Here is a 57516-nt window from a genome sequence, read left to right as displayed (position 1 = left end):
TTCTGCCCGCCGACAGCTCGCCGATCTGGCGGTGGCAAAACGCCGTCGAGCCGACGCGATCGCGCGCGCGGTCGACCGCTGCCCTGTCGGCCGCACGCGGACGCCGCGGAAAGCCCATATGCCCGTGGCGGTCCGTCATCACCGCATCCTCGACCAGCACGGGGAAGCACCAGCCGACCTCCTCGGCCTGCGGGACATAGGCCAGCAGATTGCGACGCAGCGCCTCGCGCCCGCCCAGTCCCAGCCGCCGGATCTCGCCCCGCGCGACCGGAACGAGGTCCATGATCGCCTTGAAAAGCGTCGATCTCCCGGCGCCGTTCACGCCAGCGAGCGCGGTGATCGTGCCGCGCGGATCGGCCTCTGTCGCGGGGATGTCGTCGGCGGTCGGGCGGTGCACCATGGGTCTCCTGTCCAGAGCGGCGGGGGCGTCAGTTCGCGACCGTCGCCTCGAGCAGGCCGCGCGCCACGGTGTCAAAGGTCACGCGCAAGAGGTCGAGACAGGTCGGCACCGGCCCGGTCGGATCGCTGAGACTGTCGACATAAAGCGCCCCGCCGAAGGCCGCCCCGGTCTCTCGTGCCACCTGCCTGGCGGGATCGCCTCGCGGGATCTGTGCGAGATACGTACCTGTCCCTTGCGCAAGAGGGGTCTTGGCGTTGGTGTCGGGGGCCGACATGTATCCGGCCTCATGATGCGGCCGTCGTCACGCCGGGGGCCAGCATGGCGGTCGCGGGCCGGACCAAGATCAAAGCCGTGTGTTCGAAGGCCCGACCTGCCGGTCTCGGCCGTCATGTCCCACAGACCTGTTCGGTCAACGCCGCCAGATCCCGTTTTTCCGCGGCCGAGTGCACCAGCCCGTAGGCCTTGGCGATCCGCCGGAACCGCAGCACGTACTGGCAGCGGAAGACCTGATCGGGCGGCAGCCAGTCGAGCGGCCCCCGCGCGCCCTTCGAGCGGTTCGCCGAGGCTGTGACGGGCAGCAGGTTGACGGGATCGAGCGCGAAGCGGGCGCGCTTCGCGGACGGCCAGCTGGCGGCGCCATGGCCCCAGGCATAGCGCAGCGGCACGATGTGATCGATGTCGAGATCCCGGGCTTGGGTCACCACCCACCCGGTATAGGGCGCGATCCAGCGGCCGTGGCGCACCGAACAGCCCGAGGGCGCCAGTGTCACCGGCACGGTGGAAAGACCCGCCAGCAGCTCGGCCCGGGTGTCGAGGCAATCGCCATCGGGATCGGCCCAGCCCGCGCCGAAGGCCGCGCGGCTGTAAGGGGCGGTCGTGGGATCGGGGGCCTGCGCGACCGGCGTGCAGGTCAGAAGCGTGACGCTCAGCAGAAGCAGGGGAAGACGACGGAACAACGGGGCGGACTCTTTAGACTCTTTACTCGACCTGGCCCCCGGGATCCGGGTGAATGCCGCTTCGGCCCGGGGAAACTCATACGCGTCCCGTCATGACCCCGCAGCGCGCGAGGATCAACTGTCGCGGCGCCTTTTGCGCCCGCGCCAGTCCTGCGCCTCGTCCGGATGCGGCAGGCGCCCCGGCGCGGCGACCCGATCGCGCGGGGTGCCGTTCGCCCGGGTCAGGCGGCCGACGGTGGCCCTCGTCCGAGAGCGGCTCGCCTGGTCACCGCCCGGTCGACTGGCAGGCATGGTCAGGCCGGGGCAGGCCTGCTCGGTTGCGCCGGGGGATCGCCGGGATCAATAGGCCTCATGGGGGCGCATGCCCGGTGCCTGACACCTTCCTGGAGAGGGGCAGGTCCATCGGCTGTGCAAAAGGCCGTTCGGTGGAAAACGTGGTTGCCGTGGCGCGCGCCGCGCCGGGCGCGGATCAGGCTTCGAGCTCGGCGTCCCAGTAGAGGAAGTCGAGCCAGCTGTCATGCAGGTAGTTCGGGGGAAACTTGCGGCCGACATCGCGCAGCTCGGTCGCCTGGGGACGGCGCGGGGCGCGGCGAAGCGACATGCCCGCCTGGCGCAGGCTTTTCGAGCCCTTCCGGAGGTTGCAGCGCGAACAGGCGGCGACGACGTTTTCCCAGCTGGTGATGCCGCCCCGGGCGCGGGGCACCACATGGTCGAAGGTCAGATCGCCCTTGCAGCCGCAATACTGGCAGCTGAATTCGTCCCTCAGGAAAAGATTGAAGCGCGTGAAGGCCACGCGCTTCTGCGGTTTGACGAAATCTTTCAGCACGACGACAGAGGGTATTCGGATCGTCCGGGTCGGACTTCGGACGACCTTGTCGTATTCGGCCACGATGTCGACCCGGTCGAGGAAGGCCGCCTTGACCGCCTCCTGCCAGGGCCAGAGCGACAGCGGATAGTAGGACAACGGGCGGTAATCGGCGTTCAGGACCAGCGCCGGATGATGCTTGAGAGAGCCTGGCTCCCGCACGAACGAAGTTCTGAAATCGCCATCCATGGTGAGACTCAGCCTCTGCCCCGTCTGCCTGCCCGGCCCCGAGACGGGACGTGCCCGCCCCTTGCCTTGCGTTTGACTATATATGGCGTTTGCCACCTGACAAGCCCCGCAGATGCGGTGGCCCTTGGGGCGGTGACTAAAGGCTTTGCGTAACGGCGTTGTGACGCCGGACCGCGCGGTGCCACCGGGATGTGCCTGCGAATTGTGCAAAGCGACCGGTTTCTCATGCCTTGGGGCCCAAAAGACCTGCCGCGCGCGGGGCGCGAACCGGGGCATTACCCCCGGGAATCGCCCAACTCAGCAGGCGGAGGCCCGGCCGCGGTCCGGGGCTGGGGGCGACCCGGGGGCCGGAGGTCTCAGTCGGTCCCGGTCGTCCTGCCGGCGGACCGCAAGGGGGCCCCGAGGTCGGGGGCCGCGTCGATCAGCCTCCGGGCACAGGCGGTGCGAGGGGCGTCGAAGATCTGCGCGGCCGGTCCTTCCTCGACCAGACGTCCCTGACGGATCAGCGCGATCCGGTCGCAGAGGTAACGCACGACGGCCAGATCGTGGCTGATGAACAGATAGCCGAGCCCCAACCGGTCCTGCAGATCGATCAGCAGGTTCAGCACCTGTGCCTGCGCCGAGACGTCGAGCGCCGAGGTGGGCTCGTCCAGCAGCAACAGCTCGGGCCCCGCCGCCAGCGCGCGGGCGATGCCGATCCGCTGGCGCTGGCCGCCGGAAAGCTCGTGGGGAAACCGGCGCAGGTGATCGGGCCTCAACCCGACCGTCTCGATCAGTTCTGCCACCCGCGCGCGCCGTCCGCGCCGGTCGAGTCCGACGGTGTCGCGATGCACCAGCATCGGCTCGGTCAAGATCTCTTCGGCGGTCATGCGCGGGCTCAGCGCGGCCTGCGGGTCCTGGAACACGATCTGTACCCGGGCGCGGAAGGCGCGCAGCGCGCCCGGCCCGAACCGGGCCACATCGGCGCCGCGATAGAGGATCTGGCCCGCATCGGGGCGCTCGAGCCGCAGGATGATGCGGGTCAGGGTGGACTTGCCAGCGCCGCTTTCGCCGACGACGCCGAGGCTTTCGCCCTGTCCGATCCGCAGGCTGACGCCATCGAGCGCCACCACCTCGGGGCCGCGGGCCAGCAGGCTGCGGCGCGGCCGGTAGAGGCGCGAGACCCCGCGCAGCTCCAGAAGCGGCGGATCAGCCATGGGCGGGCGCGTCCGGATGGGCGCAGGCGACGGCATGGCCCGCGCCAAGGGGGCGCAGCGGGGGCCGGGCGGCGCGGCAGGCGGGGGTCGCCCCGGGGCAGCGGGGCGCGAAGCGACAGCCGGGGGGCGCGGCCAGCAGGTCGGGCACGGTGCCGGGCAGGGCGCGCAGCGTGCCGCGCGGGGTGTGCCGCCCCGGAACTGCGGCCATCAGCGCGCGGGTATAGGGATGGGCCGGGCGGTCCAGCACCTCGACGACCGGCCCGGTCTCGACGATGCTGCCCGCATACATCACCGCGACATGGCTGCAGGCCCGCGCCACCACGCCCATGCTGTGGGTGATCAGGATCATGCCGAGGCCGCGATCGGCCGCCATGCCCTGCATCAGCGCGAGGATCTGCGCCTGAACGGGCACGTCGAGCGCCGATGTGGGCTCGTCGGCGATCAGCAGGTCGGGCGCGCCGATCAGCGCCATGGCGATCAGCACCCGCTGCCGCATCCCGCCCGAGAATTCGTGCGGCCAGGCGCTCAGCCTCTGGCGCGCCGAGGCGATCCCGACCCGGTCGAGCATCGTGGCCGCCAGCGCCCGGGCGGCCGTTCGGGCGGGGCCTGGGCCCAGCAGCGCGGGATCGTGGCGGGCCGCGGCCAGCGCCACGTCGGCCAGCTGATCGCCGATCCGCATCGTCGGGTTCAGGCTGGTGGCGGGGTCCTGCAGGATCATCCCGATCCGGCGGCCGCGCAGCGCCCGCATCCGGCGTTCGGACAGTGCCATCAGGTCCTCGCCGTCCAGCCGCACCTCGCCCGCCGGATAATGCGCGGGCGGGCAGGGCACCAGGCGCGGGACGGACAGCCCGGTCAGCGTCTTGCCGCAGCCGGATTCGCCCACCAGACCCCAGATCTCGCCCCGCGCGATGCGGAGTGCGACGCCGGTCAGCACCTGCGCCGGGCCGTCGCGGCTCGCCATCGTCAGATGCAGGTCGCGGATTTCCAGCAGCGGGGGCATCAGCGGGGGCATCAGCGGCCTCCGCGCGGATCGAGGCTGTCGCGCAGCCCGTCGCCCAGGAGGTTGAAGCCGAAGACCGCGACGAAGATCGCAAGGCCCGGGGCCATCGCCACCCACCACATGTCGGGCATGTAGGCCCGCGCCGTGGCCAGCATCGTGCCCCATTCCGGCACCGGCGGCCGCACCCCGATGCCGATGAAGCCAAGCCCGGCCACCATCAGGATCGCAAAGCCCATGTCGAGCGACATCTTGACGATCACCGGCGAGACGCAATTGGGCAGGATATGGCGGACCAGCACCCGCGCTTGCGAGGCGCCCATCGCTCGGGCGGCGGTGACATGGGGGCGCTCGCGCGCGGCCAGCACCTCGCCACGCAGGAGCCGCGCATAGCCCGGCCACCAGCCCAGCGCCAGCGCCAGCACCATGTTCTGGAACCCCGGCCCCAGCACGGCCGCGACGGTCATGGCAAGGATCAGGTTCGGAACGATCAGCATGAGGTCGGTCAGCCGCATCAGGATCTCGTCGATCCAGCCGCCGAGAAACCCGGCGATGCCGCCGATCAGAGTGCCGGTGGTGCCGCCGATCAGCACCACGGAAAAGCCTGCCAGCACCGAGACCCGGGCGCCCGCGAGGGTCAGCGACAGCACGTCCTGGCCCAGCTCGTTGGTGCCGAAGGGATGGGCCGCCGAGGGCGGCTGAAACCGGGCGGCGGTGTCGATGCCGCCCGCGACATGGGCGGGATAGGGCGCGAGAAGCGGGCCGAAAAGGGCGAGCGCCAGCACCAGCGCCACGAGCCCCGCGCCCAGCAGCGACAGCCGGTTCCGCCCGAAGCGGCGCAGGGCGCGCGGGCGGCGGGCGGCGGGCCTCGGCAGGCGGGTCCCGGTCGTCATTCGTAGCGCACCCGGGGGTCGATCAGCCCGTAGGCCAGGTCGACCGCCAGATTGACCGCGATGAAGATCAGCCCGGTGACCAGCGCCACCCCGATCACTGGCATCATGTCCTGGCTGAGGATCGCGCGGGTCGCGTAAAGCCCGAGCCCGGGCCAGTCGAAGACCGTCTCGACCAGCACGGTGCCGCCCAGCAGCCAGCCGACATACAGCCCGATCACCGTCAGCGTGGCCGAGACCGCGTTGCGGCCGATGGTCTTGATCAGGATCTTGCGGCGCGGCAGGCCCAGCGCGCGGGCGGCGGTCACATAATCCTGCGCCATGACCTCGATCGCCGAGGCGCGCATCATCCGCAGGATCGCCGCCAGCGGCGACAGCGCCAGCGCCAGCGCGGGCAGCGCGAGATGGCGGCAGGCAGCGCCCAGCGTGGCCCAGTCGCCCGCCAGCGCCGCGTCGAGGGTGACAAGCCCCGTCACCCGGGGCGGCGGCAGGGTCACGACGGGCAATTGCCCGCCCAGCGGCAGCCACATCAGCCACATCGCGAAGACCAGTTGCAGCAGCAGCCCCAGAAAGAACCGCGGCACCGAGATCGCGCCGATGGCCAGCACCTGGCCAAGCCGGTCGGGCCAGCGGTTCTGCCAGAGCGCGGTCAGAAGCCCCAGCGGCAGCCCCAGCGCGATGGCCAGCGCCATCGCCGCCAGCACCAGTTCCAGCGTCGCGGGCAGATAGATGGCGATGTCTTCGGCGACCGGGCGCCGGGTCATCAGCGAGCGCCCCAGATCGCCCCGGGCCAGCCCCGCGACATAGCTCAGGTACTGGTCCCAGACCGGCCGGTCGAGCCCGAATTCCTGCGCCAGCGCCGCGCGTTCGGCCAGCGTCGCGTTGGGGCCCGCGGCCAGCCCCACCGGGTCGCCGGGCAGCAGCCGGGCAATGACGAACATGATCGCCGTCAGCCCGACCAGCACCGGACCCAGCATCAGAAGGCGGCGAAGAAGAAAGCGAAGCATTCAGCGGGTCTCGGGGCAAAGAGGCCGTCGGCGGACCCCGGTCGCCAGATGCGCCCGGGGCGGGGGAGGGGGCGGGCTCAGACCAGCGACAGCGGCCAGCACTCGATGGCATTCGCGGCGACCGGTGTGAAGACATGGCCCCGCACCGCGTCGCGGAGGCCGAGCTTGCGCCGTTCCTGCACCCCGAAGAGATCGGGTGCATCGGCGACCACCTTGCGCTGGAAGTTGCCATAGATCGCCTTGCGGGCGTCGATGTCGGTTTCGGTGCGGCCCGCCTCGATCAGCCGGTCGACCTCGGGATCGGCAAAGACCGGGTTCTGCCAGTTGCCGTTCGAGGCCGAATGATAGGCGGCATAGGCGAAATTGTCCGGGTCGCCGTAATTCGCGGTCTGATAGACCGGGAAGAAATCCGGCAGCGTGTCGGGGCTGGCGCAGGCGGCGACCATTTCGGGCCAGCGCATCGGCTGGATTTCAAGCGTGATGTTCAGCGCCCTGAGGCTGTCCAGCAGCACCAGCGCATAGCGCCGTTGCTGTTCGAGATTGGCGGAATAGACGATCTTCAGCGAGATCCCGCCCTCGGGCGTCGCGGTCCGCGCCAGATGGGCACGGGCGGCGTCGGGGTCGTGGCGGGGTACCGCCAGATCCGGGTCGTGCCCCAGGATGCCCAGGGGCAACGGGCCGACCATCAGATCGGCATACCCGGCGGTATCGCGCAGCGCGTCGTAATCGAGCGCATGGGAAATCGCGCGGCGCATGTTGATATCGGCCAGCGGACCGCGGCGGGTGTTCATCTTGATCGTGAAGGTGCGGTATTCGGGTTCGATCACTCGCACCACGCCCGGCGCGCCTTTCAGCGCGTCCATGTCCTCCGAGGTCAGGTCCAGCGCGACATGGATTTCGCCCCGTTGCAACAACAGCCGCTCGGTCGCGCCCTCCCGGGCGATGCGCCAGATCACGCCGTCGAGATTGCCGCCGCCGCCCTGCCAGGCGGTCGGGGCCCGGACAAAGCGGTAAAGCGCGCCGGGCCGGGCCTGCTGCAGCGCGAAGGGACCCGAGCCCGCGGTCTGTGTCATCAGCCAGCTCTGGCCGTCATCCTCGCCCAGATGCGCCTCGACCGCGGCCTTCTCGACCACCGGAAACCAGGGCAGCACCTGCAGGAAGGCGGCGAAGGGCGCGGCCAGGGTGATCCGCACTGTCGCCGGGTCGACCGCGTCGAGCCCCCCGGGGGTGAGGATGCCCCGCAGCATCCAGGAATTGCCCTTGGCCAGACGCAGCGCCCGGGCGAAGGAATAGACCACGTCTTCGGCCGTCACCGGGGCGCCGGAGTGAAACCGCGCCGCCGGGTCCAGATGGAATTCATGCGTCATCCCGTCGGCCGAGCCGTCCCAGCTGCGGGCGAGTCCCGGCACCGGCCGGGGCGGATTGCCAGAGATGCGCAGCAGCGGATCGTAGACATTGCGCATGAAGAAGGCGGGAGCATAGCCGGTCGCGGTGTGCGGGTCGAGATTGGGAAAATCCTGCCCCGAGGCGATCACCAGAACCCGGGGCGCCTGGGCGTGAAGGCGGCCTGGCAGGGCAGCCCCGGCAACCCCCGCTCCGGCCAGCAGCAACAGGTCGCGCCGCCCGAGCGCGCGAAACGGGTCGGTCATGATGTGGTCTCCGAGTTGAAGGCGCCCGTTCCGGGTCTCGTTTTGCGATGTTGTCTTTCCCGGTCTGGATAAGGGACCGTAACGTCACCTTCATCACAGACGATGCAGCAGATCGGCTGCGGCATGATGTCGCTGCGGTCGCGGGCGCAGCGCCGGACCGATGCGCCCTGCAGGACGCCGCCTCTGAAGATCGGGCCGAAGCCGGGACGTCAGGCCCCCGGTTTACGCGGGAACCTTGCGCTCGGCCGCGGCGCGGAACAGCGGATCGCCCACCGCTTCGGCGATGCCTCCGGCGCTGTCGATCATGGCGTCGATCATGGCGTTGCGTTCGGCGTCCGAGACGAGATTGTGCGGATAGACCAGACAGAGGCTGACCGCCTCGGAGGTCACCGGATCGCCCACCGCCACGGCAAGCCCGTCGACCCCGGGCGTGGTCTCCTGAGACGATAGGGCGTAGCCGGTGCGGCGGATCCTATCGAGCTGGGGCGCAAGCCGTTCGGCGATGGGGCCGTCGGGATAAAGCAGCGCGACCTCGGCCGGGGCCAGCCGCGCCAGCAGGCTGCGCCCGGTGGCGCAGCGCTCGGCCGGAAGCTTGTTGCCGATGCTGGCGCCGACGCGAAGCGCGTTCGTGCCCTCGAAATCGGCGATGGCCAGCACCTGGCGGTTGTCGCGGATCGACACATAGCCGGTATGGCCGAAGGCCTGGCTCAACTCATGGACGGCGGCCCGCGCCCGCCCGATCACACCCGAGGAATAGCGGAACGCCGCCGAGAGATTCAGCATCATGCGGCCCGGACGGTGGCGGCGGCTGCCACCGATCTCTTCGAGCATCCCGGTCTCGCGCATCGACTTCAGAAGTCGCGAGGCCGAGGCCTTCGGCAGCCCCAGCCGTTCGGAGACCTCCGACACCGTCAGGTCGGTGCAGTTATTGCCGAAACAGCGCAGCACCAGTGCCGCATTCTCCAATATCGTCATTCCACCAGTTCCAGAGAAACGGAACAACCGTTCCAATATTCGAAACAATTATCGGCCTGAGACGACGCGTCAATCGTGAAATGGGTCACAAACAAGGCAACGTCGCTGCGTTTTTGCCGCTGCTCGCGGCGGATCGGGCGGAAAACAGCCCGCGGCTCCCCCGTGGCTCCATTGAATTCGGCGGCGTTTGAGGGCATCCAGCGGGTCTCGGGGTCGGGGCGCGCCCGGTCGACCGCCGCGCGACGGCCCGCTTTCCACCGGACCTTGCCAGCGATGACCGAGACCCCCTTTTCCGACAGGCCGCCCGCCCGCGACGGCAAAACCGGAGCGCCAGACAGCGCCGCACCGTCCGCACCGTCCGCACCGCCCCGCGAGGCTGCGCGACGGTCGGCCTTTCCCTCGAGCCCCGGGGCGCGCGCCTTCCGGCGCCGGGTCTTTCCCGAGGCGACCGCCGCCGAGTGGAGCGACTGGCGCTGGCAACTGCGCGCCCGGATCCGGTCGCTGGACGGGCTCGAGCGGGTGTTTCGCCTGACCGAGGACGAACGGGCCGCAGTCGCCCGGCACAAGGGCGGGCTGCCGGTCGGGATCACACCCTATTATGCCAGCCTGATGGGGGCCGACGATCCGGCCGAGCCGCTGCGGCGCACCCATATTCCGGTCGGTCAGGAATATCTGCGCCTGCCGGGCGAGTCCGACGATCCGCTGGGCGAGGACCCGGCCAGCGCCGTGCCCGGGCTCGTGCACCGCTATCCCGACCGCGCCCTGTTCCTGGCCACCGGCACCTGTTCGACCTATTGCCGCTATTGCACGCGCTCGCGGATGGTCGGCCAGACCGGGGGCGAACAGCAGATCTCGGCCCGCCACTGGGAGCGCGCCTTCGCCTATATCGAGGCCACGCCGCAGATCCGCGACGTGCTGGTGTCGGGCGGCGATCCGCTGACGCTGTCGGACGACAAGCTCGACTATCTTCTGGGGCGGCTGCGCGCGATCCCGCATGTCGAGTTCATCCGGATCGGCACCAAGGTGCCGCTGGTGCTGCCGATGCGGATCACCCGGGCGCTGACGCGGATGCTGCGCAAGCACCATCCGCTGTGGATGTCGGTGCATTGCACCCATCCCGCCGAACTGACCCTTGAGGCGACCGAGGCGCTGACCCGGCTGGCCGATGCGGGCCTTCCGCTCGGTGCGCAGACCGTGCTGCTGAAGGGCATCAACGACCATGTCGAGACGCTGCGGACGCTTTACCGCGAGCTTCTGCGGCGGCGGGTCCGGCCCTATTACCTGCTGCAATGCGACCCGATCACCGGCTCGGGCCAGTTCCGCACCCCGGTCGAGACCGGGCTGGATCTCATCGACGGGTTGCGCGGCCATCTGACCGGCTATGCGGTGCCGCAATACATCATCGACGCGCCCGGCGGCGGCGGCAAGGTGGCGCTGGTGCCCGACCATATCGAGGGGCGCGACGGCGACGACCTGCTGTTGCGCAATTTCGAGGGCCGGATCTACCGCTATCCCGATCCCGGCGGCCGGATCGGCGCGGAAAAGCCGCGGTCCTGAACGGGGGCGGTCAGGGCCTCCGGGGTGCCTGCGCAAGGAGCGGCGGTCCCGGGAAGGCCCGGATTTCGCGCATCCCGGGCGGTCCGCAGGCGGAGTTGCGCAGGGCCCGGGGGAAAATGCCGTTACGTTCCCGGGCGGCTCGACGGCGGGTCGGAAACCGGCTATCCGGGGTGCAGGGAGGCCACGCCGTGCCGCGCTGGGGACGGGCACGAAAGGGCTAGGATGGACAGCGAATACGCCATCATCGGCGGCGGAGTCGTCGGCCTTTCGGTCGCCTGGGGGCTCTTGCTTCGGGGTCGTCGTGTCATTGTCATCGACGGCGGCGACGGGGCGCTCAGTGCCAGCCGGGGCAATTTCGGCCTGATCTGGGTGCAGGGCAAGGGCCTGAACGAGCCGCGCTATGCCCGCTGGACCCAACGCTCGGCTGCGGCCTGGCCCGGATTCGCGGCCGATCTGGCCGAGGCGGCCGGACGCCCGGTCTGGGTCGAGCAAAAGGGCGGCTACGATATCCAGTTCAGCGAAGAGGGGCTTGAGGCGACGGCCGCGCGTTATGAGGGCCTGAAGGCCGCGCTGGGCGGCGACTATCCCTTCGAGATCCTCGACCATGCGGCGCTGCGCCGGGAAGAACCCGCGATCGGGCCGCGCGTGGCCGGGGCGATCCTGCACCGCCAGGACGGGCATGCCGACCCGCTGGGGCTGCTGGCCGCCTTGAACGAGGCGGTGCGGCGCGCGGGCGGTACGGTGCTGACCGGCCGCCAGGTGACCGGGGTCACGCGCGACGGGGCCTTCCGGCTGACCTGCGCCGACGGCACCGTCCTCGAGGCGGGCAGGGTGGTGCTGGCCGCCGGGCTCGGCGCGGCCCGGCTCGGGCCCGCTTTCGGGTTTCGCGCCCCGGTGCGGCCGCAGCGCGGTCAGGTGCTGATCACCGAAAAGCTGCCCCGGCTTCTGAACCGGCCCTCGGTGATCGCCCGGCAGGTGCCCGAGGGCGGCATCCAGATCGGGGCCACCAACGAAGAGGTGGGCTTCGACGACGGCGTGACCCGGCCGGGTCTGGCCCGGCTGGCCGCCGATGCGGTGGCGGCCTTTCCCGCGCTGGCGCGGGTCCAGCTTTTGCGCAGCTGGGGCGCGCTCAGGGTCATGACCCCGGACGGGCTGCCGGTCTATCAGGAAAGCGCCGCGATGCACGGGGCCTTTCTTGTGACCTGTCATTCCGGCATCACGCTGGCGGCGGCCCATGCGCAGGTCCTGCCCGACTGGCTCGAGGGGACCGATGCGGCCCCCAATCTGGAGGTATTCCGTGAAGACCGTTTCAACCTTCCTGTCGCTTGAGGCACCCGGTCCCCGTGTGCGGGTCTGGCTGGACGGGGCGCCGCTGCACCTGCCGTGCGGCGCGAACCTGGCCGCGGCCCTGCTGGCGGCTGGCGTGAACACCTTCCGCGGGACCGCCTGTTCGGGGGCCCCGCGCGCGCCCTATTGCATGATGGGGGCATGCTTCGACTGCATGATCGAGGTCGAGGGCGAAACCCGGCAGGCCTGCCTGCTGGAAGTGGCCGAGGACATGCGCCTGACCCGCCCGGGGGCGCCCGGCGATGCATGAGACCGACCTTGCCGTCATCGGCTCGGGTCCGGCTGGCATGGCGGCGGCGGCCGAGGCGGCCGGGCTCGGGCTGAGGGTCGCGCTGCTTGACGACCAGCCGCGCCCGGGCGGGCAGGCCTATCGCGATGTCGACCGGGTCGGTCCGATGCGCGGCGCCGTGCTGGGGCCGGACTTCGTCGAGGGACGGCGGCTGACCGCGGCGCTGGACGATCCGCGCATCTCGCATCTGGGGGGCGCCGGAGTCTGGGCGATCGAGCCGGGCTTCACGATCTGCTATTCCCGGGAGAATGCGGCGCGGCTCTTGCGCGCGCGACGGGTGCTTCTGGCGACCGGCGCGCTGGAACGGCCGATGCCGGTGCCGGGCTGGACCCTGCCCGGGGTGATGACCGCCGGGGGGGGGCAGATCCTGCTGAAACAGGCGGGGCTGGTGCCGCGCCGCTCGGTGCTGGTGGGCACCGGGCCGCTCTTGTACCTCTTCGCGGTGCAGATGGTGCGGGCCGGGATCAACCCGGCTGCGCTGATCGAGACCCAGACCCGGGGCGATCTGGCCCGCGCGCTGCGCCATATGGGCGGGCTTTTCGGCGGTTGGGGGTACATGACCGAGGGCTGGCGTCTGCTGCGGGTGTTGCAACGCGCAGGCGTGCCGCGCATCGTCGGCGCGCAGGAGATCGTCATCGAGGGCGAGGACCGCGCCGAGGCGGTCCGCTTCCGCCGCGGCGGCGCCCAGCACCGGCTGCCCTGCGATACCGTTTTCCTGCATCACGGCGTCGTGCCGAACCCGCAGGCGGCCCGCTCGCTGGGGCTCGACCATCGCTGGGCGCCGCGTCAGCAGTGCTTCGTGCCGGTCTGCGATGCCTGGGGCGAGGCGGCGGCGGCAGAAGGTGGTGTCGAGGGTGTTTTCTTGGCGGGCGACGGCGCCGGGATCGGCGGGGCCCGCGCGGCCGAGCTGCAGGGGCGGCTGGCCGCGCTTCGGATCGCCGAGGGCCTGGGCCGGATCGGCAGCGACGAGCGCGACGGCCGCGCGAAACCGCTGCGACGGCAACTGCGGCGCGAACTGGCGGTGCGGCCGTTTCTCGATGCGGCCTATCCGCCCTTCGCCGAGGCGCTTCGGCCCGACGACACGACGATGGTCTGCCGCTGCGAAGAGGTGACGGCGGGCGAGATCCGCCGGGCGGCCGCGCAGGGATGCCCGGGCCCGAACCGGCTGAAAGGCTTCCTTCGGGCCGGAATGGGGCCGTGTCAGGGGCGGGTCTGCGGGCTTGCGGTGACTCAGATTCTGGCCGAGGCGACGGGGCAGAGCCCGGACGAGACCGGCTATTTCCACATCCGCCCGCCGATCAAGCCGCTGACGCTGGGCGCGCTGGCTGCGCTGGCCGAAACCGGCGAGGCGGCCGGGACCTACAAGGCCGCTCCGGGGCAGGGCGACGCCGCCTGACCCCGTGCCCCCGGCGCGAAAAGGCCCGCCTCGAGGCGGGCCTTTCCGGTCTCACGCATGCGGCCGGAGAACCGGCCAGGGCGGTCCGGGCGCTCAGGCGGCGCGGCGGCGACGCTCCCAGGCCAGGAACACGATGGCGACCAGCGCGGCGATGGCGGCGGTGCCTTCGAGGGCACTGATTTCCGGCACCGAGGTCGTCGTCGGCGGCTGGAAATTCGAGGCGTGGCTGGCGGTCGCGGCGATGGTGGCAGCAAGGGCAGTCAGAATGGTCTTCATGGAACGTCTCCCTCTCTTGGGTTCAGAAATGACGGGGCCGTCGGCGGTTTGCCGGGACCCGCGGGTTGGGCGGAATGTCCCGCCGGTGCCGAAGGCCGGTTGCCCGGCCTTCGCCAGTCGTGTCCCGGTTCAGCACAGGCAGTCGTTCTGGTCGAAATTGAAGGCGACGATGAACGGTTGCGCGTTTTCCGGAGTGACCGGGTCCGGATCGACGATGAACGAGGCGATGTCGCCGTCTCCGGCCACGAAGCCCTCGCCATTGGCCAGCGCCTGCTGAACGAGGAAATCCACATCCGCGCTCTGACCGTAGGCGGGATCGAGCCCGAGCACGAAATCCGAAACGCTGTCGGTGCCCCAGACCCCGGGGTCGAGCGTGTCGGTCAGTTCCCAGATCGCCAACTGGACTTCCCAGCCCGAGAACTTGCCATCGACCGATCCGGCCGAATTGGCTTCGAAGTCCTGGGCGATGATCCAGTTGATCAGGTCGAGATTCTCGGCCGCGGCAAGCCCGTTGGCCAGGCCGACCTGGGTCGCGCCGAAGGCGGACCCGTCCCCGCCGCTTTCGATATTGCCGGCCAGTTCGGGCGCGGTGGCGAAGCTGCCGTCTGTCGCGACCGCCGTCTGGAAGCTGAGGCAATAGGCCTGCTGGAACACGACACCGTCGAGCCGGTCGTCTCCGGTGCCGGTGATCAACAGGTCATAGCCGTAATCCTGGATCGGCGAGACTTCGTTGCCCGCGATCACCTGATAGGTGGCCGTATCGGGCAGGCTGTCGATCAGCGACTGCAGCGAATTGGCATCGCCGCAATAGGTCATTTCGACGGTGGCAGAGGCCGTGCCGCCATTGCCGTCCGAGACGGTGTAGGTGAAGCCTGCCTTCGCATGTTCGCCGATGTCGAGCGCGGCGATGGCGGCGTTGGCATTGCCCAGCACCTTCAGCACCCCGCCCTCGAGCGTTACGTCGCCCGCGGCGGTCGAGACGGTCTGGCCCTCGGAAATCGCCTGCCCGTCGATTTCGGTGATGGTCAGCGTGTCGCCATCGGGATCGCTGTCATTGCCCAGAACATCGACCACGATCACGGTATCGGCGCAGCCGCGGCCGGCATCGTCCTGGGGCTCGGGGGTCCGGTTCTCTTCGATCAGGCCCGCGTCGACGGTCAGATCGGTCTCGCCCGCGCCAAGATCGACGATATGGCTGAGCCCGGTCGCGGGGTCGGCATCGCTGTCGAGCGCGTCGTCGCCCGCGTCGGCGGTGGTGAAGTCATAGCCCGCCACGCCGTCGAACTGCACGCGGTACTGACCGGCCTCGAGCCCGTCGAAGAGGTACTTGCCGTCGGCATCGGTCACGGTGCTGCGCCCGGTCGCGCTGCCGTCGCCGTTCAGAAGGGTCACCAGAACGCCCGCCGCGCCCAGCTCGCCCGCGTCCTGGAGGCCGTCGCGGTCGGTGTCGTACCAGACCGTGTCGCCCAGCGCGCCAAGCTTGGTCACGAGGCCCGCGTCGACGGTCAGATCGGTCTCGCCCGCGCCGAGGTCGACGATATGGCTGAGCCCGGTCGCGGGGTCGGCGTCGCTGTCGAGCGCGTCGTCGCCCGCGTCGGCGGTGGTGAAGTCATAGCCCGCCACGCCGTCGAACTGCACGCGGTACTGACCGGCCTCGAGCCCGTCGAAGAGGTACTTGCCGTCGGCATCGGTCACGGTGCTGCGCCCGGTCGCGCTGCCGTCGCCGTTCAGAAGCGTCACGGTCACGCCCGCCGCGCCCAGCTCGCCCGCGTCCTGGAGGCCGTCGCGGTCGGTGTCGTACCAGACCGTATCGCCCAGCGCGCCCAGCACCGGCTCTTCGTCCTGGCAGAGCTGGATCTTGTCGATCCGCACGAATTCGCCATCGTCGCCGCAGGCGTAGATCTCGATCTTGTCGCCGTTATGCACGGTGAGGTTCTCGATCTTGAAGGCGGTGAAGGGGCCGTTGTCATCGCCCGAGCCATCGGTGTCGCCATCCAGAAGGATGGTGCCCACCTCCTGCCCGTTGATCCTGATCACGAGGGTCGACTGCCCGTCATTCTCGTCCTGCGCGAAGACGCGCAGATCGTAGGTGCCGTCGCAGCCCTTGAAGCTGGTCGAAAGCGCCCCCCAGGTGCCGCAAGCCAGCCGCACCAGCTCGCCGCCCGAGGCCTCGGCGCCGCGCACGGTGACGAAGTTGTAGGCGCACATGTCCTCGGCCTCGATCACCACACAGGGCGCGCAGGCGGGCTGGCAGATCTCGATCTTGTCGATCCGGGCGAATTCGCCGCAATCGCCATAGCCCTTGAGGGTGATCTTGTCGCCGGCCTTCAGCGACAGGTCCTCGATGGTCACGCTGGACCAGGAGGAACTGCCGACGCCGCCGTCGCCGCCGCCGTTCTCGTTGAGCCAGATCGTCTTGACCTTCGAGCCGTTCACATAGACGTCGATGGCGCCGCGGCCGTCGCTTTCATCCAGGTAGGTCAGCGTCAGGTCGTAGCTTCCGGTGCCGCCCTGGAAGGTCGTCGTGGCATAGCCCGAGCCCGCGCACAGCATGATGCCCGCCCCGTCCGAGGCATCCGAGCGGCCTTCGACCTTGTAGCCGCACAGGCTCATGTCCTCGGCCTCGATCACCCTGCAGCTGCCAGAGCCGCCCTCGGCGACGTCCTGGACGCAGACCTTCAGCAGCTTGACCTCTTCGCCGCCCTTGCCGTCGGCGACCCGCACCTGGACCTCATAGGTATTGTCGCCGCCCGCATCGGCCGGCGCCTCGTAATCGGGCGGGGCGATGAAGCCGAGCTGGCCGGTCGCGGCATCGATGGTGAAAAGCGCCGCATCGGCGCCGCCGACGACCGCATAGCTGAGCGCATCGCCATCGGCGTCGGTCGCGTCGAGGTCGATGACGAAGGTGGTGTTCTCGTCGATGGTGATGCAGTTGCCGGGCGCGTTCGAGAAGGTCGGCGGCGTGTTCGGCGGCGCGACGCAGCCGGCGCCGAGACAGGCATAGTCGATCATGCAGCCGCTGACATTGCAGGTCTGGACCACGGTCAGCGTCACCCCGGCGGGCGGCACCGCGCCATAGAAGGTGAAGAAGTCGTCGCCCTTGCCGGGCGCGTCATAGCCTTCGACCTCGATCTCGATCAGGTAATAGATCCGTCCGTCCGTCCCGCGCAGGACGTGATACTGTTCGGCGTAAAGCTGGGCGCCGACGCGACCGCCATTCACATAGGCGTCCTGGCCGCTCCAGTCGCTGGCGTTGTCGTCGCAATACTCGTCGCCCGAGAGGATGCTGTCGTCGTCATAGGTCGCCATCGTCACCGTGGCGCAGCCGGGCATCTTGAAGCTGTCGCCGCAGGACAGGTTGGTGTCGTTCGAGGCCAGCAGATCGGCCTCTTTATAAGCGGTCCATTCGTAACGCTTTTGGTGGTATCTATAGTAATAGGTCATGACTTCCGTCCCTCGCTGGCCCCGATAATCCGGGTTCGTCAACCTGCGGTCCGGCGCGCGGCTTTTTCATCCGGCTGCGGCGAACGCGCTGCACATCGGCTGTGGTTTCGGCTGTGAAAAGCCGCTGCGGACCGAGGGAAACAGGCCCAGGACAATAGAACACCGCCCGAACGAAAAAGTCCGACCCCTGCGGTTTCAGATCTTGGTCGAATTGCGCGAAAAACACCCTGAAATCCGGGTCGCATTCACGCGCAGCAGTCCTGAAATCAAGCCGTCCCCCAACGGCACTCAGCGTATACCCCCCACGACCCCACGCTCGGGAACAGGATACCGGTTTTCATCTTCTTTTCGACAAATTTTTCCAATTCTCGTGAAGCCGGGCCGAGAGGCATGAAAGAAAAGAGGAAAATCGTGGCCGCGGCGCCGGGCTCGCGCGGCGGGGGCGGCGGCGAAGGACGAGGTGGCGCTGTCGTTGCGGAAGGCGGAGATTCGGCGGTCAGCCGACGGCGCGTACGAGAGGCGCGGCCCCGGACCCCGTGGCATCCAGCGCGTCCGGGCAGGGGCCTGTGGGGCGGGCGTCCTCACGGGCGAGAGTGCGGCCGGTCTCGGGGAAGGCATCGCCCAGAAGCTCGGCCAGGCGTTTGCGCGAGACCGGCTTCAGCGCGACCTCTTCCATCCCGGCCGCGCGGAACCGGGTCAGGTCGGCGGGCAGGGTATGCGCGGTCATGGCGACGATCCGGGGCGGGACGCCGCTTGCCGCGCGGATGCGCCGGGCGGCCTCGACCCCGTCGAGGCGGGGCATGCTGATATCCATCAGGATCACGTCATAGCGCCGGGCCGTGGCCGCCGCCACGCCGTCGATCCCGTCTTCGGCCTCGGTCACGCGATGGCCGAGCCCTTCCAGCAGGCGGCGGGCGACGAAGCGGTTCACGCGGTTGTCCTCGACCACCAGCACGTCAAGCGGCCGGGCCGGAGCGGCAGCGGTCGCCGGGGCGGCGGGCCGGGCGATCCCGCCCCGGGCCTCGGGAAGATCGAGCCGCAGCGTGAAGACGCTGCCCCGGCCCGGGCGGCTCTCGACCGCGATCTCGCCGCCCAGCAGCCCCACATGGCGGGCGACGATGGCAAGTCCCAGCCCGGTACCGCCCGCCTCGCGCCCGTAGGTGGCGTCGACGGTGAAGAAGTCGTCGAAGATGCGGGGCAGATCCTCGGGCGCGATGCCGATCCCGGTATCGGCGACGCGGATCTCGACCCGGCCGTCGGCGGCCCTTGCGGCCGAGATCGTGACCGTGCCGTCGCGGGTGAACTTGACCGCGTTCGAGATCAGGTTGATCAGGATCTGGCGCAGCCGCGGCGCATCGCCCCGGACCTCTTCGAGGCCGGGCGCGATGTCCAGCACCAGCCGGGTGTCGCGCAGTCTGGCCAGCGACTGGTGGATGGCGACCACGCGCCTCAGCTTGGCGGACAGATCGAAGGCCTCGTTGCGGACCTCGGACCGCCCGGCATCCCGGCTCGAGGCTTCCAGCGCGTCCTCGACATGGTGCAGCAGGATCTCGCCCGAGCAGGCCATGACCTCCAGATACTGGCGCTGCTCGGCATCGAGCGGTGTGCGCTGCATCAGGTCCATGGTTCCAAGGAGCCCGTTCAGCGGCGTGCGCATCTCGTGGCTCATCACCGCGACCAGCCGCGACTTGGCCTTCTCGCCCGCGAGCGCCCGGTCGCGCGCCGCGGTCAGTTCGGCCTCGGCGGCCTTGCGGTCCGAAATGTCGCGCAGGAAGCTGACGGAAATCGGGCCGTCCTCGCTGGTGCCATGGGCGACCGAGATCTCGGCGTCGAACCGCTCGCCGGTCTTGCGTTGCAAGGTCATCTCGAACCGGCCGCTCTGGGCTTCGCCGCGCCGGTGCGCCTCCCGGTAGTACGCCCGGGTGGCCATGCGGGCGTCGTGCTTGTCGGGCGGGATCAACAGATCGGTGGCGCTGCGGCCGATGACCTCGTCGCGGGTATAGCCGAAGGTCTGTTCGGCGGCGGCGTTGAATTCCAGCACGCGCCCGTCCTCATCGGTCACGATCACCGCATCGAGCGCGGTCATGACCACGGCATTGAACCGGGAGGAGCTTGCCTGCAGCAATTCGCTGCGGGTGCGCATCTGGCGTGCGAGGCGCAGCAGCGCGCCGATGCCGGCCAGCAGGAGCGAGATCAGCGCCAGGGCGATCAGTGCCAGCGAGCTTTCGAGCCGGTCGATCAGGCCATGCGCGCGAAAGTGGATCTGCATCAGGAGATCGGCGCCATGCGAGGACAGGTCGTGAACGTCGGCCTTTGTGGCGGCCAACTGGTCGATAAGGTCGGGAAGGCGGGTGCGCAGCCCGGCATCGTCGACCGCGACCATCTGGGCGATGTGGCGGGCCGCCTGGTCTATGTGACGGACCTGCTCGCCCAGGCCGAATTCCCGCAAGAGGTCGGAATAGGGGGCCGAGCGGGTCACCAGATCGGCCTGCTGGAGATATGCCGCGACGCCGCCCCTGATCCGTTCCAGCGGAATCATGTCCCGCTGTGCCAGATAGAGCGCGTTCTGCAAGGTGCTGTGTTCGGTTTCGAACCTGGCCAGGGCCGATTGAGCCTCGCCCGCGGTCAGGTCGTGCAGCCGCTCTTCGCGGCCGCGAATGTCCAGCGCCATGGTGCCCATGAGCCCCATCAGCACCGCCATCGAGACCGCCGCCGCCGCGATCTCGATCCGGCCCGAGCCGGTGGGCAGAGCCCGCGCGCGCAGCCAGGCCATCAGTCTGGCGGAAAAATCCAAGGGGGTGCGGACGGGCAGGGGGGCGGCGGACATGACGGAAACCTCGGCGAAAGACGGTCGCGCCGGCCCGTGCGGCGCGCGCCAGCGGTAGCCAGATCAGCGCAACTTTGCGTCAATTTTAAGGAATCTTGCGCGAAAACAGACTGCATGTCCCGTCGGGCAGGCAGGACGGGTCGCGGTGCGGCGACGAGCCCCGCCGGAACAGGGATCGTGTCCGCGTGCGGGGCGCTCCTGTCGGGCGGCGTCCTTGCCGATCAGATTGCGCGCAGGGCTTCGGCCGCGACCGGGTCGGGCGCCAACGGCCGCAGCGCGGGGATCGGGGCCGGCTCGCACTGCCCGGCGAAATAGGCCAACGTGGCGCGCAGCCCCTCTTCCAGCCCGACCGCCGGGGCCCAGCCCAGCAGCCTGCGGGCGCGGGTGATGTCGGGCCGGCGCTGCACCGGGTCGTCGCAGGGCAGCGGGCGGAAGGCCAGCCCCGACCGCGACCCGCTCAGCCGCAGCACCGTTTCGGCGAGGTCGAGCACGCGCATCTCGGCCGGGTTGCCGAGATTGAGCGGCCCGGTCACCTCGGGCGGCGTCGCCATGAAGGCAATCAGCGCCCGGATCATGTCCGAAACGAAGCAGAAGGACCGGGTCTGCCGGCCGTCGCCGTAGATGGTGACCGGCTCTCCCGAAAGCGCCTGCATCGCGAAGTTCGACACGACTCGTCCGTCGCCGGGGCTCATGCCCGGGCCATAGACGTTGAACAGTCGCGCCACCTTGACCGGCAGGCCGTGCAGTCGGCGGAAGTCGAAGATCAGCGTTTCGGCGCAGCGCTTTCCCTCGTCATAGCAGGCGCGGGGGCCGATCGGATTGACATGGCCCCAATAGTCCTCGGTCTGGGGATGCATGATCGGGTCGCCATAGACCTCGGAGGTCGAGGTCTGCAACAGCCGCGCCCCGGTGCTGCGGGCCAGTTCAAGCAGGTTGAGCGTGCCCAGAACCGACGTCTTGACGGTCTGCACCGGATCGCGGGCGTAATGGGCGGGCGAGGCCGGGCAGGCGAGGTTGTAGATCTCGTCCACCTCGATCTGCAGCGCCTGCGTCACGTCTCGGCAAAGCAGCGTGAAGGCCGGATCGCCCCGCAGATGCGCGATGTTGCTTTCGCGCCCGGTGCTGAAATTGTCGAGGCAGATGACCTGATGGCCCCTCGCCAGCAGCGCCTCGCACAGATGGGTGCCGATGAACCCGGCGCCGCCGGTCACGAGGCTGCGTATCGCGGTGTGCTTCAATGGAATGATGCCTGTGCTGTCAGTTGGCGTTTCAAAGCCTGTCGGCATGCGCGCCTCGGGCCTGGCTTGGTCGGGGCGGCGGGCGACAGGCCCGCCAGAGATTTGCCGGCCCGTGCGGACCCCGCGCCGGTCGGTACTGACCCAGCGGCGCCCGGAACGGGGGCGCCGCATCGCAACCCACCCGGTCCCGGCTTCAGGCTGTGCGGAACGTTTCGCTGCGACCGCACAGAGTGTCGCACAGGTTTGCTCAACTTCCAATTAAATTTTACCAATTAGATTCAACCAAGACGTGCATATCGCCTCATCGCCATGATGGCCCTTCCCGTCCCGGCGGCGGCGCATATCGCCGTCAGGCGCCGGACCGGGCCGCGTGCAGGGGCCGGACCCGGCATCGGGTCTCGTTCACCATACCGGCCCCTGACGGCATCTCCATCCCCCGCGTCGGCCCGTGACGCCACGGCCCTCTGCGGCGCCGCGTCGCGCGCTGGGCCGGGCCCGCAAGCGGGCGTCCGACGGGGGCCTGAGCCCTCCGCTTCGGCCTCTGCCCGCAAAAGGGTCTGTCGCGCACCGCACTGGCGCGGAAGAGGGCATTCGCACGTCTTTGGCGAACTCGCGCTTGAAGCGGAGGCCCTTTTCCTTCCATATCGCGGCAGGACCGCAACCTGTCCATTCCCCTGATGGAGGCCTTCCCGTGACCGCCGCCGACCTGCGCGATGCCATCCTGCGTCACCTCGCCTACGAACTGGGCACAGATCCCGGCCATGCCACCCTCCACGACTGGCGGATCGCCCTGTCGCTGGCGGTGCGCGACCGGCTGGTCGACCGCTGGTTCGCCGCCAACAGCGCGACCCGTGCAGCGCAGCCCAAGCGCGTCTATTACCTGTCGATGGAATTCCTGATCGGCCGGTTGCTGGAAGACGCCATCGTCAACCTGCGGCTCGAGGATCAGGCCCGCGGTGCGCTGGCCGATCTGGGGCTCGAGCTTGACGCGGTGGTGCAGAACGAACCCGACGCGGCGCTGGGCAATGGCGGGCTCGGGCGGCTCGCGGCCTGTTTCATGGAATCGCTTGCGACCATCGGCTGCCCGGCCTTCGGTTACGGGATCCGCTATGAAAACGGGCTGTTCCGGCAGTCCTTCCAGGACGGCCGTCAGGTCGAGGAGCCCGAGGACTGGTTGAGTCAGTTCCATGCCTGGGAATTCGAACGCCGCGATGTCAGCCAGGAGATCCGCTTTGGCGGCGAGGTCACCGAGAAGGACGGCCGCGCGGTCTGGACCGGTGCCGAGGCGGTGATCGCGGCGGCCTTCGACACGCCGATCATCGGCTGGAAGGGGCGCTGGGCCAATACTCTGAGGCTGTGGTCGGCGCAGCCGCTCCACGGCTTCGATCTGGCGCGGTTCAACCGCGGCGAATATGCCGCCGCCGCCGAACCCGAGGCGACGGCCCGCACCATCAGCCGCGTGCTTTATCCCGACGACACCACCGGGCAGGGCAAGGAATTGCGGCTGAAGCAGGAATATTTCTTCACCGCCGCGTCGCTGCGCGACATCCTGCGCCGGTTCGAGGAAGAGGGCGGCGCGCTGGCCGATCTGCCCAAGAAGGCCGCGATCCAGCTGAACGACACCCATCCGGCGATTGCCGGGCCGGAACTGGTGCGGCTTCTGCATGACGAACGCGGCATGGCGCTGGACGAGGCCATCGCCACCGCGCGCGGCTGCCTGAGCTACACCAACCACACGCTGATGCCCGAGGCGCTGGAACGCTGGTCCGAGGACCTGATGACCCGGCTCTTGCCGCGCCACATGCAGCTGATCGAACGGATCGACGAGGTCCATGCCGCCGAGATGCCGGGCCGCCGGGTCACGCTGCGCGAGCATGGCGAGGTCAAGATGGGCGAGATCGCCTTCACCATGGCGCACAAGGTCAACGGCGTCTCGGCGCTGCATACGGACCTGATGAAGGAGACAGTCTTTGCCGAGCTGCACCGGCTGCATCCCGACCGGATCGTCAACGAGACGAACGGCGTCACGCCGCGCCGCTGGGTGCTGTCGGCCAACCCGCGCCTCAGCCGGCTGATCACCGACGTGATCGGCGAGGGCTGGGTCGACGATCTGGAACAGCTGCACCAGCTCGAGGCGTCGCTGTCCGATCCCGGGTTTCTCGACGCCTATGCGAAGGCCAAGCGCGAGAACAAGGAGGACTTCGCCGACTGGCTGGCGGCCGAGCAGGGCGTGCGGGTCGATCCCGAGGCGCTGTTCGACGTGCAGATCAAGCGTATCCACGAATACAAGCGCCAGCATCTGAACATCCTCGAAACCGTCGCGCTCTGGCGCGAGATCAAGGCCAATCCGGGCGCGGGCTGGGTGCCCAGGGTCAAGATCTTTGCCGGCAAGGCCGCGCCCGGCTATGTCTTCGCCAAGGAAATCATCCATCTGATCAACGACGTGGCCTCGGTGCTGAACGCCGATCCGGTCACCAGTCCCTATCTCAAGGTGCTGTTCCTGCCGAATTACAATGTCAGCCTCGCCGAGCGGCTGATCCCGGCCGCGGATCTGTCAGAGCAGATCTCGACCGCGGGCAAGGAGGCCTCGGGCACCGGCAACATGAAATTCGCGCTGAACGGGGCGCCGACCATCGGCACGCTCGACGGCGCCAATGTCGAGATCCGCGAGCGGGTGGGCGCGCGCAACTTCTTCCTGTTCGGCATGACCGCGGCCGAGGTCGAGGCGCGCCGGGCCGTGCCCGATCACGCCAGGCTGGCGATCCAGGCCGACCCGCGTCTGGGCGGTGCGCTGAAGGCGATCAGTCAGGGCGCCTTCTCGCCCAAGGACCGGCACCGCTATCGCGGGGTCGTCGCCAACCTGACCGGGCAGGACTATTTCCTGGTCTGTTCCGATTTCACCGCCTATTGGGACGCCCAGCGCCGGGCCGAGGCGGCCTATGCCGATCCGGAGGTCTGGCACCGGATGGCCGCCTGCAACACCGCGCGCTCGGGCTGGTTCTCGTCGGACCGCACGATCCGGGGCTATATGGGCGACATCTGGGGCACCGTGCCTCTGGTCGCGGAATGACGAGACCGTTGCATTTGGGTCCGGCCGTCTTAGGCTTCGGGGCATGAGTTCCGTCCGATCCGCCCCGGCGAAAGACCCGTTTCCGGCCCGCGAGGATGCGCTGCGGCTGCAGGCGGGGCTGCATGACGATCCGTTTTCGGTGCTGGGGCCGCATATGGTCGGCCGCCGCCGGATCGTGGCGGTCTTCCTGCCCGGCGCCGCGACGCTGGAGGCGCTGGTCGAGGGCAAGGCCCATCCGCTGACCCGCCGGGCCGATGCGCCCGACCTGTTCACCGGCGCGGTGCCCGGCAAGGGCGGCTACCGCCTGCGCGCCACCGACGGCACCGGTCAGGCCTGGGAATTCGACGATCCCTACCGCTTCGGCCCGGTAATCGGCGAGATGGACGAATACCTGCTGGGCGAGGGCACGCACCGGCGGATCTGGCAGGTGCTGGGCGCCCATGTCCGCAGCCACGAGGGCGTCGCGGGCACGCATTTCGCGGTCTGGGCGCCGAATGCGCGGCGGGTGTCCGTGGTGGGTCCGTTCAACGCCTGGGACGGGCGCCGCGCGCCGATGCGCCGGCGCGGCACCACCGGCGTCTGGGAGATCTTTCTGCCCGGTATCGGCGAGGGCGCGTGCTACAAGTACGAAATCCTTGGCGGCGACGGCACGGTCCAGCCGCTGAAGGCCGACCCGGTGGGCTTCGGGGCCGAGCATCCGCCGAAGACGGCCAGCGTCGTGCGCGACATCGCGGGCTATGGCTGGCGCGACGATGCCTGGATGACCTACCGCGCGGGCAACAATGCCCGGACCGCGCCGATCTCGGTCTACGAGGTGCATCTGGGCTCGTGGCGGCGCAAGGCGGACGAGGGCAACCGGCCCTTGTCCTACAAGGAGGCGGCCGAAGAGCTGGTCGATTACGCCGCCGACATGGGCTTCACCCATCTCGAATTCCTGCCGCTGTCGGAACATCCCTTCGACGGGTCCTGGGGCTATCAGCCGGTCGGGCTTTTCGCACCGACCGTGCGCCACGGGCCGCCGCACGAGTTCCGCGATCTGGTCGATGCGGCGCACCGCAAGGGGCTGGGGGTCATCCTCGACTGGGTGCCCGCGCATTTCCCGTCCGACCCGCACGGGCTGGAGCGTTTCGACGGCACGGCGCTTTACGAACATGCCGACCCGCGCGAGGGGTTCCACCACGACTGGAACACGCTGATCTACAATTACGGCCGCACCGAGGTCGCGAATTTCCTTTATTCCAACGCGCTTTACTGGCTTGAGGAATACCACATCGACGGGCTCAGGGTCGATGCGGTGGCCTCGATGCTCTATCGCGACTATTCGCGGAAGGCGGGCGAATGGGTGCCGAACGTCCATGGCGGGCGCGAGAACCTCGAAGCCATCGCCATGCTGCAGCGGATGAACGAGGTCGCCTATGGCGAGGTGCCGGGCGTCATGACGGTGGCCGAGGAAAGCACGTCGTTCCCGGGCGTGTCGCGGCCCGTCGACATGGGCGGGCTCGGCTTCGGCTATAAATGGAACATGGGCTGGATGAACGACACGCTCGATTACATCGCGCGCGAACCGGTGCACCGGAAGTTCCATCACCACCAGCTGACCTTCGGGCTGCTTTACGCCTTCTCCGAGAATTTCATCCTGCCGATCAGCCATGACGAGGTGGTGCACGGCAAGGGCTCGATGCTGGCGAAGATGCCGGGCAGCGACTGGGAGAAATTCGCCAATCTGCGCGCCTATTACGGCTTCATGTGGGGCCATCCGGGCAAGAAGCTTCTGTTCATGGGACAGGAATTCGCCCAGCGCGCCGAATGGGACCGCGCGGCCGAGCTTGACTGGGGCGTGCTGGGGGCCGAGTGGCACAGCGGCATGCAGCGGCTGGTGCGGGATCTGAACACGCTTTACCGGGCCACGCCCGCGCTGCATGTGAAGGATTGCGAGGCCGACGGCTTCCGCTGGATCGAGGCCAATGCGGCCGAGATTTCGGTCTATGCCTGGCTGCGGCAGGGGCAGGAGGGCGATCCGCCGGTCGCGGTCGTCTGCAACCTGACGCCGGTCGAACGCAGCGGCGTCCGGCTGGGTCTGCCGCAGGCCGGGCGCTGGCGCGAGGTGATGAATACCGATGCCGCGATCTATGGCGGCGGAAACCGCGGCAATCTGGGCGGCGTTGTCGCGGAAGAGGTGGCACATCAGGGCCTGCCGGCCTCGGCCGAGCTGACGCTGCCGCCGCTGTCGGTGCTGTATCTGATGCCCGGCGAAGATTGACGAGGAGGGAACGATGGAGACGCGTTACAGCAGGCTCGCGGGGCGCAGCATGGCCTTCGTTCTGGCGGGCGGCCGCGGCAGCCGGCTGAACGAGCTGACCGACATGCGGGCCAAGCCCGCGGTCTATTTTGGCGGCAAGACCCGGATCATCGACTTCGCGCTGTCCAACGCGCTGAATTCGGGCATCCGCAAGATGGCGGTCGCGACCCAGTACAAGGCGCATTCGCTGATCCGCCACTGCCAGCGCGGCTGGAACTTCTTCCGGGCCGAGCGCAACGAGTATCTCGACATCCTTCCGGCCAGCCAGCGGGTCTCGGAAAGCCTGTGGTATCAGGGCACGGCCGATGCGGTGACCCAGAATATCGACATCGTCGACAGCTATGGCGTCGATTACGTGCTGATCCTCGCGGGCGATCACATCTACAAGATGGATTACGAAATCATGCTGCGCCACCATGTCGAGACGGGCGCCGACGTGACGGTGGGGTGTCTGACCGTGCCGCGCCAGGACGGCTCGGCCTTCGGGGTGATGAAGGTGGACGAGACCGACCGGATCGTCGAGTTCATCGAAAAGCCGAAGGACCCGCCGGGGATGCCGGGCGATCCCGAGCAATGCCTGGTGTCGATGGGGATCTATGTCTTCGACTGGAAATTCCTGCGCGCGCTGCTGATCGAGGATGCCGATAACCCCGGCTCCAGCCACGATTTCGGCAGCGACCTGATCCCCGGCATCGTCAAGGGCGGCAAGGCGATGGCGCATCGCTTCACCTCGTCCTGCGTCAAGGATCGCGCGGATTCGCCCGCCTACTGGCGCGACGTCGGCACAATCGACGCCTTCTGGAAGGCCAATATCGACCTGACCGACTTTACCCCCGATCTCAATCTCTGGGACAAGAGCTGGCCGATCTGGACCTATTCGGAATCGGTCCCGCCCGCCAAGTTCGTCCATGACGAGGAAGACCGGCGCGGGTCTGCGGTCTCCTCGATGATCTCGGGCGGCTGCGTCATCTCGGGCACCGAGGTGCGCAATTCGCTGCTGTTCACGATGGTCCACACCAACTCCTACGCGGTGCTCGACCATGCGGTGGTGCTGCCCTATGTCGAGGTCGGCCGGCGCGCGCGCCTGAAGAACGTGGTGATCGACCGCGGCGTCGTGATCCCGCAGGGGCTGGTCGTCGGCGAGGACCCGGAAGAGGATGCCAAATGGTTCCGCGTGACCGAGGGCGGGATCACCCTGATAACCCAGTCGATGCTGGACCGGAGGGCGGGCGCATGAGCCTGCGCGTCCTGTCTGTCGCGTCCGAATGCGTGCCGCTGGTCAAGACCGGGGGGCTTGCGGATGTGGCGGGGGCGCTGCCCGGGGCGCTGAAGGCCGAAGGGGTCGAGATGCGGGTGCTGATCCCCGGCTATCCGGCGGTGCTGGCCAGGGCCGACGCGGCCGAGACGGTCTGGGAAAGCCCTGATTTCTTCGGCGGTCCGGCGCGGCTTTACTTCGCCCGCCATGCCGGGCTCGAGCTTTACGTGCTGGAGGCCGCGCATCTTTATGACCGGCCCGGCGGGCCCTATCTCGATGGCGGCGGCAGCGACTGGCCCGACAACGATATCCGCTTCGGCGCGCTTTCGTGGATGGGGGCGCAGATCGGGGCCGAAGGTGCGGGCGACTGGCGCCCCGACCTGATCCAGTGCCATGACTGGCAGGCGGGTCTGGTGCCGCTTTACCTGAAGGCGCGCAGCGTCGATCTGCCGACCGTGATGACGGTCCACAACATCGCCTTTCACGGGCTGATGCCCGCCCAGCGGATGGCCGCGCTGGGGCTGCCGGGCTGGGCCTTTCATCCCGGCGGGATGGAGTTCTATGGTCAGGTTTCTGCGCTGAAGGCGGGGCTGGTCTATGCCTGGAAGGTGACGACCGTCAGCCCGACCTATGCGCGCGAGCTGAGAACGCCCGAATTCGGCGGCGGGCTCGACGGCGTGATCCGGGCGCGGGGGGGCGATGTGCTGGGCATCCTGAACGGCATCGACGAGGCCGACTGGGACCCTGCGACCGACCCCCATGCGGTGCGCTTCAGGCAGCCGCGCGGCAAGGCCAGGGCGCGCACGGCGCTGCTTGAGGAAATGGGCCTGAGCGACGGACCGGGGCCGCTTTGCGTGGTGGTCTCGCGGCTGACCGGGCAGAAGGGGCTCGATCTGCTGTTGCAGGCGCTGCCCGATCTGGTGGCGCGGGGCGGGCGGCTGGCGCTGCTGGGTTCGGGCGAGCCGCCCCTTGAACAGGCCTGGCGCTCGGCCGCGGCCCGGCACGAGGGCGTCGCGGTCCGGATCGGCTATGACGAGGCGCTGGCCCACCGGCTGATCGCGGGGGGCGACGCGATCCTCTTGCCCTCGCGCTTCGAGCCCTGCGGCCTGACCCAGATGTACGGGCTGCGCTATGGCACCATTCCGGTCGTGGCCCGCACCGGCGGGCTGGCCGATACCGTGATCGACGCCAATCCGGCGGCGCTGGCGGCGGGCGTGGCCACCGGCATCCAGTTCGCGCCGGTCACCGCCGAGGCGCTGTCGGTCGCGCTTGACCGGCTGTGCGATCTTCACGCCGATGCCGAGCTTTTCGCGAAACTTCAGCGCAACGCGATGCGCGCGCCCGTGGGCTGGCAGGGCTCTGCCGCCGCCTATGCCCGCCTCTTCCGAGAGATCGTTTCCGCCCCATGACGACGCTGCCCACCACGATCACCGCCGGTTGCCCAAACGCGCTTGGCGCCCGATACGATGGCGAGGGCGTCAATTTCGCGATCTTCTCGGAACATGCCAGCCGGGTGTCGCTGTGCCTCTTCGACGAAACCGGCCGCACCGAGCTTGCCAATATCGACCTGCCCGAACGCACCCACCATGTCTGGCACGGCCGGATCGACGGGCTGCAGCCGGGCCAGCATTACGGCTATCGCATCTCGGGTCCCTACCATCCCGACCAGGGTCACCGCTTCAACCCCAACAAGCTTCTGGTCGATCCCTATGCCCGGCGGATCTCGCGCCAGCCGCGCTGGCACGACGCGCTGATGGGCTATGAGGTCGGCGCGGCCCGGGCCGATCTCAGCTTCGATACGCGCGACAGCGCCCCCTATGCGCCGCGCTCGATCGTGGTGGCGCCGGCCACCGACTGGGGCGACGACGCGCCGCCCGCGACGCCGATGTCGGAAACGGTGATCTACGAGGCCCATGTCAAGGGCCTGACCTGTCGCCACCCCCGGCTGCACGCACCGGGCACGTTTCGCGCGCTGGCCTCGGAGCCGATGCTGGACCATCTGCGCCGCCTCGGCATCACCGCGATCGAGCTTTTGCCGGTGCAGGCCTTCCTCAACGACCGCTTTCTGGTCGAGAAGGGGCTGACGAATTACTGGGGCTACCAGACGCTGGCCTTCTTCGCCCCCGATCCCCGTTACATGGAAACCGGCGATATCGCCGAGTTCCAGCGGACGGTGGCGCGGCTGCATTCGGCCGGGATCGAGGTGCTGCTGGATGTGGTCTACAACCACACCTGCGAAGGCAACGAGATGGGGCCGACGCTGTCGTTTCGCGGCATCGACAATGCCAGCTATTACCGGCTGGCCGACGACCGGCGCTATTACGTCAACGACACCGGCTGCGGCAATACGCTGAATACCGGCCATCCGATGGTGCTGCGGATGGTGATGGACAGCCTGCGCTACTGGGTCGAGACGATGCATGTGGACGGCTTCCGCTTCGATCTGGCGGCGACGCTGGGGCGGGGGCCGGGAGGGTTCGACCCCAATGCCGCGATCTTTCAGGCAATGCGGCAGGACCCGGTCCTGGCCCGGGTCAAGCTGATCGCCGAACCCTGGGATATCGGCCCGGGCGGCTATCAGCTGGGCGCCTTCCCGCCGCCCTTTTCCGAATGGAACGACCGGTTCCGCGACGGGGTGCGGCGGTTCTGGCGCCGCGATCCGGGGCGGGTGCCGGATCTGGCGGCGCGGCTGATGGGCTCGGCGCCGCAATTCGACCATTCGGGTCGTCCCGCGACCTCCAGCGTGAACCTGCTGACCGCCCATGACGGCTTCACGCTGATGGATGTGGTCAGCTACAACGACAAGCATAACGAGGCCAATGGCGAGGACAATCGCGACGGCCATTCGGCGAACTATTCCGACAATATGGGCGTCGAGGGGCCCAGCACCGATCCGGCCGTGACCGCGGCCCGGGCGCAGCGGCGGCGCAACATGATGGCGACGCTGTTTCTCAGCCAGGGCGTGCCGATGATCCTTGCGGGCGACGAGATCGGCCATACCCAGCACGGCAACAACAACGCCTATTGCCAGGACAACGCCACCGCCTGGGTCGACTGGCAGGGCGCCGACGACGCCTTTCTGGCCTTCACCGCGAAATGCATCGCCTTCCGCAAGGCGCACCCGATCCTGCGGCAGAAGCTGTTCCTGCATTCGCGCGAACGCGCGCTTGACGGCATCGAGGATCTGTTCTGGCGCCGCGCCGACGGCGCGCCGATGTGCCGGGCCGACTGGGAAGACCCCGAGCTGCGGCTTCTGGTGGTCGAGTTGCGCACCGCCTCGGGCACGCCGCCCTATGCCGCGCTGGAATACGCGATCGTCGCGGTCTTCAACGCGGGCGAGGCGGTCGAGGTCACGGTGCCCGACGCGCCCGAGGGCCAGGTCTGGAGCCTGCATCTGGACAGCTCGCGCCCCGATCTGGCGCCCGAGCCGGTCGAGGGCCATTTCCAGATGCCCGCCGAGGCCGTGGCGGTTCTGGTGCTGGAAGAGGAGCAGCCGGTTTGACCGCTCTGGCCGTTCTGGCGCAGGCGGCCGGTCTGCTGCCGGTCTATCGCGACCTGACAGGCACCGAGCGCGAGACCCTGCCGGAGACCGCGCAGGCCCTGCTGGCCGCGATGGGACTGCCCGCCGCGACCGAGGCCGAGGCGACCGGGACGCTGGCCGCGTTCGAAGCCGCGCGGGCGGACCGTGTGCTGCCCGACTGGCTGGTCGTGACCGAGGGCACGGCCCCGGTGCTGAGCGTTCCGGCCGAGTGGCGGATCGAGCTTGAGACCGGCGGGCTGATCGAGGGCCGTGCGGAGGATCCGTTGCCCGCGCTGCCGCTGGGCATTCACCGGCTGGTCTCGGTCGGCCAGACGACCACCTTGCTGGCGGCGCCCCCCGCGCTGCCTCTGCCCGAGCGCGGTTGGGGCGTCGTGCTGCCGCTGTACGGGCTGCGCGATGCGGCCACCGGCGGGCTTGGCGATTATGCCGATCTGGCCAGGGCGGTGGCGGGGCTTGGCGGGCTTGGCGCGGGCTTTGTCGGTATCAACCCGATCCATGCGGGCTTTCCGACCGATCCGCGCGCGATCAGCCCCTATTCGCCCTCCAGCCGCCGCCGCTTCAACGTGGCCCATCTGGCGGTGCCCGGCGAGGGAACGCAGGCGGGCGGCGATCTGGTGGACTATCCCGGCGCCATCGCCGCGCGGATGGCGGCGCTGCGCGCGGTCTTCGCCGGTCTCGATGCGGACACGCTGGCCGCGTGCCGCAGGGCGGCCTGCGGTGCCGATCTGGACCGCTTCGCGTTGCATCAGGCGCTGGCCGACCGGTTCGGTCCCTACTGGCCCGACTGGCCCGCCGAGTATCGCAGCCCCGACAGCCCGGCCACGCGTCGCTTCGCCGCCGAGAATGCCGAGGCGGTCGCCTTCCATCTCTGGCTGCAGCTTCAGGCCGAGGGCCAGCTCGACCGGGTCCGCGCCGCAGCGCAGGCGGCGGGGATGGCGCAGGGGCTGTATCTGGACCTGGCGGTCGGAACCCATCCGGGCGGGGCCGAGACCTGGGCCGATCCGGGGCTTTTCGCGCAAGGGGTCTCGCTGGGCGCGCCGCCCGACGCCTTCGCGCCGCAGGGGCAAAGCTGGGGGCTGGCACCCATGGTGCCCGGCGCGCTGGCCGCGCGCGGCTTCCGCCCGCTGGCCGAGATCCTGCGCGCCCAGTTGCGGTTCGCCGGGCTCTTGCGGATCGACCATATCCTTGGCTTCGAGCGCACCTTCTGGGTGCCCGAAGGGGGCGCGCCGGGGGGCTATGTGAAGATGCCGCGCGCGGCACTTCTGGCGGTCGCGCGGATCGAGGCGGCGCGGGCCGGGGCGGTCATTGTTGGCGAGGATCTGGGCAATGTGCCCGAGGGGCTGCGCGAGGATCTGGCGGCCTCGGGGCTTCTGGGCTGTCGGCTGGCGATGTTCGACACCGATCCTGGGTCTTGGCCCGAGCCGGTGCTGGGCAGTTTCGGCAGCCACGATCTGCCGCCCTTCGCCGCCTGGGGCGCGGGGCGCGACATAGACTGGCATCTCAGGCTTGGCCATATCCCGCCCGACCGCGCCGAGGCCCTGAGGACCGCGCGCGCGGGGCAGGCGCAGGCGCTGAGCGTGTGGTCGGGCGGGGTCGGGGTCGATGCCCTGCATGCGGCACTGGCGGCAAGTCCCGCCCGGCTGGTGGCGTTGCAGGTCGAGGACATGCTTGGGGCGACCGAACAGGCCAACCTGCCCGGCACCGTCGACAGCCACCCCAACTGGCGCCGCCGGATCGGTCCGGGGGCCGCCGATCTGGCAGAGTGCGAGCCGGTCCAGCGCGCGGCCCAGATCATGGCACGTGCCGGGCGTTGAGGCCCGTCGACGGCACGCGGTGGGTCGGTCACGCGGAGGCGCGACAAGGACGATGCGGCACCGCGTGACGGACAAGGTCGACATCGTGCCGGAGGGCGGATCGGGACCACGGCCGGGCTGGCGGGGGCATCGCACCCCGCGTCCCGGTCATCGACAAGGCCGGTCGGCCGGATGGCACCCTGACCCGGAGGGCGGCGGACGGGACCTGAACCCCGGCCTATGGATCTGTTGCGAAGGCCGCAGGTCCGCCACAACCTCCTCGGCTCGGCTCGGCTCGGCTCGGCTCGGCTCGGCTCGGCTCGGCTCGGCTCGGCTCGGCTCGGCTCGGCTCGGCTCGGCTCGGCCCGGCCCGTGGCCCCGCCGAAGACGGCCCGGCGGCGTATTGTGGCCTCACACCGTTCGGCCTGCTCTGCCCGTCGAAACGTCCGGCATTCGCTCCGCGGCCCGGAGTTCCGCTTCACCAGCCCTCCGAGGCGCAGACGATGTCCGGCGGGGCGATCCGGGACCGGGGCGCGAAGCCCCGGGCAAGGCGGAGGCAGGGCCTGTCGCCATGGACGGGCCGGGGTCGGCTAGTCGTCCGAGGTCACCAGCCGGAACTCGACCAGTTCCTGCCGGTCGAGGATGTAGATTTCGCCGGGAGGCGTGCGCATCGCGGGTTCCAGCAGGGCGGGGTCGATGCCCATGGCCCGCAGATGCGCCATGACCTCGGCCTGTCCGCGCTGGATGTCGTTGACGGCCATGAAGGCGGGCAGGAAGGTGTTCTCGCCGAAATAGTGCTGGTGCACGCCAAGGCGGCCGCCTTGGGCCACCGTCCGCTCGACCCCGCCGGCGAAGATATAGGGACAGGCCGAAAAACAGATCGCGCCGTCGGCAACCCCGGTGTCGATCTCGCGCTCGCGCAGCTCGCGGCCGATGGCCAGCGCGTCCCGAACCGAACCGCCCGTGCTGTCGAGATTGACGATACGGACCGGTTCACCAGCCTCAGACCGCCGGGACAACTCCTGGGCCACGCGTTCGGCATCGCCCGGTGCGATCTGGCCCGAGACGTTCAGCCGGTCGCCGGTTCCCTCGAAGGCAAGCCGTTCGGCCATGGGGCGTCCGCGCGGCGCGTCGGGACCGGCCGGGTGGCGATCGGGGACATAGGGGCGCACCGACGGACCTGCGGACCCCGGAGAAACCCCCGGCCTTGGAACGACTGAAACGAGATCGATGGCGACAAGAAGGGCCGCGATGCCCGCCTGCACCGCGAGAACGGCCAGGATCGCCCGGCGCAGGCCACGCGCGGAGGACGGCTGCGTGTCGTCCATCGGCTACTCCGCCCCCCTGACCGGAACGGGCTTCGGCCGTGTCAGGTCGCTGGCGCCGGGGGCGGGTGCGGCCCGGTCGTCCAGCCCCAGCGCGCGCGCGGCCTCGATCGCGGCGCGCAGCTCGGCCACCGTCATCGTGTCCTGCAGGGCGCTGACGCCCCGGCTGGTCCGGATGGCCTGATGCGTGACCATTAGGATGAAGACCAGAACGCCCGGCAACAGGTCGATGGCGATGGCGCCCGCCCAGGAGGGCACGAAATTCCCCGCATAGCGGATGACCGCGTCGGCGGCCGAGAGGGGCGTGTATTCGACCTCGGCCGGTTCCGGGCGGGTGGCGACCTCGGTGGCGGCGGCCTCCAGCGTGTCGGCCCGGTCGCGAAGCGCCTGCAGCACCGAGGCGATGGTGGCCTCCTGCGACTGGCGCCCGAGGGCGGAACCGGCATCCAGCGTGGGCAGGACGACCGAGTCGCGCAGATCGCCCGCCGCGCGCACGACCAGGGGCGCGGCGTTCAGCTGGCGCAGGCGCGCCACGATCCCCGAAAGCCGCACCGCCTCTTCCGAGAACAGCAGCGACCGGTTCTCGACGGCGCCCGCCTGAACGGTCAGCGCGCGCATCCGGCTGAGGATCGCATTGCCCTCGGCGAAGGCCTCTTCGACGGCACGGCCCTGGCCTGCGATCTGGTCCTCGAGCGCGGCCAGTTCCGCCGCCTTCTGGGTCAGGATGCGGAACACCGCGCCGCGCCCGGCAAGGCCCGACAGGTTGCCGCCCTCTTCCTGATCGGAGAGGGTCTCGAAACTGGCGCGCACCCGCGCGACGTCCCGCGACAGGCTCTGGCCCGCGATGGTGTTGGCATGGGTGCGTTCCAGCGCGGCCTGATAGTCCTGCACCGTATGGGCCAGGTGCTGTTCCACCGCCGCCGCGCCTGCCAGCGCCGCCGCATTCAGCCAGGACGACATCGCGATGATCGCCACACAACCCAGGCCCATCGACAGCAGCAATCCCGTCCGCGACGCGGCGCTTCGCATCGCGGGCAGCAGGCGCATCATGTAGGTCCAGAAGACGAAGATCGCGACCGAGACCGCCAGAGAATAGGCAAGTGCCGCGAAAGTCGTCCAGGCGCCGCTGTCATCGAGCAGCGAGCGCACGCCGATATAGGTGTAGATCCCCGAGGCCGCCGCCAGAACGCCAAGCGCCACGCCGGTAAAGCTGTCGAGCCAGGCGAGGTGTCCGGCCAATTCGCGCGCATGCTGGGCCGTGTCGCGGGGGGCCTCTGCGGGGCCGGGGCCTGTGTCGAGGCCTGTGTCGAGGTCCGTGTCGGGCGAACGTGTCACAAAGCAATCCTTTCAAGAGGCGACGCAGAGACCATATAGGGCGTAAACCGCTCGGCGCAGGATGCGAAAGCCGGGTCCGGCGGCGGCGGCGGAGGCCGCATCGGCCGGTCCGGTCTCGACCGAGGCGACCCGCGCGGCGGCGGGGCCGTGGCCAAGCGCCTCGACCAGATCCGCCACCGCCCCGGCAGACCCCGAGACCCAGGCCTCGACGCTGCCATCGGCGGCATTGCGCCCCCGGCCGCTGAGGCCCAGATTTTCGGCGCGGCCTTGGGTCCAGGCGCGAAACCCCACGCCTTGCACGTGGCCGGTGACGCGAAGGCGGATGCTGGTGAGCTCGGTCATGTCGGCCTTCCTGTCCTCGAAAGGGGTAGGGCGGGCAGGCGCCCTTCCCAGGGCTCAGGGAAGCTTCAGGAAGGCTTCGGCCGCCTCGATGACCGCGCGGATCTTGTCCTGATGCAAGACCAGATACCCCAGCCCTGCCGGAACGCCCCAGTCGATGGCTTTGTCGGTGGCCCGATCCAGCTTTCGGCCGCACCATGTCGCGATCTCTGCGAGGGCAAGGATCAGGGCATCGGTTGCCTTGCGCAGTCTGGCCGGATCGGGCGCTTGCTTTTCGGCCTCTTCCTTCAGCTCCTGAAGCGGCGCCCAGACGATCAGGAGTCCCGCGGGCAGTTGGCTGTCCTGATCGAGCGGTTCCGGCGGATTGTTCCCGCCGAGGCCCAGGCGGGATGACGCGGTGCCAGTCAGGTCTTGTTCGAGATCCTCGATACTGCCTTGCAGATCACGCTTTGCGCGGAGCTTTTCGATGAGGCGCGCGATATGTGCCGCGCCCCTTTTCCAGTCCTCATCGGGAAGCAGCACGACCTGCCGAAGGAAATCCCAGTCGACGGGGCGGCCTGCCAGCATGTCCTCGTACCAGCTCTGCCAGAAGGTCCAGACGGGCGCAGCATCCTTCCAGAATGAGCGGAGTTTCTCATGCTGCCGCGCCAGCCCTTCGGGCAGGGCGCCGCCCGGCCAGAGCGGCCGGAGGAACACATCCACGGACTCGCCTTCGCCACTCGACATGGCGGCGTCGGCGGAGGCGGCGGCGTAGGCGGCGGAGGTGGCGGCGGCGGCGTCGGCGGCCGCGGAGGAGGCGTCGGCGGCGGCGTAGGCGGCGTTGGCGGCGGAGGCGGCGGCGTAGGCGGAGGAGGGGGCGGCGGTGTTGGCGGAGGAGGAGGCGGCGTAGGCGGAGGAGGAGGCGTTGGCGGCGGCGGAGGAGGAGGGGGCGGCGGCGTTGGCGGCGTTGGCGGAGGCGTAGGCGGAGGAGGAGGCGTCGGCGGCGGCCCGCATGACTTCGGGAATTGGACATGTGCCCGCAACTCCCGAAGTCAGGATGGCGCGCAGCGCGGGAAGCGCAAGTCCGCGAAGTGCCGCATCCTTGTCATTCATGATCGCGGGCAACGCGCGCAGTGCGCAACGCGCGGCAAAGGCGACCTGAACCTGATGCGGCTGGCCCTCCAGCCAGGCCCTGGCACTCTCGCGGTCGGTAATCGGCATCCACCCCTCCCCTTCCGGCGCAGTCTGCGGTTCACCCGCCGCCCGATCAAGGCAGGCAAGTGCGGCCTTTGCGTCAGGCTCCGCACCCTGCACCTGCCCCCACCCCAACACCCCGCGTGCGTTTCCGCCGGGACGTGGTATATCTGGCCTTCGCACCGCTCTCTCCCCGGCCCCGGCCCGCCCGGAGGGCATCCCTGAAACAGCCCATTGACCGGCTCTGAAATCCACCGCATATCCGCCCGCATGACCGAGCTCAGATACATCCGCAACTTCTCCATCGTGGCCCATATCGACCACGGGAAATCGACCCTTGCCGACCGGCTGATCCAGCTGACCGGCACCGTCGCCGAACGCGACATGAAGGAGCAGTTGCTCGACTCGATGGATATCGAGCGCGAGCGCGGCATCACCATCAAGGCCAACACCGTCCGGATCGAATATCCCGCGAAGGACGGCCAGACCTATGTGCTGAACCTGATCGACACCCCCGGCCATGTGGACTTCGCCTATGAGGTCAGCCGGTCGATGCGCGCGGTCGAGGGCTCGCTGCTGGTCGTCGATGCGACGCAGGGCGTCGAGGCGCAGACACTGGCCAATGTCTATACCGCCATCGAGGCCGATCACGAGATCGTCCCGGTCCTGAACAAGATCGACCTGCCCGCCTCCGAGCCCGAGCGGGTGGCCGAGCAGATCGAGGATGTGATCGGCATCGACGCCTCGAACGCGATCCGGATCTCGGCCAAGACCGGGCTTGGCATCCCGGACGTGCTGGAAGCCATCGTCACCCGGCTGCCGCCGCCTCATGAGGGCGATCCGACGAAGCCGCTGAAGGCGCTGCTGGTTGACAGCTATTACGATGCCTATCTGGGCGTGGTGGTTCTGGTGCGGATCATTGACGGCGTGCTGAAGAAGGGTGACCGCATCCGCATGATGAAGACGGGCGGTGTCTATCCGGTCGACCGGATCGGCGTCTTCCGGCCCGCGATGCAGAGCGTCGACGAACTGGGCCCGGGCGAGATCGGCTTCCTGACCGCCTCGATCAAGCAGGTCCGCGACACCCGCGTCGGCGACACGGTGACGACCGAGAAGAAGGGCTGCGAGACGCCGCTTCCGGGCTTCAAGCCCAGCCAGCCGGTGGTGTTCTGCGGGCTTTTCCCGGTCGATACCAACGATTTCGACGATCTGCGCGACGCGATCGAGAAACTGGCGCTGAACGATGCGAGCTTCACCTCCGAGATGGAGACCTCGGCGGCGCTGGGCTTCGGCTTCCGCTGCGGGTTCCTGGGGCTTTTGCACCTTGAGGTCGTGCGCGACCGGCTGGAGCGGGAATACGGGATCGACCTGATCACCACGGCGCCCTCGGTGATCTACAAGATCCACATGAAGGATGGCGAGGTGCGCGAGCTGCACAACCCCGCCGACATGCCCGACCTGACCTATGTCGATCATATCGAAGAGCCGCGGATCAAGGCGACGATCCTGGTGCCGGACGAGTTTCTGGGCGATGTGCTGAAGCTCTGCCAGGACCGCCGGGGCGAGCAGCTGGACCTGACCTATGCGGGATCGCGCGCGATGGCGGTCTACGATCTGCCGCTCAATGAGGTGGTGTTCGACTTCTACGACCGGCTCAAGTCGGTGACCAAGGGCTATGCCAGCTTCGATTACCAGATCTCGGGCTATCGCGAGGATTACCTCGTGAAGATGCAGATCCTTGTCAATGACGAGCCGGTCGATGCGCTGTCGGTGATGGTCCATCGCGACCGGGCCGATCTGCGCGGCCGGGCGATGTGCGAGAAGCTGAAGGAGCTGATCCCGCGCCACATGTTCAAGATCCCGATCCAGGCGGCGATCGGCGGCCGGGTGATCGCGCGCGAGACGATCGCGGCGCTGCGCAAGGACGTGACCGCGAAATGCTACGGCGGCGACGCGACGCGGAAAAAGAAGCTGCTGGAAAAGCAGAAGGCCGGGAAGAAGAAGATGCGCCAGTTCGGCAAGGTCGAGATCCCGCAGCAGGCCTTCATCAACGCGCTGAAGATGGACAACTGAGCCCGGAAGGCGGCCCTTTGCGGTCGCCCCCTGGAGAGCGCGACCGCGGGGCGCGGTGCCGACTGCGTGAGGCCCGGCCCTGGCACTGGACCTTGGCCCCGACTTGGGCCATACCAATTCCAAACCGGTCAGGAGGGACGCATGGGCGTGGTCGACAGTTTTCTCAGCTACGTGACCTGGTGGAACGGGCAGACCGTGAACACCCGGCTCTGGACCGCGCGCAATGGCCAGAAGATCGGCGAGGACGGGCAGGGCAACGTCTTCTACCGCTCGAAGGACGGCAAGCGGCGCTGGGTGATCTATAACGGCGAGGTCGAGGCAAGCCGGATTTCGCCCGAATGGCATGGCTGGCTGCACCACACCTATGACGCGCCCCCGACCGAGGCGCCGCTGCCGCACAAGGCCTGGGAAAAGCCCCACAAGGAAAACCTGACAGGCACGCCGCTGGCCTATGCGCCCCCGGGCTCGATCCGTCGGCCCGAGCCCGAGCCGCGGCGCGATTACGAGGCCTGGCAACCGGAATAGGCACGACATGGCAGAGAACAGCGCGACCGAAATCCTGACCGGCGCCGCCGTGCTGGCGGTGGCCGCAGGCTTTTTCGTCTATGCCTCGAACGCGACGGGCATGATCGGCAGTGCCGCCCAGGATCATTACGAACTGACGGCCAGCTTCCGCTCGGCCGAGGGGGTGGCGGTGGGCACCGATGTGCGGCTGGCCGGGGTCAAGGTCGGCACCGTGACCGCGCTTGACCTGAACCCGCAGACCTTCCGGGCCGATACCCGTTTTTCGGTGAAGACCGGGATCGAGATCCCCGATGACAGCACCGCCGCAGTCGCATCGGAAGGGCTTCTGGGCGGGACCTTCCTCGAACTGGTGCCGGGCGGCTCGCCCTTCAACCTGGAACCGGGCGCAGAGGTCTACGACACCCAAGGCGCGGTCGGCCTGATTTCGCTGCTGATGAAATTCGTCGGCGGCAGCGGCGGGTCGGGCGCGGCCGATACCGGGGATGACGCCGCCGCCACGGGCGGGGATGCCGGGCAATGATGCGCGCGGCGCTGGCGGCCTCCTGTCTGGCGCTGGCGGCGCTGCCCTCGGTGGCCCAGCAACAGTGGAGCCCCGACGGCTGGACCCCGGATGGCTGGTCGGTCGAGCCGCTGGAGGACATGCCCCATGCCGACGAGATGATGGAGGGGCTCGGGCTCGATCAGACCCAGCTGGCGGGCCGCCCGCTGCCGCTGGTGAGCCGCCCCGACCCGCTGGTGATGCAGGAGCACCGGACCGAGACCCGGACCGCCGCGGTGACCGACACGGCACCGATGGGCGCCGTGCTGCGCGGGCTCGACAAGCTCTCGGGCGACACGGTCGATCTGACGCTGGCGCCGGGCGAGACCGGTCGTGTCTGGCGGCTGACTGTGACGCTGGACGAATGCCGCTTTCCGGCCGATAACCCGGCCTCGGACGCCTTTGCCTTTCTCGACATTTCCGACCCGACCCGGAACAGCCACCTGTTTTCCGGCTGGATGATCGCGTCGAGCCCGGCGCTGAACCCTCTCGACAATTCGCGCTACGACGTCTGGGTGCTGCGCTGCAAAAGCAGCTGAGGCGCGGGGAGCGGCCCCGCCCGGTCGAAATTCGCCCCCCGGTTCACGGCGCGTTCCAGCCGTGACAGATAGTCGTCGCGCTCGATCTCGATGGCGCCGAGGCTGGCCAGATGGTCGGTCAGGAACTGCGTGTCGAAGAGCGTGAACCCTCCGATCCTGAGCCGGTCGACCAGATAGGCCAGCGCGACCTTCGAGGCGTCGGTGCGGCGCGAGAACATGCTTTCGCCGAAGAAGGCCGCGCCCAGCGTGACGCCGTAGACCCCGCCCACGAGTTCCTCGTTCTGCCAGACCTCTATCGTATGGGCATGGCCCAGCTCGAAAAGCTGCCGGTAGAGCCGGTAGATTTCGTCGTTGATCCAGGTCTCGGCGCGGCTGGCGCAGCCCTGCACCACGCCCTCGAAGGCGGTATCGACGCGGATCTCGAACCGGCCCCGGCGGATCGTGCGGGCGAGGCTTTTCGAGATATGGAAGCCCTCGAGCGGGAAGATGCCGCGCTTGCGCGGATTGACCCAGAAGATGCGCGGATCGTGACGCGACTCGGCCATGGGGAAGATCCCCATGGCATAGGCCCTGAGCAGGGTCAGTGGCGTCAGACGTTCGGCATCCATCATCGCGCTCCCGTGGCCGGGGGCGCGCCGGTCAGAGTTCGGGTCCGGACTCCAGCCAGCGTTCCAGCCAGTGGATATTGTAATTTCCGCGCTGGATGTCCGGTTCCATCAGCAGCGCCCGGAACAGCGGCGCGGTGGTCTCGATCCCGTCGACGATCAGCTCGCCCAGCGCGCGGTCCAGACGGGCCAGAGCCTCGGTCCGGTCGCGCCCGTGGACGATCAGCTTGCCGATCAGGCTGTCGTAATAGGGCGGGATCGAATAGCCGTCGTAAAGCGCCGAATCCATCCGCACGCCCAGCCCGCCCGGGGCGTGATAGGCGGTGATCTTGCCGGGGCAGGGCGCGAAGTTCGGCAGCCGTTCGGCATTGATCCGCACCTCGACCGCATGGCCGTTCAGCTGCAGGTCGTCCTGGCCGAAGGACAGCGGCAGGCCCTCGGCCACGCGGATCTGTTCGCGCACCAGATCGACGCCGAAGATCGCCTCGGTGACCGGGTGTTCGACCTGAAGACGGGTGTTCATCTCGATGAAGTAGAACTCGCCATCCTCATAGAGAAACTCGATGGTCCCGGCGCCGGAATAGCCGATCCGGGCCACGGCGTCGGCGCAGACCTTGCCGATGCGGGCGCGGGTCTCGGGGTCGATTACGGGGCCGGGGGCTTCTTCCAGAACCTTCTGGTGGCGGCGCTGCAGCGAGCAGTCGCGTTCGCCCAGATGCACGGCATTGCCCTTGCCGTCGCCGAAGACCTGGATCTCGATATGGCGGGGCCGCCCGAGATATTTCTCGATATAGACCTCGTCATTGCCGAAGGCGGACTTGGCCTCGGCCCGCGCGGTCTGGAAGGCCTGCTCCAGATCCTCGGCGGTCTTCGCGAGCTTCATGCCGCGCCCGCCGCCGCCGGCGGTGGCCTTGATGATGACCGGATAGCCGATTTCGGCCGCGACCGTCTTCGCCGTCTCGAGATCGGGCACCCCGCCGTCGGACCCGGGCACGCAGGGCACGCCCAGCGCCTTCATGGTCTCCTTGGCGGTGATCTTGTCGCCCATCATCCGGATATGTTCGGCCGAGGGGCCGATGAAGGTGAGGCCGTGGTCCTCGACGATCTGCACGAAGCGGGCATTCTCGGACAGGAAGCCGTAGCCGGGATGGATCGCCTGCGCGCCGGTGATCTCGCAGGCCGAAATGATCGAGGGAATGGACAGATAGCTTTCGGTGCCGGGCGGCGGTCCGATGCAGACGCTTTCGTCGGCCATGCGCACATGCATGGCATCGGCATCGGCGGTGGAATGCACCGCGACCGAGTGAATACCCATTTCGCGGCAGGCCCGGATCACGCGAAGCGCGATCTCTCCGCGGTTGGCGATGAGGATCTTGTCGAACATGATCCGCCGGGCCCTACTCGAGGATCATCAGCGGCGTGCCGTATTCGACCGGCGCTGAATCCTCGATCAGGATGCGCTTGACGGTCCCGGCGCGGGGGGCGGGAATGTGGTTCATCGTCTTCATCGCCTCGACGATCAGCAGCGTCTGGCCCTCGGTCACCGTGTCGCCGACCTTGACGAAGGCGTCCGATCCCGGCTCGGGCTGCAGATAGGCGGTACCGACCATCGGCGAGGTGACAGCGCCCGGATGCTGGGCGGGGTCCTCGACGCTGACCTCGACGGTGGCGCCGGGAGCGGCCGCGGCGGGGGCAGGGGCGTAGGCGGACATCGGCATCGCCGGGGCGTGCGCAACGACGGGGGCCGGCTGCGAGCGCGATACCCGTACATCCAGCGAGTCGTCCTCGCCATATTCGCGCTTGACCTGAAGTTCGGTCAGGTCGTGTTCGCGCAGCAGCTCGGCCAGCGCCTGGATGAAGGCGACGTCCGCCTCGTGGGAAGTCTTGGTCATGCCTGTCCTCGATCGGTCGCGCGGCCCCAGGCCCGGGGGCGGGGCCGCGGTAAGAATTGGGGCGCTTATACGCGAGGGAAAACCCCATGGAAAGGCGGTGCGGCCGGTTTTCGCGGTCCGCCCGGCCCCCGGGCGCCGCGGGCGCCGACCGACGGGTCCCCGGCGGATGGGGCCCGCAGGGCGGGGTCGGCGGGGTCCGGTCGGGCGCGCGGAGGCCCGCGCGGCGAAACCGGGGCTGCCCTTTTCTTGGGCTCCCGGTCCGGTCGCGGCCCGGAAATAGGGCAAAAGGGCGGCGCCGATAATTTACCTTTTGATAAAATCTGGCCGTGTGGCAGGCTCGCCCAAAGACAAGAAGACAGGGAGGGCCGGAATGGCCAATTCGCCACTGACCCCGGGCGTCGTTCCCGGGCGTCTGCAGCCAGACGACTATACCCGGAACTTCGCCGACAAGGCGCCGCCGCTGACCGCGCATGAGGCCGCGGTTGCCGCGGATCGCTGTTATTTCTGCCATGATGCGCCTTGCGTCACGGCCTGTCCCACCGCCATCGACATCCCGCTGTTCATCCGCGAGATCGCGACCGGGGCGCCTGCCGCAGCGGCGCGGACGATCTTCGAACAGAACATCCTCGGCGGCATGTGCGCGCGGGTCTGCCCGACCGAACAGCTGTGCGAGGAGGCCTGCGTGCGGATGACGGCCGAGGCCCGCCCGGTCGAGATCGGGCGGTTGCAGCGCTTTGCCACCGACACGCTGATGACGCGCGAGGGCCACCCCTTCATGCGCGCGGCGCCGACGGGGCGGCGGATCGCCGTGGTCGGCGCGGGGCCTGCGGGGCTGGCCTGTGCGCACCGGCTGGCGATGAAGGGTCATGAGGTGCAGCTATTCGACGCACGGCCCAAGGCGGGCGGGCTGAACGAATACGGCATCGCGGCCTACAAGACCGTCAACGACTATGCCCAGGCCGAGGTCGCCTGGCTGATGGGGATCGGCGGAATCGCTGTCACGAACGGCAAGGCGCTGGGCCGCGACATGACGCTGGACGATCTGCGCGCGGGCCATGATGCGGTCTTCCTCGCGATCGGGCTGGGCGGCGTCAACGCGCTCAGGGCCGAGGGCGAAGAGAAGGCGCAGGTGGTGGATGCGGTCGATTTCATCGCCCGGCTGCGCCAGGCCGAGGATCTGTCGACCATTCCGGTCGGGCGCCATGTCGTGGTGATCGGCGGCGGCATGACGGCGGTCGACGCGGCGGTGCAGTCAAAGCTTCTGGGGGCGGAATCCGTCACCATGGTCTATCGGAGGGGCCGCGCGGCGATGGGCGCCTCGGAAGAGGAACAGCATCTGGCCAGTTCCAAGGGCGTGCGGATCGTCACCGGCGCGGCGCCGCTGCGTCTCTTGGGCGACGGAGCGGTCGAGGCGGTGGAATTCGCCTATACCCGCGAGACCGAGACAGGGCTGGAACTGACGGACGAGACCTTCCGGATACGGGCCGATCAGGTCTTCAAGGCCATCGGGCAGAAGCTTGAGGGGGCGCCCGAGGGGATCGCGCTTTCGGGGCGCAAGATCGCGGTGACCGGGCCGGGCCGCACCTCGATGAGCGGCGTCTGGGCCGGGGGCGACTGCGCCACCGGGGGCGACGATCTGACGGTGACGGCGGTGGCCGAGGGCCGCGACGCCGCCGAGGACATTCACGCAACGCTGATGGCGGAGGGCTGATCCATGGCCGATCTTTCCTGCGATTTCGTGGGCATCAAAAGCCCGAACCCGTTCTGGCTGGCCTCGGCGCCGCCGACCGACAAGGAGTATAACGTGCGTCGCGCCTTCGAGGCGGGCTGGGGCGGCGTGGTCTGGAAGACGCTAGGCGAGGACGGCGCGCCGGTCGTGAACGTCAACGGCCCGCGCTACGGCGCGATCTACGGCGCCGACCGGCGGCTTCTGGGGCTGAACAATATCGAGCTGATCACCGACCGGCCGCTGGAAGTGAACCTGCGCGAGATCACGACGGTCAAGCGCGACTATCCCGACCGGGCGCTGGTGGTGTCGCTGATGGTGCCCTGCGAGGAAGAGGCCTGGAGGCGCATCCTCGCGCGGGTCGAGGAAACCGGCGCCGACGGGGTCGAGCTGAACTTCGGCTGTCCGCACGGGATGAGCGAACGCGGCATGGGCTCGGCCGTGGGGCAGGTGCCCGACTATGTCGAGATGGTCACCCGCTGGTGCAAGCAGATGACCCGGATGCCGGTGATCGTGAAGCTCACGCCCAACATCACCGATATCCGCCTGGCCAGCCGTGCCTCCCATAAGGGGGGCGCCGATGCGGTCAGCCTCATCAACACCATCAACTCGATCACCTCGGTCGATCTGGACCTGATGGCTCCCGAGCCCACCATCGATGGCAAGGGCACCCATGGCGGCTATTGCGGCCCGGCGGTCAAACCCATCGCGCTGAACATGGTGTCCGAGATCGCCCGCGACCCGGCGACCCGGGGGCTGCCGATTTCCGGCATCGGCGGGGTGACCACCTGGAAGGACGCGGCCGAGTTCATGGCACTGGGGGCGGGCAATGTGCAGGTCTGCACTGCGGCGATGACCTACGGCTTCCGGATCGTGCAGGAAATGATCGCGGGGTTGTCGGACTGGATGGACCGCAAGGGCCATGCGCGGCTTGAGGACTTCGTCGGCATGGCGGTGCCGAACGTGACCGACTGGCAGTATCTGAACCTCAACTACATCGCCAAGGCGCAGATCGACGCCGAGACCTGCATCAGATGCGGCCGCTGTTATGCCGCCTGCGAGGATACCAGCCATCAGGCCATCGAGATGACGGCGGACCGGTCGTTCGTGGTGAAGGACCAAGAGTGTGTGGCCTGCAATCTTTGCGTCGACGTCTGCCCGGTAGAGGGCTGCATCGAGATGCGTCAGCTGGCGCCGGGCGAAATAGACCCGCGCACCGGAACAGAGGTCCCGGCGGGATATGCCAACTGGACGACCCACCCCAACAATCCCGGGCGAAAAAGCGCCGCGGAACAGGGGTTGGAGTAGGTCAGACTTCTATGTCAAGCTGGCGCGGGGCCGGCTCGGACGTGTCCCCGGCCATCTCGACCCGCCAGAAGACGGACGCTTCGTTCTGGCGCCGCTCGGCTTCAAGCTGAAGCGGCGTCGTATCGAAGGCGGGCGGCGGCCCGGCAGGACGGTCGGGATCGGGCGCAGGAAATTCCTGACGTATCGGCGTCTGGCCGCGTTGGCCGGTTTCCGAACGGGTCTGGCTTGCACCGCCGCCAGATCCGGCGGCAGCCACCGGCGCCGTCGGCGCCGCAGGGGCGACAATGGTAGGCGCCACATCGTGCGCGCCTCCCACCGAAATGGGAGCGATAAATTGCATTTCACCCAAGCTCCAGCTCAGGCCCCCACCACCATCAGGAAATATGCACGAGACCGGGGGACTTGAGAAGATCCCGGCGGCAGGTTTCTGATCTCAAGGTTAACGCCCCGCCGCGCCTCGTCAGGGGGTCAGCAAGCGGCGGAACAGGGTCGCCAGATAGCGGTCGGCGCCGTCGAACGGATCGTCCTTGCCCCCGCCCAGCACCGCCCGGACCTGCACGTCGAAATCGGCGTAATGCTGGGTCAGCGCCCAGATCGAGAAGATCAGGTGATAGGGATCGACCGGCGCGATCCGGCCCTCGCGGGCCCAGCCGGCAATCACCGCGGCGGTCTGGTCGACCAGGGTTTTCAACTCGCCTTCAAGGGTCGGCCGGATCCGTTCGGCGCCTTGCAGGATCTCGTTGGCGAAAAGCCGGCTTTCGCGCGGAAAATCGCGACTGAGCAACAGTTTGCGGTGCACGTAGCCCAGGATCTCGTCGAGCGGCTCGCCGCCGGGGTCAAGCGCGCGCAACGGCGCGAGCCAGGTATCCATCAGCCCCGCCAGCAAGGCCTCGTGCATCGCCTCTTTCGAGGGGAAATAGTACAGCAGGTTCGGCTTCGACAGGCCCGCGGCCTGCGCGATCTGGTCCAGCGTCGCCCCGCGAAATCCGTGCTGCGAAAACACCTCCAGCGCCGCCCCCAGAATGGTCTCGCGATTCCGCTGCTGGATCCGGGTCCGGGGCGGGTGGTCGGTCATGCGCGCCACCGGAATTTGCCTGATCCGTTAATTCCACTTTCCATAGGTTGCGCAAAATCCCATCATTCCAGGGCGAAAATCGCCAGTCGGTCGGACACTGCGAGAACGACTCGGGCCGGGGCCGGGGCCGTCCGCTTGACTGGTTCCCGACCTCTGCTAGCGTGTCCCTGACCGTTTGGTCAAATGTTTTGGGCCTTTCGCCTTTGCGCGGGCGAAGGGCCATAATTCAAGGGGGTCCCCCATGGCGCTCGATCGCAATTCCGGTCCCAACGACCTGTCGGCTTTCTGGATGCCGTTCACCGCGAACCGGCAATTCAAGACGGCGCCGCGGATGCTGGTGGGCGCTGAAGGCATGTATTACCGCACCGCCGACGGCCGCCAGGTGCTGGATGGTACGGCGGGGCTGTGGTGCTGCAACGCGGGCCATTGCCGGCCGAAGATCACCGAGGCGATCCAGAAGCAGGCGGCCGAGCTTGACTATGCGCCGGCCTTCCAGATGGGCCACCCGAAGGCGTTCGAACTGGCCAGCGCCCTGCGCGACATGGCGCCGAAGGGAATGGATCATGTCTTCTTCACCAATTCCGGGTCGGAATCGGTCGAGACCGCGCTGAAGATGGCCATCGCCTATCACCGGGCGCGGGGCGACGGTGCGCGCACCCGCCTGATCGGGCGCGAGCGCGGCTATCACGGGGTGAACTTCGGCGGCATCTCGGTCGGGGGGATCGTGACCAACCGCAAGATGTTCGGCAGCCTGCTGACCGGCGTCGATCACCTGCCGCATACCCATCTGCCGGACCAGAATGCCTTTACCCGCGGCCAGCCCGAACATGGCGCGCATCTCGCGGACGAGCTGGAACGGATCGTGGCGCTGCATGGCGCCGAGACCATCGCCGCGGTGATCGTCGAGCCGATGGCGGGTTCGACCGGCGTGCTGTTGCCGCCCAAGGGCTATCTGGAACGCTTGCGCGCGATCACGAAGAAACACGGGATCCTGCTGATCTTCGACGAGGTCATCACCGGGTTCGGGCGGCTGGGCTCGTCCTTCGCGGCCGAACATTTCGGGGTGATGCCCGACATGATGACCACCGCCAAGGGCCTGACCAACGGGGTGATCCCGATGGGCGCGGTGCTGACCACCGCCGAGGTGCATGACGCCTTCATGCAGGGCCCCGAGCACATGATCGAGTTCTTCCACGGCTATACCTATTCCGGAAACCCGATCGCCTCGGCCGCGGGGCTTGCGACGCTGGAAACCTATCGCGAAGAGGGGCTTTTCGAGAATGCCGCAGCGCTTGCGCCCTATTGGGAGGATGCGCTGCATGCGCTGAAGGGCCTGCCGCATGTGATCGACATCCGCAACATGGGCCTGATCGGCGCGGTCGAACTGGAACCGATTGCGGGCGAGCCGACCAAGCGGGCTTTCACCGCCTTCCTGAACGCCTTCGAGAAGAACCTGATGATCCGGACCACCGGCGACATCATCGCTATGTCGCCGCCCCTGATGATCAACAAGGCCCAGATCGACGAACTTTTCGGCAAGCTGACCGATGTTCTCAAGGCGCTGGACTGAGCCTTTCCAGCAGCGCGCCCGCCGGAGCGGACCGGCGGGCGCAAAGGCTGCGGCTGGTCCCGGCTCGGCGGGGACCGCTGCGCGCTTATTGGGCGGGAGCTTCGGCGGTCTCCGCCGGGGCGGCTTCGGCAGGGGCCTCGGCCGGGGTTTCAGCCACGGCTTCGACCGCAGCAGTCTCGGTCGCGGCTTCGACCGGTTCCACCGCCTCGGCCACGGGGTCGGCGGCCGGGTCCGCGACCGCCGCGACGTCGGCTTCGGTCCCGGCTTTCGGGTCGGGATCGGCCTTGTTCAGCTCGTAGCCGAGCCCGAACACGCCGATCAGGGCCACGAGGCCCAGCATCCATTTGAATTGGTCTTTCAGAATTTCCAAGGTCACGTCCTCCCGACGGGAATTGTGAATGCCGGGCGAAGGCCCGGCCGGATGAGGAAACGCCCCGCGGATGCGGGACGCCCAAATGTAACCGCCGGACAGACGAAGAATATTGTCCCTGACGCCGCACCCGCCCCGGACGGGCGGGCGGTCGCGCCAAGGGACTGACGGCAAGACGGAATGACAGGTGAGGTAAGAACGATGACAGCCCCAGGTGAGAATCTGCGCATCAATGGCGACCGGCTCTGGGACAGCCTGATGGAAATGGCGAAGATCGGCCCCGGTGTCGCGGGCGGCAACAACCGCCAGACGCTGACCGATGCCGATGCCGAGGGCCGCTCCCTGTTCCAGAGCTGGTGCGAGGCGGCCGGCCTGACGATGGGCGTCGACCAGATGGGGACGATGTTCGCGACCCGCCCGGGCGAGGACCCGGATGCGCTGCCGGTCTATGTGGGCAGCCATCTCGACACCCAGCCCACCGGCGGGAAATATGACGGGGTGCTGGGGGTTCTGGGCGCGCTGGAAGCGGTGCGCACGATGAACGATCTGGGGATCAGGACGAAGCATCCCATCGTCGTGACCAACTGGGCCAACGAGGAGGGCGCGCGCTTTGCCCCCGCGATGCTGGCCTCGGGCGTCTTCGCGGGCGTGCACAGCCTCGACTATGCCTATGCGCGCAAGGATCTGGAGGGGCTCAGCTATGGCGACGAGCTGACCCGGATCGGCTGGAAGGGCGAGGAAGAGGTCGGCGCGCGCAAGATGCATGCCTATTACGAGCTGCATATCGAGCAGGGCCCGATCCTCGAGGCCGAGGGCAAGGAGATCGGGGTCGTCACCCACTGCCAGGGGCTGTGGTGGCTGGAATTCACCCTGACCGGGCGCGAGGCGCATACCGGCTCGACGCCGATGGCGATGCGGGTCAATGCAGGGCTGGCCGCGGCGCGCATCTTCGAGATGGTGCAGGAGGTCGCGATGGCGGCCCAGCCCGATGCCGTGGGCGGGGTGGGGCAGATGCAGTTCTCGCCCAATTCCCGCAACGTGCTGCCGGGCACCGTGGTCTTCACCGTCGATATCCGTACCCCCGATCTGGCCAAGCTCGACCGGATGCGGGCCGAGATCGAGGCCCGCGCGGCGGCGATCTGCGAAGATCTGGGCGTCGGCTGTTCGGTCGAACCGGTGGGCCATTTCGACCCCGTCACCTTCACCCCCGAGCTGGTGGGCACGGTCCGGAATGCGGCCGAGAAGCTGGGCTATTCGCATATGGATATCGTGTCCGGGGCGGGACATGACGCCTGCTGGGCCGCCAGGGTGGCGCCCGCCACCATGATCATGTGCCCCTGTGTCGGCGGGCTGTCGCATAACGAGGCCGAGGACATCTCGAAGGACTGGGCCACGGCCGGGGCGGAGGTGCTCTGCCACGCGGTGCTGGAAACGGCAGAGGTCGTCGGCTGAGCCAAGGCCGGGGGGCCCTGCCCCCCGAGACCCCCCGGGGTATTTTTCCAAGAAGAAATGGGCCGCAGAGCCTGACAGGGAGTAAGACATGAGCACGGTTATCAAGAACGGCACCATCGTCACCGCCGATCTGAGCTATGGGGCGGATGTGCTGATCGAGGGCGGAAAGATCGTCGAGATCGGGCCCGATCTTTCGGGCGACGAGGTGCTGGATGCCACCGGCTGCTATGTGATGCCGGGCGGGATCGACCCGCATACCCATCTGGAGATGCCCTTCATGGGCACCTATTCCTCGGACGATTTCGAGTCGGGCACGCGCGCGGCGCTGGCGGGCGGTACCACCATGGTCGTCGATTTCGCGCTGCCCTCGCCCGGGCAGGGGCTGCTCGACGCGCTGAAGATGTGGGACAACAAGTCCACCCGGGCGCATTGCGACTATTCCTTCCACATGGCGATCACCTGGTGGGACAAGCAGGTCTTCGACGAGATGGAAACGGTGGTGAACGAGCGCGGCATCACCACCTTCAAGCATTTCATGGCCTACAAGGGCTCGCTGATGGTGAACGACGACGAGATGTTCGCCTCGTTCCGCCGCTGCGCCGAGCTGGGAGCCATTCCGCTGGTGCATGCCGAGAATGGCGATGTGGTGGCCGAGCTGTCGGCGAAGCTGCTGGCCGAGGGCAATACCGGCCCCGAGGCCCATGCCTATTCGCGCCCGCCCCAGGTCGAGGGCGAGGCCACCAACCGCGCGATCATGATCGCCGACATGGCGGGGGTGCCGCTTTACGTGGTGCATGTCTCCTGCGAGGAAAGCCACGAGGCGATCCGGCGCGCGCGGATGCAGGGCAAGCGGGTCTGGGGCGAGCCGCTGATCCAGCATCTGACGCTCGATGAAAGCGAATATTTCTACGCCGACTGGGACCATGCGGCGCGCCGCGTGATGTCGCCGCCCTTTCGTAACCGCCAGCATCAGGACAGCCTCTGGGCGGGGCTGGCCTCGGGCTCGCTGTCCTGCGTGGCAACGGATCATTGCGCCTTCACCACCGATCAGAAACGCTATGGGGTGGGCGATTTCACCAAGATCCCGAACGGCACCGGCGGGCTTGAGGACCGTTTGCCGATGCTTTGGACCTATGGCGTCGGCACCGGGCGGATCACGCCGAACGAATTCGTTGCGGTGACCTCGACCAATATCGCCAAGATCCTGAACGTCTATCCCCGCAAGGGCGCGGTGCTGGTCGGCGCGGACGCCGATCTGGTCGTCTGGGACCCCGAGAAGACCAAGACGATCAGCGCCACGGGTCAACAATCGGCCATCGATTACAACGTCTTCGAGGGCAAGCAGGTCAAGGGCCTGCCGCGCTACACCCTGACCCGTGGCCGCGTCGCCGTCGCCGATGGCGAGATGAAGCCTCAGGAAGGCTGGGGCGAATTCGTCAAGCGCCCGCCGAACGGCGCGGTCAACAGGGCGCTGTCATCCTGGAAGGCGCTGACCGCGCCGCGGGCCATCGAGCGGGCGGGCATTCCGGCCAGCGGCGTCTGACGCGACGGCCCCCTTTGCGAGAGGGCGGGCGCGGGGGATCCTCGCGCCCGGATGTGAGGGGCGGGGCCGCATGCGCGCGCGCCCCGCAGGCAAGGGACGTGACGTGAAGACACCGGTCATCAAGGCAGAAAACGTCGATCTGGTGTTCCAGACCGGCGACGGGCCCGTGCAGGCATTGAGCGATGTGTCGCTCGATGTCGGGCGCGGCGAGTTCGTGAGTTTCATCGGCCCTTCGGGCTGCGGCAAGACCACCTTCCTGCGCTGTGTCGCGGCGCTTGAACATCCGACCGGCGGCAGCCTGAGCGTCAACGGGATGAGCCCCGACAATGCCCGCAAGGAACGCAGCTATGGCTATGTGTTCCAGGCGGCGGGGCTTTACCCCTGGCGGACGATTGCGCGCAACATCCGGCTGCCGCTGGAGATCATGGGCTATCCGAAGGCCGAGCAGGCGGCGCGGGTGCAGAAGGTGCTGGAACTCGTCGATCTGGCGGGCTTCGGCAACAAGTATCCCTGGCAGTTGTCGGGCGGCATGCAGCAGCGGGCCAGCATTGCCCGCGCGCTGGCCTTCGATGCCGATATCCTGCTGATGGACGAACCCTTCGGTGCGCTCGACGAAATCGTGCGCGACCATCTGAACGAACAGCTTCTGGCGCTTTGGGCGCGGACCGGCAAGACCTGCCTGTTTGTCACCCATTCGATCCCCGAGGCGGTCTATCTGTCCACGAAGATCGTGGTGATGAGCCCGCGTCCGGGGCGGATCGCCGATGTGATCGACAGCCCGCTTCCGAAAGAGCGGCCGCTCGACATTCGCGACACGCCGGAATTTCTGGAAATCGCCCATCGCGTCCGCGAGGGGCTGCGCGCGGGGCATGCCTATGACTAGGAAACAGCGTCTGACAGGGGCGGGGCTGGCCGGGCTGTGGCTGGCGGTTCTGCTGGTCTGGGTCTTCGCGCCGTCGGTGATGGCGGTGCCGGTGCTGGGCTGGGGGCTTTTCCTTCTGATCCTGGCGCCTCTGGTCTGGGGCATGCACCTGCTGGCGCGGCGGCTGGCCCGCAAGGGGCGGCGCGATGCGTAGCGTTCTGCCGATCCTGACGGTGGTTCTGGCGATCCTCGCGCTCTGGTACGGGGCGGCGGTGGCGCTGAACGCGCGCTGGACGCTCGATCAGGCGGCGCGCGCGGGGCAGGAGCTGACCGTCAGCCAGATCGTGTCCGACACGCTGCAGCAAGAGCGCCCCAAGCTGCCCGCGCCGCATCAGGTGGGGGCCGAGCTTTGGAAGACGACCGGGGCAATGGCGCTGGAGGGGCGGGCCTTTTCCAAGCGCAGCCTGATCTATCACGGCTGGGTCACGCTGTCGGCCGCGTTGCTGGGCTTTGCCATCGGCGCGGGCGCGGGCATCCTGCTGGCGGTGGGCATCGTTCATAACCGCGCGATGGACCGCAGCGTGATGCCCTGGGCCATCGCTTCGCAGACCATCCCGATCCTGGCCATCGCGCCGATGATCATCGTGGTGCTGAATTCCATCGGCATCACCGGGCTGGTGCCCAAGGCCATCATCTCGGCCTATCTGTCGTTCTTCCCGGTCGCGGTCGGCATGGTGAAGGGGCTGCGCAGCCCCGATGCGATGGATCTGGACCTGATGAAGACCTGGGGCGCGCGCGCGGGTCAGGTCTTCTGGAAACTGCGCTGGCCGTCCTCGATGCCCTATCTCTTTACCTCGCTGAAGGTCGCGATGGCCGCGAGCCTCGTCGGCGCCATCGTGGGCGAGTTGCCTACGGGCGCGATCCGGGGCCTTGGCGCGCGGCTGCTGGCGGGCAGCTATTACGGTCAGACCGTGCAGATCTGGAGCGCGCTTTTCGGGGCCGCGATCCTGGCCGCGCTGCTGGTCGGGCTGGTCGGGCTCGCGCAGCGGATCACGCTGAAACGGATGGGGATGGCGCGATGACCTGGGTTCTCGGCGCGCTTGGCTTCTGGGTCGCTGCCTGGGCGCTGAATGTGCGGCTGGCGCGGCTGCGCAATACGCGTTCGCTGGGCCTCTTTATGCCGGCCCTTTTCGGTCTGACCCTGCTGGTGGTCTGGGAGGGGCTCGTGCGCGGGCTGAACGTGCCCGGCGTGATCCTGCCGCCGCCCTCGGCCATCGGGGCGCGGATCGCGACCAGCCTGCCGGTGCTCTGGGCCGATTTCGTCCAGACCTTCGTCAAGGGCGCGCTGTCGGGCTATGTGCTGGGCTGCGGCGCGGGGGTGCTGAGCGCCATCGCCATCGACCGCTCGCCCTTCCTGCAACGGGGGCTGCTGCCGGTCGGCAATTTCATTGCGGCCCTGCCCATCATCGGCACCGCGCCGATCCTGGTGATGTGGTTCGGCTTCGACTGGCAGTCGAAGGCGGCGGTGGTCGTCGTCATGGTGTTCTTCCCGGTGCTGGTCAACACGCTGCAGGGGCTGGCTTCGGCCGATGCGATGCAGCGCGATCTGATGAAGACCTGGTCCGCAAGCTACCTGCAGACGCTGACCAAGCTGAGGTTGCCCGCGGCCATGCCCTTCATCTTCAACGGGCTGAAGATCGCCACCACGCTGGCCCTGATCGGGGCCATCGTGGCCGAATTCTTCGGCAGCCCGATCCGGGGCATGGGCTTCCGGATCTCGACCGAGGTCGGGCGTCTCGCGCTTGACATGGTCTGGGCCGAGATCGCCGTGGCGGCCCTGGCCGGGTCCGCCTTTTACGGCGCGGTGGCGGCGTGCGAACGCGCCGTCACCTTCTGGCACCCGTCGCAGCGGGGCCTTTGACAACAAGCAAGGGGCGAATGACCCCACAGGAGGTAAGGATGGACGTGAAACTGACGGGGGCGCTGGCCGCGCTTCTTCTGGGGACCGGGGCGGCGCAAGCGGCCGACGAGGTCACGCTGCAGCTCAAATGGGTGACCCAGGCCCAGTTCGCGGGATATTACGTGGCGCTCGACAAGGGCTTTTACGACGAGGAAGACCTCGAGGTGACCATCAAGCCCGGCGGACCCGACATCGCGCCGAGCCAGGTCATCGCGGGCGGCGGCGCCGATGTGATGATCGACTGGATGCCCTCGGCGCTGGCCGCGCGCGAAAAGGGGCTGCCCATCGTCAACATCGCCCAGCCCTACAAGTCCTCGGGCATGATGCTGACCTGCCTGAAGGAAACCGGCGTCGCCAGCCCCGAGGATTTCCCGGGCCGCACGCTGGGCGTCTGGTTCTTCGGCAATGAATATCCGTTCCTCAGCTGGATGGCGCATCTGGGCATTCCGACCGACGGGACCGACGGCGGCGTGACGGTGCTTAAACAGGGCTTCAACGTCGATCCGCTGTTGCAAAAGCAGGCCGACTGCATCTCGACCATGACCTATAACGAATACTGGCAGGTGATCGACGCAGGCATCGCGCCCGAGGAACTGATCACGTTCAAATACGAGGATCAGGGCGTGGCCACGCTGGAAGACGGGTTGTACGTTCTGGAAGAAAAGCTGGCCGATCCGGCCGAGGTCGACAAGCTGGTGCGCTTCGTGCGGGCCTCGATGAAAGGCTGGAAATGGGCCGAGGCCAATCCCGAAGAGGCCGCGATGATCGTGCTCGACCATGACGAGACCGGGGCCCAGACCGAAACGCACCAGATCCGCATGATGGGCGAGGTCGCCAAGCTGACCGCGGGCTCTAATGGCGCGCTCGATCCCGAGGATTACCGGCGCACGGTCGATACGCTGCTGGCAGGCGGGTCGGACCCGGTCATCACAAGGGAACCCGAGGGCGCCTGGACCCATGTCGTCACCGATGCCGCGCTGAACTAGACGGCGCGGCCATATGCAGGCCGGGCGGGTCCCGGCGCGCCGCGATGACGCGGTGGCCGGGCCTCCGCCTGTCTTGATCGGAATCAAGGATGTGTTTTACTGAACGGTGTAGTTCAGTTTCGGCGGGTCGGGACACCCGCCGAGGAAGGGAGAGAGCAATGCGGAACATCACGAAGGTCAAGGGACTGCTGCTTGGGATCGGTCTGGTGGCGGTGCTTGCGGGCTGTGCCAAGGAGCCCGAGGAATGCGAACCGGGTGTGAGCACCATCAGCGACATGGCGACGGTCACGGCGCCCGGGTGCTGAAACGCCTTCGCGGCCGGAGGCCGGGGCGTCATTCGAAAGGAAAAGGGCCGGTGGATGACCACCGGCCCTTTTCTTTCAGAACCTTCGGGGCGCGGATCAGTCCGTGTTCATCCTGTTATTGATGAGCTCGTCGACGACCGAAGGGTCGGCGAGCGTCGAGATGTCTCCGAGGGAGCCGAAATCGTTCTCGGCGATCTTGCGAAGGATGCGGCGCATGATCTTGCCCGAGCGGGTCTTGGGCAGGCCCGGGGCCCACTGGATGATGTCGGGCTTGGCGATCGGGCCGATCTCGGTGCGGACCCATTTCTCCAGCTCCTTGCGAAGCTCTTCCGTCGCCTCGACCCCGTTCATCAGCGTCACATAGGCGTAGATGCCCTGACCCTTGATTTCGTGCGGGTAGCCCACCACCGCGGCCTCGGCGACCGCCTGATGCGCCACCAGCGCCGATTCCACCTCGGCCGTGCCCATCCGGTGGCCCGAGACGTTGATCACGTCATCGACCCGGCCCGTCACCCAGTAATAGCCGTCCGCATCGCGGCGGCAGCCGTCGCCCGAGAAG

47 protein-coding genes and 3 pseudogenes (1 of these 50 only partly in view) are annotated in these 57516 nt (G+C 68.5%); 25 read left to right on the top strand and 25 right to left on the bottom strand.

Going from position 1 to position 57516, the window contains the following annotated elements; genetic code table 11:
* From DSD19_RS08540 to DSD19_RS08495, 10 genes and pseudogenes are all read right to left on the bottom strand, one after another.
* A pseudogene (locus DSD19_RS08540) lies at positions 1 to 400 on the bottom strand (ATP-binding cassette domain-containing protein); it reaches 471 nt to the left of the window's first position.
* A gap of 28 nt (positions 401 to 428) precedes the next feature.
* Positions 429 to 593: pseudogene (locus DSD19_RS08535) on the bottom strand (metal ABC transporter substrate-binding protein); the annotation flags it as partial.
* Positions 594 to 786: 193 nt separating this feature from the next.
* Positions 787 to 1356, bottom strand: a complete 570-nt coding sequence (locus DSD19_RS08530) for an HNH endonuclease family protein (RefSeq protein ID WP_207802438.1) — start codon at positions 1354 to 1356, stop codon at positions 787 to 789.
* 469 nt (positions 1357 to 1825) lie between these two features.
* Positions 1826 to 2410 (bottom strand): HNH endonuclease, encoded by a 585-nt coding sequence (locus DSD19_RS08525; RefSeq protein WP_075786126.1) that lies wholly within the window; start codon positions 2408 to 2410, stop codon positions 1826 to 1828.
* A gap of 356 nt (positions 2411 to 2766) precedes the next feature.
* Positions 2767 to 3606, bottom strand: coding sequence for an ATP-binding cassette domain-containing protein (locus DSD19_RS08520; RefSeq protein WP_113669268.1), 840 nt, complete (start codon positions 3604 to 3606; stop codon positions 2767 to 2769).
* Positions 3599 to 4618: an ABC transporter ATP-binding protein gene (locus tag DSD19_RS08515; RefSeq protein WP_207802437.1), complete on the bottom strand. Its 1020-nt coding sequence runs from the start codon at positions 4616 to 4618 to the stop codon at positions 3599 to 3601. Before DSD19_RS08515 ends, DSD19_RS08520 begins: the two co-directional genes overlap by 8 nt.
* The gene (locus DSD19_RS08510; RefSeq protein ID WP_113669267.1) at positions 4618 to 5496 is read right to left on the bottom strand and encodes an ABC transporter permease; all 879 of its coding nucleotides are present in this window, start codon (positions 5494 to 5496) and stop codon (positions 4618 to 4620) included. The genes DSD19_RS08515 and DSD19_RS08510 overlap by 1 nt, the downstream gene beginning before the upstream one ends.
* Positions 5493 to 6500: an ABC transporter permease gene (locus tag DSD19_RS08505; RefSeq protein ID WP_113669266.1), complete on the bottom strand. Its 1008-nt coding sequence runs from the start codon at positions 6498 to 6500 to the stop codon at positions 5493 to 5495. Before DSD19_RS08505 ends, DSD19_RS08510 begins: the two co-directional genes overlap by 4 nt.
* Before the next feature lie 77 nt (positions 6501 to 6577).
* Positions 6578 to 8149 (bottom strand): ABC transporter substrate-binding protein, encoded by a 1572-nt coding sequence (locus DSD19_RS08500; protein ID WP_113669265.1) that lies wholly within the window; start codon positions 8147 to 8149, stop codon positions 6578 to 6580.
* Between the two features lie 222 nt (positions 8150 to 8371).
* Positions 8372 to 9124 carry an IclR family transcriptional regulator gene (locus DSD19_RS08495; protein ID WP_113669264.1) on the bottom strand — a complete coding sequence of 251 codons (753 nt, stop codon included), beginning with the start codon at positions 9122 to 9124 and terminating at the stop codon, positions 8372 to 8374.
* Positions 9125 to 9397: 273 nt separating this feature from the next.
* On the opposite strand from DSD19_RS08495, the gene DSD19_RS08485 reads away from it, so the two are divergent.
* The 4 genes from DSD19_RS08485 (at position 9398) to DSD19_RS08470 (ending at position 13713) form a co-directional block, all read left to right on the top strand.
* The gene (locus DSD19_RS08485) at positions 9398 to 10681 is read left to right on the top strand and encodes a KamA family radical SAM protein (RefSeq protein ID WP_113669262.1); all 1284 of its coding nucleotides are present in this window, start codon (positions 9398 to 9400) and stop codon (positions 10679 to 10681) included.
* 222 nt (positions 10682 to 10903) lie between these two features.
* Positions 10904 to 12010, top strand: coding sequence for an FAD-binding oxidoreductase (locus DSD19_RS08480; RefSeq protein WP_113669261.1), 1107 nt, complete (start codon positions 10904 to 10906; stop codon positions 12008 to 12010).
* Entirely contained in the window at positions 11979 to 12278 is a 300-nt protein-coding gene (locus tag DSD19_RS08475) for a 2Fe-2S iron-sulfur cluster-binding protein (protein ID WP_075786119.1), read from the top strand. Before DSD19_RS08480 ends, DSD19_RS08475 begins: the two co-directional genes overlap by 32 nt.
* Positions 12271 to 13713, top strand: a complete 1443-nt coding sequence (locus tag DSD19_RS08470; protein ID WP_113669260.1) for an NAD(P)/FAD-dependent oxidoreductase — start codon at positions 12271 to 12273, stop codon at positions 13711 to 13713. Before DSD19_RS08475 ends, DSD19_RS08470 begins: the two co-directional genes overlap by 8 nt.
* Positions 13714 to 13806: 93 nt before the next feature.
* On the opposite strand, the gene DSD19_RS08465 is transcribed toward DSD19_RS08470, so the two are convergent.
* From DSD19_RS08465 to DSD19_RS08450, 4 genes are all read right to left on the bottom strand, one after another.
* The gene (locus DSD19_RS08465; RefSeq protein ID WP_075786117.1) at positions 13807 to 13989 is read right to left on the bottom strand and encodes a hypothetical protein; all 183 of its coding nucleotides are present in this window, start codon (positions 13987 to 13989) and stop codon (positions 13807 to 13809) included.
* Positions 13990 to 14118: 129 nt separating this feature from the next.
* Positions 14119 to 17433, bottom strand: coding sequence for an SdrD B-like domain-containing protein (locus tag DSD19_RS08460; RefSeq protein ID WP_113669259.1), 3315 nt, complete (start codon positions 17431 to 17433; stop codon positions 14119 to 14121).
* 496 nt (positions 17434 to 17929) lie between these two features.
* Positions 17930 to 20206, bottom strand: a complete 2277-nt coding sequence (locus tag DSD19_RS08455) for a PAS domain-containing hybrid sensor histidine kinase/response regulator (RefSeq protein ID WP_165828090.1) — start codon at positions 20204 to 20206, stop codon at positions 17930 to 17932.
* A gap of 275 nt (positions 20207 to 20481) precedes the next feature.
* Positions 20482 to 21546 (bottom strand): UDP-glucuronic acid decarboxylase family protein, encoded by a 1065-nt coding sequence (locus DSD19_RS08450; RefSeq protein ID WP_113669257.1) that lies wholly within the window; start codon positions 21544 to 21546, stop codon positions 20482 to 20484.
* A gap of 643 nt (positions 21547 to 22189) precedes the next feature.
* Here DSD19_RS08450 and DSD19_RS08445 point away from each other — a divergent pair.
* From DSD19_RS08445 to DSD19_RS08420, 6 genes are read left to right on the top strand one after another with little or no spacing between them, the layout of a single operon-like run.
* Positions 22190 to 24568: a glycogen/starch/alpha-glucan phosphorylase gene (locus DSD19_RS08445; RefSeq protein ID WP_207802436.1), complete on the top strand. Its 2379-nt coding sequence runs from the start codon at positions 22190 to 22192 to the stop codon at positions 24566 to 24568.
* Positions 24569 to 24611: 43 nt separating this feature from the next.
* The gene (glgB, locus tag DSD19_RS08440; protein WP_113669256.1) at positions 24612 to 26828 is read left to right on the top strand and encodes a 1,4-alpha-glucan branching protein GlgB; all 2217 of its coding nucleotides are present in this window, start codon (positions 24612 to 24614) and stop codon (positions 26826 to 26828) included.
* A 13-nt stretch (positions 26829 to 26841) separates the two neighbouring features.
* Positions 26842 to 28104, top strand: coding sequence for a glucose-1-phosphate adenylyltransferase (gene glgC / locus DSD19_RS08435; RefSeq protein WP_113669255.1), 1263 nt, complete (start codon positions 26842 to 26844; stop codon positions 28102 to 28104).
* The gene (glgA, locus tag DSD19_RS08430; protein WP_113669254.1) at positions 28101 to 29531 is read left to right on the top strand and encodes a glycogen synthase GlgA; all 1431 of its coding nucleotides are present in this window, start codon (positions 28101 to 28103) and stop codon (positions 29529 to 29531) included. The genes glgC and glgA overlap by 4 nt, the downstream gene beginning before the upstream one ends.
* The gene (gene glgX / locus DSD19_RS08425; RefSeq protein WP_113669253.1) at positions 29528 to 31624 is read left to right on the top strand and encodes a glycogen debranching protein GlgX; all 2097 of its coding nucleotides are present in this window, start codon (positions 29528 to 29530) and stop codon (positions 31622 to 31624) included. The genes glgA and glgX overlap by 4 nt, the downstream gene beginning before the upstream one ends.
* The gene (locus tag DSD19_RS08420; protein WP_243627830.1) at positions 31621 to 33477 is read left to right on the top strand and encodes a 4-alpha-glucanotransferase; all 1857 of its coding nucleotides are present in this window, start codon (positions 31621 to 31623) and stop codon (positions 33475 to 33477) included. Before glgX ends, DSD19_RS08420 begins: the two co-directional genes overlap by 4 nt.
* Positions 33478 to 34046: 569 nt before the next feature.
* Here DSD19_RS08420 and DSD19_RS08415 read toward each other — a convergent pair.
* Genes DSD19_RS08415 through DSD19_RS21760 form a run of 4 tightly spaced genes read right to left on the bottom strand, consistent with a single transcriptional unit; the run spans position 34047 to position 37655 of the window.
* Positions 34047 to 34784 (bottom strand): hypothetical protein, encoded by a 738-nt coding sequence (locus DSD19_RS08415; protein ID WP_113669252.1) that lies wholly within the window; start codon positions 34782 to 34784, stop codon positions 34047 to 34049.
* 3 nt (positions 34785 to 34787) lie between these two features.
* Positions 34788 to 36116: a hypothetical protein gene (locus DSD19_RS08410; RefSeq protein ID WP_371412558.1), complete on the bottom strand. Its 1329-nt coding sequence runs from the start codon at positions 36114 to 36116 to the stop codon at positions 34788 to 34790.
* A gap of 12 nt (positions 36117 to 36128) precedes the next feature.
* A complete protein-coding gene (locus DSD19_RS08405; RefSeq protein ID WP_113669251.1) occupies positions 36129 to 36458 on the bottom strand; it encodes an acylphosphatase in 330 nt (109 codons plus the stop codon).
* A gap of 54 nt (positions 36459 to 36512) precedes the next feature.
* Positions 36513 to 37655, bottom strand: a complete 1143-nt coding sequence (locus DSD19_RS21760) for a hypothetical protein (RefSeq protein WP_165828089.1) — start codon at positions 37653 to 37655, stop codon at positions 36513 to 36515.
* Between the two features lie 243 nt (positions 37656 to 37898).
* On the opposite strand from DSD19_RS21760, the gene lepA reads away from it, so the two are divergent.
* The 4 genes from lepA to DSD19_RS22285 all read left to right on the top strand — a co-directional run bounded on the left by lepA (position 37899) and on the right by DSD19_RS22285 (position 41303).
* Complete coding sequence (gene lepA / locus DSD19_RS08395; protein WP_075786104.1) at positions 37899 to 39701, top strand: translation elongation factor 4; 1803 nt, start codon at positions 37899 to 37901, stop codon at positions 39699 to 39701.
* 141 nt (positions 39702 to 39842) lie between these two features.
* The gene (locus DSD19_RS08390; protein WP_113669250.1) at positions 39843 to 40226 is read left to right on the top strand and encodes an NADH:ubiquinone oxidoreductase subunit NDUFA12; all 384 of its coding nucleotides are present in this window, start codon (positions 39843 to 39845) and stop codon (positions 40224 to 40226) included.
* A 7-nt stretch (positions 40227 to 40233) separates the two neighbouring features.
* Positions 40234 to 40746 (top strand): outer membrane lipid asymmetry maintenance protein MlaD, encoded by a 513-nt coding sequence (mlaD, locus tag DSD19_RS08385; protein WP_075786102.1) that lies wholly within the window; start codon positions 40234 to 40236, stop codon positions 40744 to 40746.
* Entirely contained in the window at positions 40743 to 41303 is a 561-nt protein-coding gene (locus DSD19_RS22285; RefSeq protein WP_237399830.1) for a DUF2155 domain-containing protein, read from the top strand. Before mlaD ends, DSD19_RS22285 begins: the two co-directional genes overlap by 4 nt.
* On the opposite strand, the gene aat is transcribed toward DSD19_RS22285, so the two are convergent.
* Genes aat through accB form a run of 3 tightly spaced genes read right to left on the bottom strand, consistent with a single transcriptional unit; the run spans position 41267 to position 43800 of the window.
* A complete protein-coding gene (gene aat, locus DSD19_RS08375) occupies positions 41267 to 41911 on the bottom strand; it encodes a leucyl/phenylalanyl-tRNA--protein transferase (protein ID WP_075787593.1) in 645 nt (214 codons plus the stop codon). The genes DSD19_RS22285 and aat overlap by 37 nt on opposite strands.
* 31 nt (positions 41912 to 41942) lie before the next feature.
* The gene (accC, locus tag DSD19_RS08370; RefSeq protein ID WP_075786101.1) at positions 41943 to 43292 is read right to left on the bottom strand and encodes an acetyl-CoA carboxylase biotin carboxylase subunit; all 1350 of its coding nucleotides are present in this window, start codon (positions 43290 to 43292) and stop codon (positions 41943 to 41945) included.
* 13 nt (positions 43293 to 43305) lie between these two features.
* Positions 43306 to 43800, bottom strand: coding sequence for an acetyl-CoA carboxylase biotin carboxyl carrier protein (gene accB / locus DSD19_RS08365; RefSeq protein WP_075786100.1), 495 nt, complete (start codon positions 43798 to 43800; stop codon positions 43306 to 43308).
* A 370-nt stretch (positions 43801 to 44170) separates the two neighbouring features.
* Here accB and DSD19_RS08360 point away from each other — a divergent pair, with 370 nt between their 5' ends.
* The gene (locus tag DSD19_RS08360; RefSeq protein ID WP_113669248.1) at positions 44171 to 45511 is read left to right on the top strand and encodes an NAD(P)-dependent oxidoreductase; all 1341 of its coding nucleotides are present in this window, start codon (positions 44171 to 44173) and stop codon (positions 45509 to 45511) included.
* A gap of 3 nt (positions 45512 to 45514) precedes the next feature.
* The gene (gene preA / locus DSD19_RS08355; protein ID WP_113669247.1) at positions 45515 to 46834 is read left to right on the top strand and encodes an NAD-dependent dihydropyrimidine dehydrogenase subunit PreA; all 1320 of its coding nucleotides are present in this window, start codon (positions 45515 to 45517) and stop codon (positions 46832 to 46834) included.
* 1 nt (position 46835) lies between these two features.
* Here the strand turns inward: preA and DSD19_RS21415 are convergent, their stop codons facing one another.
* Together DSD19_RS21415 and DSD19_RS08350 are read right to left on the bottom strand one after the other, a co-directional pair.
* Complete coding sequence (locus DSD19_RS21415; protein WP_133260388.1) at positions 46836 to 47132, bottom strand: hypothetical protein; 297 nt, start codon at positions 47130 to 47132, stop codon at positions 46836 to 46838.
* A 162-nt stretch (positions 47133 to 47294) separates the two neighbouring features.
* On the bottom strand, positions 47295 to 47909 hold the full coding sequence (locus DSD19_RS08350) for a TetR family transcriptional regulator C-terminal domain-containing protein (protein WP_113669246.1): 615 nt from the start codon (positions 47907 to 47909) through the stop codon (positions 47295 to 47297).
* Positions 47910 to 48150: 241 nt separating this feature from the next.
* Between DSD19_RS08350 and DSD19_RS08345 the strand changes: the two genes are divergently transcribed.
* On the top strand, positions 48151 to 49479 hold the full coding sequence (locus DSD19_RS08345) for an aspartate aminotransferase family protein (RefSeq protein ID WP_113669245.1): 1329 nt from the start codon (positions 48151 to 48153) through the stop codon (positions 49477 to 49479).
* 85 nt (positions 49480 to 49564) lie between these two features.
* Here DSD19_RS08345 and DSD19_RS08340 read toward each other — a convergent pair whose 3' ends face one another.
* The gene (locus DSD19_RS08340; protein ID WP_113669244.1) at positions 49565 to 49849 is read right to left on the bottom strand and encodes a hypothetical protein; all 285 of its coding nucleotides are present in this window, start codon (positions 49847 to 49849) and stop codon (positions 49565 to 49567) included.
* Between the two features lie 201 nt (positions 49850 to 50050).
* Between DSD19_RS08340 and DSD19_RS08335 the strand changes: the two genes are divergently transcribed.
* From DSD19_RS08335 to DSD19_RS21755, 8 genes are all read left to right on the top strand, one after another.
* Positions 50051 to 51301 (top strand): Zn-dependent hydrolase, encoded by a 1251-nt coding sequence (locus DSD19_RS08335; protein ID WP_113669243.1) that lies wholly within the window; start codon positions 50051 to 50053, stop codon positions 51299 to 51301.
* Between the two features lie 88 nt (positions 51302 to 51389).
* A complete protein-coding gene (gene hydA / locus DSD19_RS08330; protein WP_113669242.1) occupies positions 51390 to 52844 on the top strand; it encodes a dihydropyrimidinase in 1455 nt (484 codons plus the stop codon).
* Positions 52845 to 52947: 103 nt separating this feature from the next.
* Complete coding sequence (locus tag DSD19_RS08325) at positions 52948 to 53727, top strand: ABC transporter ATP-binding protein (protein ID WP_243627829.1); 780 nt, start codon at positions 52948 to 52950, stop codon at positions 53725 to 53727.
* Positions 53720 to 53920 (top strand): hypothetical protein, encoded by a 201-nt coding sequence (locus tag DSD19_RS08320; protein ID WP_075786091.1) that lies wholly within the window; start codon positions 53720 to 53722, stop codon positions 53918 to 53920. The genes DSD19_RS08325 and DSD19_RS08320 overlap by 8 nt, the downstream gene beginning before the upstream one ends.
* The gene (locus DSD19_RS08315) at positions 53913 to 54788 is read left to right on the top strand and encodes an ABC transporter permease (protein WP_113669240.1); all 876 of its coding nucleotides are present in this window, start codon (positions 53913 to 53915) and stop codon (positions 54786 to 54788) included. The genes DSD19_RS08320 and DSD19_RS08315 overlap by 8 nt, the downstream gene beginning before the upstream one ends.
* Positions 54785 to 55627, top strand: coding sequence for an ABC transporter permease (locus DSD19_RS08310; RefSeq protein WP_113669239.1), 843 nt, complete (start codon positions 54785 to 54787; stop codon positions 55625 to 55627). Before DSD19_RS08315 ends, DSD19_RS08310 begins: the two co-directional genes overlap by 4 nt.
* Before the next feature lie 38 nt (positions 55628 to 55665).
* Positions 55666 to 56652 carry an ABC transporter substrate-binding protein gene (locus tag DSD19_RS08305; protein WP_075786088.1) on the top strand — a complete coding sequence of 329 codons (987 nt, stop codon included), beginning with the start codon at positions 55666 to 55668 and terminating at the stop codon, positions 56650 to 56652.
* 158 nt (positions 56653 to 56810) lie between these two features.
* Complete coding sequence (locus DSD19_RS21755; RefSeq protein ID WP_158272331.1) at positions 56811 to 56957, top strand: hypothetical protein; 147 nt, start codon at positions 56811 to 56813, stop codon at positions 56955 to 56957.
* Between the two features lie 96 nt (positions 56958 to 57053).
* Here the strand turns inward: DSD19_RS21755 and DSD19_RS08300 are convergent.
* Positions 57054 to 57516 (bottom strand): annotated as a pseudogene (locus DSD19_RS08300) (acetyl-coenzyme A synthetase); the annotation flags it as partial.

The sequence above is a fragment of the Rhodovulum sp. BSW8 genome (assembly GCF_003314725.1).
Classification (GTDB): Bacteria; Pseudomonadota; Alphaproteobacteria; order Rhodobacterales; family Rhodobacteraceae; genus Rhodovulum; species Rhodovulum visakhapatnamense.
This window is presented reverse-complemented; position numbering and strand designations above follow the sequence as displayed.

Bases quoted from the DNA above. Each gene is read 5' to 3' on its own strand.
- DSD19_RS08525 (WP_075786126.1), bottom strand. From the start codon at position 2,410: ATGGATGGCGATTTCAGAACTTCGTTCGTGCGGGAGCCAGGCTCTCTC.
- DSD19_RS08520 (WP_113669268.1), bottom strand. From the start codon at position 3,606: ATGGCTGATCCGCCGCTTCTGGAGCTGCGCGGGGTCTCGCGCCTCTAC.
- DSD19_RS08515 (WP_207802437.1), bottom strand. From the start codon at position 4,618: ATGCCCCCGCTGATGCCCCCGCTGCTGGAAATCCGCGACCTGCATCTG.
- DSD19_RS08510 (WP_113669267.1), bottom strand. From the start codon at position 5,496: ATGACGACCGGGACCCGCCTGCCGAGGCCCGCCGCCCGCCGCCCGCGC.
- DSD19_RS08505 (WP_113669266.1), bottom strand. From the start codon at position 6,500: ATGCTTCGCTTTCTTCTTCGCCGCCTTCTGATGCTGGGTCCGGTGCTG.
- DSD19_RS08500 (WP_113669265.1), bottom strand. From the start codon at position 8,149: ATGACCGACCCGTTTCGCGCGCTCGGGCGGCGCGACCTGTTGCTGCTG.
- DSD19_RS08495 (WP_113669264.1), bottom strand. From the start codon at position 9,124: ATGACGATATTGGAGAATGCGGCACTGGTGCTGCGCTGTTTCGGCAAT.
- DSD19_RS08485 (WP_113669262.1), top strand. From the start codon at position 9,398: ATGACCGAGACCCCCTTTTCCGACAGGCCGCCCGCCCGCGACGGCAAA.
- DSD19_RS08480 (WP_113669261.1), top strand. From the start codon at position 10,904: ATGGACAGCGAATACGCCATCATCGGCGGCGGAGTCGTCGGCCTTTCG.
- DSD19_RS08470 (WP_113669260.1), top strand. From the start codon at position 12,271: ATGCATGAGACCGACCTTGCCGTCATCGGCTCGGGTCCGGCTGGCATG.
- DSD19_RS08465 (WP_075786117.1), bottom strand. From the start codon at position 13,989: ATGAAGACCATTCTGACTGCCCTTGCTGCCACCATCGCCGCGACCGCC.
- DSD19_RS08460 (WP_113669259.1), bottom strand. From the start codon at position 17,433: ATGACCTATTACTATAGATACCACCAAAAGCGTTACGAATGGACCGCT.
- DSD19_RS08455 (WP_165828090.1), bottom strand. From the start codon at position 20,206: ATGGCCTGGCTGCGCGCGCGGGCTCTGCCCACCGGCTCGGGCCGGATC.
- DSD19_RS08450 (WP_113669257.1), bottom strand. From the start codon at position 21,546: ATGCCGACAGGCTTTGAAACGCCAACTGACAGCACAGGCATCATTCCA.
- glgB (WP_113669256.1), top strand. From the start codon at position 24,612: ATGAGTTCCGTCCGATCCGCCCCGGCGAAAGACCCGTTTCCGGCCCGC.
- glgC (WP_113669255.1), top strand. From the start codon at position 26,842: ATGGAGACGCGTTACAGCAGGCTCGCGGGGCGCAGCATGGCCTTCGTT.
- glgA (WP_113669254.1), top strand. From the start codon at position 28,101: ATGAGCCTGCGCGTCCTGTCTGTCGCGTCCGAATGCGTGCCGCTGGTC.
- glgX (WP_113669253.1), top strand. From the start codon at position 29,528: ATGACGACGCTGCCCACCACGATCACCGCCGGTTGCCCAAACGCGCTT.
- DSD19_RS08415 (WP_113669252.1), bottom strand. From the start codon at position 34,784: ATGGACGACACGCAGCCGTCCTCCGCGCGTGGCCTGCGCCGGGCGATC.
- DSD19_RS08405 (WP_113669251.1), bottom strand. From the start codon at position 36,458: ATGACCGAGCTCACCAGCATCCGCCTTCGCGTCACCGGCCACGTGCAA.
- DSD19_RS21760 (WP_165828089.1), bottom strand. From the start codon at position 37,655: ATGCCGATTACCGACCGCGAGAGTGCCAGGGCCTGGCTGGAGGGCCAG.
- lepA (WP_075786104.1), top strand. From the start codon at position 37,899: ATGACCGAGCTCAGATACATCCGCAACTTCTCCATCGTGGCCCATATC.
- DSD19_RS08390 (WP_113669250.1), top strand. From the start codon at position 39,843: ATGGGCGTGGTCGACAGTTTTCTCAGCTACGTGACCTGGTGGAACGGG.
- mlaD (WP_075786102.1), top strand. From the start codon at position 40,234: ATGGCAGAGAACAGCGCGACCGAAATCCTGACCGGCGCCGCCGTGCTG.
- DSD19_RS22285 (WP_237399830.1), top strand. From the start codon at position 40,743: ATGATGCGCGCGGCGCTGGCGGCCTCCTGTCTGGCGCTGGCGGCGCTG.
- aat (WP_075787593.1), bottom strand. From the start codon at position 41,911: ATGGATGCCGAACGTCTGACGCCACTGACCCTGCTCAGGGCCTATGCC.
- accC (WP_075786101.1), bottom strand. From the start codon at position 43,292: ATGTTCGACAAGATCCTCATCGCCAACCGCGGAGAGATCGCGCTTCGC.
- accB (WP_075786100.1), bottom strand. From the start codon at position 43,800: ATGACCAAGACTTCCCACGAGGCGGACGTCGCCTTCATCCAGGCGCTG.
- DSD19_RS08360 (WP_113669248.1), top strand. From the start codon at position 44,171: ATGGCCAATTCGCCACTGACCCCGGGCGTCGTTCCCGGGCGTCTGCAG.
- preA (WP_113669247.1), top strand. From the start codon at position 45,515: ATGGCCGATCTTTCCTGCGATTTCGTGGGCATCAAAAGCCCGAACCCG.
- DSD19_RS08350 (WP_113669246.1), bottom strand. From the start codon at position 47,909: ATGACCGACCACCCGCCCCGGACCCGGATCCAGCAGCGGAATCGCGAG.
- DSD19_RS08345 (WP_113669245.1), top strand. From the start codon at position 48,151: ATGGCGCTCGATCGCAATTCCGGTCCCAACGACCTGTCGGCTTTCTGG.
- DSD19_RS08335 (WP_113669243.1), top strand. From the start codon at position 50,051: ATGACAGCCCCAGGTGAGAATCTGCGCATCAATGGCGACCGGCTCTGG.
- hydA (WP_113669242.1), top strand. From the start codon at position 51,390: ATGAGCACGGTTATCAAGAACGGCACCATCGTCACCGCCGATCTGAGC.
- DSD19_RS08320 (WP_075786091.1), top strand. From the start codon at position 53,720: ATGACTAGGAAACAGCGTCTGACAGGGGCGGGGCTGGCCGGGCTGTGG.
- DSD19_RS08315 (WP_113669240.1), top strand. From the start codon at position 53,913: ATGCGTAGCGTTCTGCCGATCCTGACGGTGGTTCTGGCGATCCTCGCG.
- DSD19_RS08310 (WP_113669239.1), top strand. From the start codon at position 54,785: ATGACCTGGGTTCTCGGCGCGCTTGGCTTCTGGGTCGCTGCCTGGGCG.
- DSD19_RS08305 (WP_075786088.1), top strand. From the start codon at position 55,666: ATGGACGTGAAACTGACGGGGGCGCTGGCCGCGCTTCTTCTGGGGACC.
- DSD19_RS21755 (WP_158272331.1), top strand. From the start codon at position 56,811: ATGCGGAACATCACGAAGGTCAAGGGACTGCTGCTTGGGATCGGTCTG.